Annotated in this window: 55 protein-coding genes and 4 pseudogenes (2 of these 59 running past the window's edge); 28 read left to right on the top strand and 31 right to left on the bottom strand. The window is 70.1% G+C overall.

The window, feature by feature from the left end:
• Positions 1–514 (top strand): annotated as a pseudogene (locus SALMUC_RS13800) (ASKHA domain-containing protein) (it extends 1,524 nt beyond the left edge of the window).
• A 10-nt stretch (positions 515–524) separates the two neighbouring features.
• Here SALMUC_RS13800 and SALMUC_RS29870 read toward each other — a convergent pair.
• The 5 genes and pseudogenes from SALMUC_RS29870 to SALMUC_RS13780 all read right to left on the bottom strand — a co-directional run bounded on the left by SALMUC_RS29870 (position 525) and on the right by SALMUC_RS13780 (position 6,536).
• Complete coding sequence (locus SALMUC_RS29870; protein WP_021120386.1) at positions 525–1,337, bottom strand: MFS transporter; 813 nt, start codon at positions 1,335–1,337, stop codon at positions 525–527.
• A 187-nt stretch (positions 1,338–1,524) separates the two neighbouring features.
• A pseudogene (locus tag SALMUC_RS31835) lies at positions 1,525–1,884 on the bottom strand (MFS transporter); the annotation flags it as partial.
• A 246-nt stretch (positions 1,885–2,130) separates the two neighbouring features.
• A complete protein-coding gene (locus tag SALMUC_RS13790) occupies positions 2,131–4,233 on the bottom strand; it encodes an OmpA family protein (protein ID WP_020040145.1) in 2,103 nt (700 codons plus the stop codon).
• A gap of 104 nt (positions 4,234–4,337) precedes the next feature.
• Complete coding sequence (locus SALMUC_RS13785) at positions 4,338–5,600, bottom strand: vWA domain-containing protein (protein WP_020040146.1); 1,263 nt, start codon at positions 5,598–5,600, stop codon at positions 4,338–4,340.
• 30 nt (positions 5,601–5,630) lie between these two features.
• Entirely contained in the window at positions 5,631–6,536 is a 906-nt protein-coding gene (locus tag SALMUC_RS13780) for an AAA family ATPase (RefSeq protein ID WP_020040147.1), read from the bottom strand.
• Positions 6,537–6,742: 206 nt separating this feature from the next.
• Between SALMUC_RS13780 and SALMUC_RS13775 the strand changes: the two genes are divergently transcribed.
• From SALMUC_RS13775 to SALMUC_RS13750, 6 genes are all read left to right on the top strand, one after another.
• Positions 6,743–7,768: a glycosyltransferase family 2 protein gene (locus SALMUC_RS13775; RefSeq protein WP_020040148.1), complete on the top strand. Its 1,026-nt coding sequence runs from the start codon at positions 6,743–6,745 to the stop codon at positions 7,766–7,768.
• Complete coding sequence (locus SALMUC_RS13770) at positions 7,765–8,391, top strand: hypothetical protein (RefSeq protein ID WP_020040149.1); 627 nt, start codon at positions 7,765–7,767, stop codon at positions 8,389–8,391. Before SALMUC_RS13775 ends, SALMUC_RS13770 begins: the two co-directional genes overlap by 4 nt.
• Entirely contained in the window at positions 8,388–10,709 is a 2,322-nt protein-coding gene (locus SALMUC_RS13765) for a glycosyltransferase family 2 protein (RefSeq protein ID WP_020040150.1), read from the top strand. Before SALMUC_RS13770 ends, SALMUC_RS13765 begins: the two co-directional genes overlap by 4 nt.
• A 3-nt stretch (positions 10,710–10,712) precedes the next feature.
• Entirely contained in the window at positions 10,713–11,411 is a 699-nt protein-coding gene (locus SALMUC_RS13760; protein WP_020040151.1) for an FkbM family methyltransferase, read from the top strand.
• A gap of 34 nt (positions 11,412–11,445) precedes the next feature.
• A complete protein-coding gene (locus SALMUC_RS13755) occupies positions 11,446–12,495 on the top strand; it encodes a glycosyltransferase family 2 protein (RefSeq protein ID WP_020040152.1) in 1,050 nt (349 codons plus the stop codon).
• Positions 12,496–12,628: 133 nt separating this feature from the next.
• Entirely contained in the window at positions 12,629–13,564 is a 936-nt protein-coding gene (locus SALMUC_RS13750; RefSeq protein WP_021120385.1) for a hypothetical protein, read from the top strand.
• 15 nt (positions 13,565–13,579) lie between these two features.
• Here SALMUC_RS13750 and SALMUC_RS13745 read toward each other — a convergent pair whose 3' ends face one another.
• Complete coding sequence (locus tag SALMUC_RS13745; protein ID WP_051155916.1) at positions 13,580–14,635, bottom strand: anhydro-N-acetylmuramic acid kinase; 1,056 nt, start codon at positions 14,633–14,635, stop codon at positions 13,580–13,582.
• A 97-nt stretch (positions 14,636–14,732) separates the two neighbouring features.
• Between SALMUC_RS13745 and tyrS the strand changes: the two genes are divergently transcribed.
• Positions 14,733–15,986, top strand: coding sequence for a tyrosine--tRNA ligase (gene tyrS, locus SALMUC_RS13740; protein ID WP_020040155.1), 1,254 nt, complete (start codon positions 14,733–14,735; stop codon positions 15,984–15,986).
• Between the two features lie 36 nt (positions 15,987–16,022).
• Here tyrS and SALMUC_RS30495 read toward each other — a convergent pair whose 3' ends face one another.
• The gene (locus SALMUC_RS30495; protein ID WP_020040156.1) at positions 16,023–16,175 is read right to left on the bottom strand and encodes a hypothetical protein; all 153 of its coding nucleotides are present in this window, start codon (positions 16,173–16,175) and stop codon (positions 16,023–16,025) included.
• A gap of 47 nt (positions 16,176–16,222) precedes the next feature.
• Between SALMUC_RS30495 and SALMUC_RS13735 the strand changes: the two genes are divergently transcribed.
• Positions 16,223–17,110: a GNAT family N-acetyltransferase gene (locus tag SALMUC_RS13735; protein ID WP_020040157.1), complete on the top strand. Its 888-nt coding sequence runs from the start codon at positions 16,223–16,225 to the stop codon at positions 17,108–17,110.
• 148 nt (positions 17,111–17,258) lie between these two features.
• On the opposite strand, the gene SALMUC_RS13730 is transcribed toward SALMUC_RS13735, so the two are convergent.
• Together SALMUC_RS13730 and SALMUC_RS13725 are read right to left on the bottom strand one after the other, a co-directional pair.
• Entirely contained in the window at positions 17,259–17,804 is a 546-nt protein-coding gene (locus tag SALMUC_RS13730; RefSeq protein ID WP_020040158.1) for a peptidylprolyl isomerase, read from the bottom strand.
• Positions 17,797–18,303 (bottom strand): peptidylprolyl isomerase, encoded by a 507-nt coding sequence (locus tag SALMUC_RS13725; RefSeq protein ID WP_020040159.1) that lies wholly within the window; start codon positions 18,301–18,303, stop codon positions 17,797–17,799. The genes SALMUC_RS13730 and SALMUC_RS13725 overlap by 8 nt, the downstream gene beginning before the upstream one ends.
• A gap of 135 nt (positions 18,304–18,438) precedes the next feature.
• Here SALMUC_RS13725 and SALMUC_RS13720 point away from each other — a divergent pair, with 135 nt between their 5' ends.
• The 7 genes from SALMUC_RS13720 (at position 18,439) to SALMUC_RS13690 (ending at position 25,733) form a co-directional block, all read left to right on the top strand.
• Positions 18,439–19,617 (top strand): phosphoglycerate kinase, encoded by a 1,179-nt coding sequence (locus SALMUC_RS13720; protein WP_020040160.1) that lies wholly within the window; start codon positions 18,439–18,441, stop codon positions 19,615–19,617.
• A 136-nt stretch (positions 19,618–19,753) separates the two neighbouring features.
• On the top strand, positions 19,754–20,053 hold the full coding sequence (locus SALMUC_RS13715; RefSeq protein ID WP_020040161.1) for an FtsB family cell division protein: 300 nt from the start codon (positions 19,754–19,756) through the stop codon (positions 20,051–20,053).
• 226 nt (positions 20,054–20,279) lie between these two features.
• Positions 20,280–21,302, top strand: coding sequence for a pyruvate dehydrogenase (acetyl-transferring) E1 component subunit alpha (gene pdhA, locus SALMUC_RS13710; protein ID WP_020040162.1), 1,023 nt, complete (start codon positions 20,280–20,282; stop codon positions 21,300–21,302).
• A gap of 15 nt (positions 21,303–21,317) precedes the next feature.
• A complete protein-coding gene (locus SALMUC_RS13705) occupies positions 21,318–22,700 on the top strand; it encodes a pyruvate dehydrogenase complex E1 component subunit beta (protein ID WP_020040163.1) in 1,383 nt (460 codons plus the stop codon).
• Positions 22,697–22,960: a hypothetical protein gene (locus SALMUC_RS13700; protein ID WP_020040164.1), complete on the top strand. Its 264-nt coding sequence runs from the start codon at positions 22,697–22,699 to the stop codon at positions 22,958–22,960. The genes SALMUC_RS13705 and SALMUC_RS13700 overlap by 4 nt, the downstream gene beginning before the upstream one ends.
• Positions 22,961–22,964: 4 nt before the next feature.
• A complete protein-coding gene (locus tag SALMUC_RS13695) occupies positions 22,965–24,311 on the top strand; it encodes a pyruvate dehydrogenase complex dihydrolipoamide acetyltransferase (protein ID WP_020040165.1) in 1,347 nt (448 codons plus the stop codon).
• A gap of 225 nt (positions 24,312–24,536) precedes the next feature.
• Positions 24,537–25,733: an MFS transporter gene (locus SALMUC_RS13690; RefSeq protein ID WP_020040166.1), complete on the top strand. Its 1,197-nt coding sequence runs from the start codon at positions 24,537–24,539 to the stop codon at positions 25,731–25,733.
• A gap of 81 nt (positions 25,734–25,814) precedes the next feature.
• On the opposite strand, the gene cysE is transcribed toward SALMUC_RS13690, so the two are convergent.
• The gene (cysE, locus tag SALMUC_RS13685; RefSeq protein ID WP_020040167.1) at positions 25,815–26,633 is read right to left on the bottom strand and encodes a serine O-acetyltransferase; all 819 of its coding nucleotides are present in this window, start codon (positions 26,631–26,633) and stop codon (positions 25,815–25,817) included.
• Positions 26,634–26,717: 84 nt separating this feature from the next.
• Here cysE and SALMUC_RS30490 point away from each other — a divergent pair, with 84 nt between their 5' ends.
• Positions 26,718–27,056, top strand: coding sequence for a TraR/DksA family transcriptional regulator (locus tag SALMUC_RS30490; protein WP_020040168.1), 339 nt, complete (start codon positions 26,718–26,720; stop codon positions 27,054–27,056).
• Here SALMUC_RS30490 and SALMUC_RS13675 read toward each other — a convergent pair.
• From SALMUC_RS13675 to SALMUC_RS13600, 16 genes and pseudogenes are all read right to left on the bottom strand, one after another.
• On the bottom strand, positions 27,053–27,340 hold the full coding sequence (locus SALMUC_RS13675) for a DUF7742 family protein (RefSeq protein ID WP_020040169.1): 288 nt from the start codon (positions 27,338–27,340) through the stop codon (positions 27,053–27,055). The genes SALMUC_RS30490 and SALMUC_RS13675 overlap by 4 nt on opposite strands.
• On the bottom strand, positions 27,337–31,236 hold the full coding sequence (locus SALMUC_RS13670) for a baseplate multidomain protein megatron (RefSeq protein ID WP_020040170.1): 3,900 nt from the start codon (positions 31,234–31,236) through the stop codon (positions 27,337–27,339). The genes SALMUC_RS13675 and SALMUC_RS13670 overlap by 4 nt, the downstream gene beginning before the upstream one ends.
• A pseudogene (locus SALMUC_RS13665) lies at positions 31,236–31,683 on the bottom strand (C40 family peptidase). The gene SALMUC_RS13670 and the pseudogene SALMUC_RS13665 overlap by 1 nt, the downstream one beginning before the upstream one ends.
• Positions 31,680–32,561 carry a DUF2163 domain-containing protein gene (locus SALMUC_RS13660; RefSeq protein ID WP_020040172.1) on the bottom strand — a complete coding sequence of 294 codons (882 nt, stop codon included), beginning with the start codon at positions 32,559–32,561 and terminating at the stop codon, positions 31,680–31,682. The pseudogene SALMUC_RS13665 and the gene SALMUC_RS13660 overlap by 4 nt, the downstream one beginning before the upstream one ends.
• Entirely contained in the window at positions 32,561–33,193 is a 633-nt protein-coding gene (locus SALMUC_RS13655; RefSeq protein ID WP_020040173.1) for a DUF2460 domain-containing protein, read from the bottom strand. Before SALMUC_RS13655 ends, SALMUC_RS13660 begins: the two co-directional genes overlap by 1 nt.
• Positions 33,194–33,205: 12 nt before the next feature.
• Positions 33,206–33,868: a phage tail tape measure protein gene (locus SALMUC_RS13650; RefSeq protein WP_020040174.1), complete on the bottom strand. Its 663-nt coding sequence runs from the start codon at positions 33,866–33,868 to the stop codon at positions 33,206–33,208.
• Positions 33,865–34,065 (bottom strand): rcc01693 family protein, encoded by a 201-nt coding sequence (locus tag SALMUC_RS13645; RefSeq protein WP_020040175.1) that lies wholly within the window; start codon positions 34,063–34,065, stop codon positions 33,865–33,867. The genes SALMUC_RS13650 and SALMUC_RS13645 overlap by 4 nt, the downstream gene beginning before the upstream one ends.
• A gap of 1 nt (position 34,066) precedes the next feature.
• On the bottom strand, positions 34,067–34,387 hold the full coding sequence (locus SALMUC_RS13640; protein ID WP_037371888.1) for a gene transfer agent family protein: 321 nt from the start codon (positions 34,385–34,387) through the stop codon (positions 34,067–34,069).
• Positions 34,384–34,803 (bottom strand): phage major tail protein, TP901-1 family, encoded by a 420-nt coding sequence (locus SALMUC_RS13635; protein ID WP_020040177.1) that lies wholly within the window; start codon positions 34,801–34,803, stop codon positions 34,384–34,386. Before SALMUC_RS13635 ends, SALMUC_RS13640 begins: the two co-directional genes overlap by 4 nt.
• A 52-nt stretch (positions 34,804–34,855) precedes the next feature.
• Positions 34,856–35,263: a DUF3168 domain-containing protein gene (locus tag SALMUC_RS13630; RefSeq protein WP_021120380.1), complete on the bottom strand. Its 408-nt coding sequence runs from the start codon at positions 35,261–35,263 to the stop codon at positions 34,856–34,858.
• The gene (locus SALMUC_RS13625) at positions 35,260–35,598 is read right to left on the bottom strand and encodes a head-tail adaptor protein (protein WP_037371885.1); all 339 of its coding nucleotides are present in this window, start codon (positions 35,596–35,598) and stop codon (positions 35,260–35,262) included. Before SALMUC_RS13625 ends, SALMUC_RS13630 begins: the two co-directional genes overlap by 4 nt.
• Entirely contained in the window at positions 35,595–36,188 is a 594-nt protein-coding gene (locus SALMUC_RS13620; protein ID WP_020040180.1) for a head-tail connector protein, read from the bottom strand. The genes SALMUC_RS13625 and SALMUC_RS13620 overlap by 4 nt, the downstream gene beginning before the upstream one ends.
• Positions 36,189–36,351: 163 nt before the next feature.
• On the bottom strand, positions 36,352–37,539 hold the full coding sequence (locus SALMUC_RS13615; RefSeq protein ID WP_020040181.1) for a phage major capsid protein: 1,188 nt from the start codon (positions 37,537–37,539) through the stop codon (positions 36,352–36,354).
• Positions 37,536–38,111, bottom strand: coding sequence for an HK97 family phage prohead protease (locus SALMUC_RS13610; RefSeq protein ID WP_020040182.1), 576 nt, complete (start codon positions 38,109–38,111; stop codon positions 37,536–37,538). Before SALMUC_RS13610 ends, SALMUC_RS13615 begins: the two co-directional genes overlap by 4 nt.
• A 24-nt stretch (positions 38,112–38,135) precedes the next feature.
• Positions 38,136–38,363, bottom strand: coding sequence for a GTA head formation protein, RCAP_rcc01685 family (locus SALMUC_RS13605; RefSeq protein WP_020040183.1), 228 nt, complete (start codon positions 38,361–38,363; stop codon positions 38,136–38,138).
• Complete coding sequence (locus SALMUC_RS13600; RefSeq protein ID WP_021120379.1) at positions 38,356–39,552, bottom strand: phage portal protein; 1,197 nt, start codon at positions 39,550–39,552, stop codon at positions 38,356–38,358. Before SALMUC_RS13600 ends, SALMUC_RS13605 begins: the two co-directional genes overlap by 8 nt.
• 272 nt (positions 39,553–39,824) lie before the next feature.
• Between SALMUC_RS13600 and SALMUC_RS13595 the strand changes: the two genes are divergently transcribed.
• Positions 39,825–40,307, top strand: coding sequence for a GNAT family N-acetyltransferase (locus SALMUC_RS13595; RefSeq protein WP_037371985.1), 483 nt, complete (start codon positions 39,825–39,827; stop codon positions 40,305–40,307).
• A gap of 4 nt (positions 40,308–40,311) precedes the next feature.
• On the opposite strand, the gene SALMUC_RS13590 is transcribed toward SALMUC_RS13595, so the two are convergent.
• Both SALMUC_RS13590 and SALMUC_RS13585 read right to left on the bottom strand, forming a co-directional pair.
• The gene (locus SALMUC_RS13590) at positions 40,312–41,658 is read right to left on the bottom strand and encodes a DNA-packaging protein (RefSeq protein WP_020040186.1); all 1,347 of its coding nucleotides are present in this window, start codon (positions 41,656–41,658) and stop codon (positions 40,312–40,314) included.
• Positions 41,594–42,040, bottom strand: a complete 447-nt coding sequence (locus SALMUC_RS13585; RefSeq protein ID WP_020040187.1) for a hypothetical protein — start codon at positions 42,038–42,040, stop codon at positions 41,594–41,596. Before SALMUC_RS13585 ends, SALMUC_RS13590 begins: the two co-directional genes overlap by 65 nt.
• 177 nt (positions 42,041–42,217) lie before the next feature.
• Between SALMUC_RS13585 and SALMUC_RS13580 the strand changes: the two genes are divergently transcribed.
• From SALMUC_RS13580 to SALMUC_RS13570, 3 genes are all read left to right on the top strand, one after another.
• Positions 42,218–43,408, top strand: coding sequence for a pyridoxal phosphate-dependent aminotransferase (locus SALMUC_RS13580; RefSeq protein WP_020040188.1), 1,191 nt, complete (start codon positions 42,218–42,220; stop codon positions 43,406–43,408).
• 99 nt (positions 43,409–43,507) lie between these two features.
• Positions 43,508–43,678, top strand: a complete 171-nt coding sequence (locus SALMUC_RS28945) for a YqaE/Pmp3 family membrane protein (protein WP_020040189.1) — start codon at positions 43,508–43,510, stop codon at positions 43,676–43,678.
• A gap of 5 nt (positions 43,679–43,683) precedes the next feature.
• Positions 43,684–44,079, top strand: coding sequence for a DUF4112 domain-containing protein (locus SALMUC_RS13570; protein WP_020040190.1), 396 nt, complete (start codon positions 43,684–43,686; stop codon positions 44,077–44,079).
• Positions 44,080–44,161: 82 nt separating this feature from the next.
• Here SALMUC_RS13570 and ndk read toward each other — a convergent pair whose 3' ends face one another.
• Positions 44,162–44,584 carry a nucleoside-diphosphate kinase gene (ndk, locus tag SALMUC_RS13565; protein WP_020040191.1) on the bottom strand — a complete coding sequence of 141 codons (423 nt, stop codon included), beginning with the start codon at positions 44,582–44,584 and terminating at the stop codon, positions 44,162–44,164.
• A gap of 208 nt (positions 44,585–44,792) precedes the next feature.
• Here ndk and SALMUC_RS13560 point away from each other — a divergent pair.
• The 3 genes and pseudogenes from SALMUC_RS13560 to SALMUC_RS13550 all read left to right on the top strand — a co-directional run bounded on the left by SALMUC_RS13560 (position 44,793) and on the right by SALMUC_RS13550 (position 48,093).
• Positions 44,793–46,656: pseudogene (locus SALMUC_RS13560) on the top strand (ABC-F family ATP-binding cassette domain-containing protein).
• A 130-nt stretch (positions 46,657–46,786) separates the two neighbouring features.
• On the top strand, positions 46,787–47,407 hold the full coding sequence (locus SALMUC_RS13555; RefSeq protein ID WP_020040193.1) for a MarC family protein: 621 nt from the start codon (positions 46,787–46,789) through the stop codon (positions 47,405–47,407).
• A 104-nt stretch (positions 47,408–47,511) separates the two neighbouring features.
• Positions 47,512–48,093, top strand: a complete 582-nt coding sequence (locus SALMUC_RS13550) for a retropepsin-like aspartic protease family protein (protein WP_020040194.1) — start codon at positions 47,512–47,514, stop codon at positions 48,091–48,093.
• A 75-nt stretch (positions 48,094–48,168) separates the two neighbouring features.
• Here SALMUC_RS13550 and SALMUC_RS13545 read toward each other — a convergent pair whose 3' ends face one another.
• Complete coding sequence (locus SALMUC_RS13545) at positions 48,169–48,627, bottom strand: DNA polymerase III subunit chi (RefSeq protein WP_020040195.1); 459 nt, start codon at positions 48,625–48,627, stop codon at positions 48,169–48,171.
• A gap of 5 nt (positions 48,628–48,632) precedes the next feature.
• A complete protein-coding gene (locus tag SALMUC_RS13540; RefSeq protein WP_020040196.1) occupies positions 48,633–50,105 on the bottom strand; it encodes a leucyl aminopeptidase in 1,473 nt (490 codons plus the stop codon).
• A 146-nt stretch (positions 50,106–50,251) separates the two neighbouring features.
• Here SALMUC_RS13540 and lptF point away from each other — a divergent pair, with 146 nt between their 5' ends.
• The 4 genes in view from lptF to SALMUC_RS13520 are tightly spaced (each overlapping or abutting the next) and all read left to right on the top strand, a layout consistent with a single transcriptional unit that may run on beyond the window.
• On the top strand, positions 50,252–51,364 hold the full coding sequence (gene lptF, locus SALMUC_RS13535) for an LPS export ABC transporter permease LptF (protein ID WP_020040197.1): 1,113 nt from the start codon (positions 50,252–50,254) through the stop codon (positions 51,362–51,364).
• Positions 51,361–52,455, top strand: a complete 1,095-nt coding sequence (gene lptG, locus SALMUC_RS13530) for an LPS export ABC transporter permease LptG (protein ID WP_020040198.1) — start codon at positions 51,361–51,363, stop codon at positions 52,453–52,455. The genes lptF and lptG overlap by 4 nt, the downstream gene beginning before the upstream one ends.
• Positions 52,452–54,617: an LPS-assembly protein LptD gene (locus SALMUC_RS13525; protein ID WP_020040199.1), complete on the top strand. Its 2,166-nt coding sequence runs from the start codon at positions 52,452–52,454 to the stop codon at positions 54,615–54,617. The genes lptG and SALMUC_RS13525 overlap by 4 nt, the downstream gene beginning before the upstream one ends.
• Positions 54,608–54,874, top strand: partial view of a peptidylprolyl isomerase gene (locus tag SALMUC_RS13520; protein ID WP_020040200.1) — the 5' portion only. It continues 963 nt past the right edge of the window; 267 of the gene's 1,230 nt are visible here — the first part of the coding sequence; it begins with the start codon at positions 54,608–54,610; its stop codon lies beyond the right edge, outside the window. The genes SALMUC_RS13525 and SALMUC_RS13520 overlap by 10 nt, the downstream gene beginning before the upstream one ends.

Raw genomic sequence — 54,874 nt, 5'->3', positions numbered from 1 at the left:
ACGCACCCATGCCTACGTCATCCACGACGGCACCGCAGAGGGCGGCCCGCTGATCACGGTGACCCAGGGAGACATCCGCGCGATCCAGCTGGCGAAGTCGGCACTCTATGCCGGGGCCCGCCTGCTGATGGACGAGCGCGGGGTCGACAAGGTGGACCGCGTGGTGCTGGCCGGGGCCTTCGGCGCGCATATCTCGCCGCAGCACGCCATGGTGCTGGGCATGATCCCCGACGTGCCGCTCGACAAGGTGACCTCGGCCGGCAACGCGGCGGGCACCGGCGCGCGCATCGCGCTGTGCAACCTCGCGGCGCGGCGGCAGATCGAGGCCGACGTGCGCGCGATCCACAAGGTCGAGACCGCCATCGAGCCGCGCTTCCAGGAACATTTCGTCGCCGCGAACGCGATCCCGCACGCGGTCGATCCCTTCCCCGAACTGCTGAAGATCGTGACCCTGCCCGAGGTCAGCTTCAACACCAGCGGCGAGGACAGACCGCGACGGCGCCGCCGCCGCTGAGCGGCGCGCCTCAGTCCTCGGACTCCAGCCGGATCGGCGCAAAGACAGGCGCCAGCGCGATCACCGCGGCGGCAAGGCCGGCATAGGCGATGGCCCCGAACATGGCGTTGCGGTAGGCCGCGTGATCGCCTGTCTCGGCCCCGCCGAGGATGGCGAAGAAGAGCCCGCCCATGATCGCGACGCCAAAGGCGATGCCGATCTGCCGCATCGCCTGCACCGCGCCGGAGGCCGAGCCGCTGTCGTGCCGGTCCGCCGCCGCCAGCGCCACCTGGAAGAGCGGCGAGACCGCGTTGCCAAGCCCGAAGCCGCCCGCCAGGAACCACGGCGCCATGCGCAGCCAGTCGATCTGATCGCCCATGCCGTGGATCGCCCAGGCCTGCCCCAGGAAGCCGACGCCGAACAGCAGCCCGCCCGCCGCGACGCGGAAACGAAGCCAGCGCGAGCCGAACCAGCTTGTGGTGGCCGAGGCGGCCAGAACGCCGACCGGGAAAGGAGCGGTGGTCAGGCCGGACTCGAGCGCCGACAGCCCGTAGCCCGCCTGTAGGTACATGGCGATGACGAAGAAGTAGCTGGGCACCGCCGAGAACAGCACCGCGTTCAGCACCCCGCCGCTGAGGAAGGGCCCCGAGCGCACCAGCCGCATCGGCAGAAGCTGCGGGGCGCCCCGCGCCTCCTGCCGGATCTGCCAGCGGAAAAAGACCCAGGCCAGCGGCAGCGAGGCCAGCACCATCGGCCACATCCAGGGCCGCCAGCCGATCGTCGGCGCCTCGACCAGCGGGAACAGCAGCGCCAGCATCGCCACCGCCGCCAGCGCGATCCCCACCACGTCGATCCCGAGCGTGCGGTCGCCCGTCGGCCCGCGGCACGAAGGCGGCGGCCCCGGCCAGCGCGAGCAGACCGATGGGAATGTTGATCAGGAAGATCGGCCGCCAGCCCAGCCCCATGATGTCGGCGTTGATGAGAAGCCCGCCGAGGATCGGCCCCGAGACCGAGGCCAGCCCGGCGGTCAGCGCGAAGAGCCCGAAGGCCGAGCCGCGCTGCTCGGGCGTGAAGAGCAGCGGCACCAGCGCCAGCGTCTGGGGCGTCATCAGCGCGGCGCCCACCGATTGCAGCACCCGCGCGGCCACCAGCGTCCCGATGCCGGGCGCCAATCCGCAGAGCAGCGAGGCCAGCGTGAAGACGCCCACGCCCACCATGAACAGCATCCGGCGACCGAAGAGGTCGCCCATCCGCCCGGCCGGCAGCAGCAGCAGCGCGAAGGGAAAGGTGTAGCCCGCGACGATCCACTCGATCAGGTTCGGAGGGGCCTCGAGCTGCTGCTGCATCGAGGGCAGCGCCACGTTCACGATCGTGATGTCCACGAGGTTCATGAAGTTGGCCATGAGCAGGACGGCCACCGCCATCCATTTTCGGGCCGCGGCCGAGGGCTCGGCGCGGGTCTGTTGCGGGGTGGCGGGGTCCATGTGCATGGAGAGGCCAGATAATCCCTCCGGCACCGGAGTCCACGTGCATCGGCGCACAATGACGCCGCAGGTGCAGCGCCGCCCGCGCACAAGAAAAGCGCGCCGGGCGGGCCCGGCGCGCTTCGCTTGGTCTCATGGTTCTTGCGACCGCGTTCAGCCGCCCTGCAGCAGCGGCGTGATGCGGCGCACCGCGGCGCGGCGGTTGGCGCGTTCCGCGGTGTCGGTCTGCACCGCGAGATCGCCCTCGCCGTAGCCTTGCAGCACCAGGTTCTCCGGCGGCACGCCGAAGTATTCGGTCAGCGCCAGCGCCACCGATTCCGCGCGCCGGTCGGACAGCGCGAGGTTGTAGCTCCACTTGCCGACCGCGTCGGTGTGACCCTCGACGAGGAAGACCTCGCCCGGGTTCTCGCGGATCATCCGCGCCATGGCATTGCCGAGCGCGGCCAGTTCCTGCGCCTCTTCGGGCCGGATCGCGGCCGAGTTGGTCTCGAAGTTGACCGTGTCGACCGAGACCTCGGGCACCAGTTTGCGCACCGCGTCGATGTTGCGGATCTGGTTGAGCGAGAAGCGCCGTTCGACCGCGCTGGTCTCCTGCGAGGCAAGCGCGGCGGCAAGGTCGTCCTCGCTCACCTCGCGGAAGTTCACCCGGCGGTTGTCGGTGGTCTGCGGCAACTCGTTGACCTCGACCTGCTCGACCTGCTGCGTGTCGTCGAAGAGCACCACGCGCTCGCCGTCGGGCAGCGTCCGGATGCGGCGCAGCACGCGGCCGTCGGCAGCCTTGACCGTCTCGACCACGTTACCGTCCTCGTATTCCACCACGGACCGGGTCGACCCGTCGTCGTAGCGGTAGGTGGTCACGTCCGAGCCGGGACGGCGCAGCAGCACGTCGTCGTTGCGCAGCACGCGGTACTGGCCGTCCTGCTCGACCACGACGCGGTCGCCGGTGTTCTCGACCACATTCGCGTTGTCGCCGAGGATCTCGTTCAGCGCCACGGCGCCGAGCCCGAGCAGCGCGGCGGTGCCGAACTGGCGCAGGTTTTCGTTGTCGTCGTCGTCATCGTCGTCCGCCTCGGCGCGCTGCCCCTGCGATTGGGTCTGCTGCTGGGGCTGCTGACCGATCCGGGTGTCGAAGTCCTCGTCCGAGCTGCGCAGCTGCTCCTCGGTCAGGTCGTCTTCCTCGACCACCTCGGCCTCGGCAGTGTCGGGATCGGCGCTGGCCGCGGCGCTGTTCTGCGCGCGCTGCTCGGCACGAGCCGCGGCCTCGGCCTGCTGTTGCGGCGATTGCGGTTGCGGCGCCTGCTCGGCCTGTTGCTGCGCGGGGTCCGTCTGCGGCGTGGGTTCGGCCTGTTGCTGCGTGGGTTCGGCGTCCTGCTCGGTGTCGGCCTGCTGCGCGGGAGCGGCCTCTTCCGTCTCGGCCGGGGCCGGCTGCTGCGAGACCTGCGGCGGATTCGGCTCGGCCTGGCGCGGCGGTTGCGGCGTGGGCGTCGGAGAGCGGTCGAGGTCATCCGCCAGTTGGTTGGGATCGACCTCCCGCGGCGCATCCTGCTGTTGCGCGGCCTGGCCGTCCTGTTGCGCGGCCTGACCGGTCGCGGGAGCCTCGGCCTGCGCGTTGTCCCGGGCCTGCTGCTGGCCCGGCGGGGTTCCGGGGGCAGGCCGGGTCACCCCGGGTGTCTCCTCACGCTGCTCACGGGCCTGCTCCGAACGCTCCGGTGCCTGCCCGGGGGCATTGCCATTCCCCGGGGTCCGAGCCTGACCGGGGGCATTTCCGTTGCCCGGCGCCTGGACCTGGCCCGAGGCGTTGCCATTGCCTTGCTGCCGGGCCTGACCTGGATTGCCGGCATTGCCCGGTTGCCGGGTCTGGCCCGGCGTGTCGGCGTTGTCTTGCTGCTGGGCCTGACCAGTCGCGTCGGCATTGCCCTGCTGCTGGTCCTGACCCGGCGTATCGGCATTGCCTTGCTGCCCGTTCCGGGCGGGCGCATTGCCGTTGCCCGGCTGCCCGGCCTGTTCCGGGGCATTGCCGTTCGGCTCCGGCGGCATCTCGGCGGCCATCACGGCGTCGCAGTTCACGGTCGGCGGGATCGGGGCGGGTCCGCCTGCCTCGCACAGCGTCTTGAACCGGCCCAGTTGCTCGCGGATCTCGGCGGCATTCATGCCCTCGGCATCGAAGCCGTAGTCCTGTGCCTGCGCGGTGCGCGGCATTGCCAGACCGGTCGCCAGCGCGAGCGCGGTCGTGGTGCACAGAATCGTTCGTTTCATGTGTCGTTCCTTTCCTCCGACCGCCTGCGCGGTCTCCGCCCACCAACGCCCGGTACCGCGCCCGGGTTCATATGGCCGGCAAAGGACCGCCGATGCGCGCGGGCTCAGCCCTCGAGGGCGCGCATCAGCCGGTCCTTCTCGCCCGCGTCGTCCGGGCGCGAGATCGCCTCGGCCAGGTCCTCGAGCGAGGCAATGGAGTGGCCGGCGCGGAAGCTGTCGACATGGGGCAGCATGGCGCGGATACCGGCGGCCTTGGGCGCGAAACCGTCCCAGCGCAGCAGCGGGTTCAGCCAGATCAGCCGCCGCGCCGAAAGATGCAGCCGCTCCAGCTCGCGCGCGAGCGCCTGCGCGTCGTCGCGGTCGAGCCCGTCGGTGATGAGCAGCACCACCGCCCCCTGCCCCAGCACGCGCCGCGACCAGTCGCGGTTGAAGTCGTGCAGGCAGGCGCCGATGCGGGTCCCGCCCTCCCAGTCCTGCGCCTCGGCGCCCGCCGCGCGCAGCGCCGCATCGACGTCGCGCTGCGCCAGGTGGCGGGTGATGTTCGTGAGCCGCGTGCCGAAGGTGAAGGCATGCACCTTGGCCCAGCCCGCACCCTTCTCGTTGGCCACCGCGTGCAGGAAATGCAGCACCATGCGCGAATACTGCGACATGGAGCCGGAGATGTCGCAGAGCACCACGAGGTTGGGCCAGCGCGGCCGCGGCGCGCGGTGGTGCAGCGTCCGGATCTCGCCGCCCCGGCGCATGGCCGCGCGCAGCGTGCGGTTGCGGTCGATCTGCCGCCCCGTCGCCGCGGCCATGCCCCGGCGCGAGGGGATGGGCTTCACCGGCAGGGTCAGCCGCGCCAGCATGCGCTTGGCCTGGGCGATCTCCTCGGTCGACATCTGCTCGAAATCCAGCGACTTCAGCCGCTCCTCGGTCGAGATCGTGAAGGAGCTGTCGATCTCGATCTTGGTCGCCTCTTCCTCCTGTTCGCCCTCGGGCTGCGGCATCTCGGGCATGCTGTCGCCGAGCAGCGCCTGCGCGGCGCGCTTCTCGGCGGCCTGGGCGAGCTTCTCCTCCTGCACCCCGCGCACGGCAGGCAGCATCATCGACATCATGTGCTCGAGGTAGCGCGGGTCGCGCCAGTAGAGGCGGAAGATCTGCGCAAAGACCACCCGATGCTCGGGACGCGAGACGAAGCAGGCGTGCAGCGTCCAGTAGAAGTCCATCCGGTCGGTGAAGCCCGCCGCCTCGACCGCGCGGATGGCGTCGATCACCCGGCCCGGCCCCACCGGCAGCCCCGCCCGCCGCAGCGCGCGGGCGAAATGCACGATGTTCTGCGCGAGCCTGGGATGCTCGGGGATCTCGATGGGGACGTACTCAGGCATGATGCGCTCCGCCTGCCGCGCGCGGCGACATCACGCCACCGCCGTCTGCCTGGCCTCCTGCAAAAGGCGCGCGGCCTCGGAGCCCTGGATCTTCGCGATGTCGTCCTGGTACTTCAGGATCGCGCCCAGCGTGTCCGAGATCACCTCGGGGCTCAGGTCCACCACGTCGAGCGCCAACAGACACTTGGCCCAGTCGATGGTCTCGGCCACGCCCGGCTTCTTGAAAAGGTCCTCGGTCCGCAGCGCCTGCACGAAGGCCACGATCTGTCGGCTCAGCGTCTCGGCGGCCTCGGGGGCGCGGGACTGCAGGATCTCGATCTCGCGGTCGAAGGTCGGGTAGTCGACCCAGTGATAGAGACACCGCCGCTTGAGCGCGTCGTGCACCTCGCGCGTGCGGTTCGACGTCAGGATGACGATGGGCGGCTCGGGCGCCTTGATGGTGCCGATCTCCGGCACGGTGACCTGGAAATCCGACAGCGCCTCGAGCAGGAAAGCCTCGAAGGGCTCGTCGGTGCGGTCGAGCTCGTCGATGAGCAGCACCGGGGGGCCGGCATCGTCGGGGCGCATGGCCTTCAGCAGCGGGCGCTCGATCAGGAAATCGGGGCCGAAGAGCTCCTTCTGCAGCGCGTCGCGGTCGGCCCCGCCCGAGGCCTCGGCGGTGCGGATCGCGATCATCTGCGCGGCGAAGTTCCAGTCGCAGACCGCGCTCGCCGCATCCAGCCCCTCGTAGCACTGCAGGCGGATCAGGGTCCGCCCCAGCGCCGCCGAGAGGGCGCGCGCGATCTCGGTCTTGCCGACGCCGGCCTCGCCCTCGAGGAACAGCGGCCGGCCAAGCCGGAGCGACAGGAAGACGACGGTGGCCAGGGACCGGCCGCAGACATAGCCCGTCTGGCCGAGCAGTTGCTGCACGTCGTCAATGCTTTCGGGGCTCTGCATGATGGTCTCCTCCTGCCAATGGCTTGCCCGCGCGGGGGCCGACGGTCAATCCCCCAAAGGTCGCAGGCGCCCGCGTTGACGGGTGTTCAGGGAGATGCAATGATTTTCCCATAATGCCGGACGCGGGCCGCTGCCCGCGGCAACCGGCACGGGCGGGCAGGCCTCCGGAGACGACAGATGTACAAGCAGGACGCGGAGGCGACGGGATGCGCGTGACCGCCGTGACATGCGTGAAGAACGAGGGGCCCTTCCTGCTGGAATGGATCGCCTTCAACCGCCTGATCGGCGTCACCGACTTCCTGATCTACTCGAACGACTGCACCGACGGCACCGACGCCCTGCTGAACGCGCTGGGGGGCTACGGCGTGCGCCATCTGCCGAACCCGGCGCAGGGGCGCAACTACCAGATGGAGGCACTGAAGCACGCCGCGAAGCAGGACATCGTGCGGCAGGCCGACTGGGTCTGGATCGCCGACGTGGACGAGTTCCTCAACATCCACGCGACCGACCACACCATCCCCGCGCTGGTCGCGGCCTGCGGCGAGCCTCAAGCGATCTCGGTCACCTTCCAGTTCTTCGCCAATGACGGCATGGAGACCTTCGAGGACCGCCCGGTGCTCGAACAATTCACCCGCTCGCACAACCCGGACCTGTGGTGCGCCGAAACCGCGATCGAGGTGAAGACGCTGGTGCGGCGGGACTTTCCGCTGCACTACTACGGCGCGCACCGGCCCTTCTTCCGCGACCGGTTGCCGGCTGACCGGCACCCGGAATGGACCGATGGTTCGGGCCGGCCGGTGCCCGAGGCCTTCCTCACCGCCGCCAACACGCGCCGCATCCGCCGCTTTCCGGCCGCAGGTGCGCGAGCCCATGCGACGCTCAACCACTACGCGCTGCGCTCGCTCGACAGCTACCTGGTCAAGACGGACCGCGGCGACGTGAACCGCGAGGGGCGCGTCTTTGACGAGACCTACTGGCGCGAGCGCAACGACCCCGCCTGGGAGGACGGCTCGATCCGTCGCCACCTGCCGGCGCTGCGCGCGGCGCTGGACGAAATGAAGACCGGTGAAATCGGGCGTCTGCACGCGGAATGCGTTGACCGTCACCGTCGCCGCGCGGCGGAACTGTCGGCGCAGCCCGACATGGCAGACCTGCGCGAACGACTGCGCGCCCTGCCCCCTTATCCGCCCGGCGAATACGAGCTCATGCAGGAGCTGAGTCTCGCGTCATGAGCCCGCGTGTCGTGAACCTCGGTCTGCCGAAGTCGGGCACGACCACGCTGGCCACAGCGCTGGGGCGTGCGGGGCTCATTGTCGCGGACCACAAGCTCCGGCGCGGCCGCTGCCCCGATCCGGCGATCGCCGGCAGCTACGTCGCGCGGCAGCTCTACGACGGCTACTTCGGCTCGGGCGATCCGCTGGAGCGGCTGGGCGGCATCGACGCGCTGACCGAGGTCAGCGTCATGACGCGCGGGCTGTGCCTCTGGCCTCAGACGGACTTCGGGCTGATCGAGGCGCTCCGGACGCGCCATCCCGACCTGCGTTTCGTCGCCTCATGGCGCGCGCCCGCGGACATCGCCCACTCCATGCTGCGCTGGTCCGACCTCGGCACCGACCGGCTGCCGCGCGGCAACGTGCCCGGCATGCCCCGCGGCTACGGCGAGACGCGGCTCGAGCGCAGGCAATGGATCGCGGCGCACTACGCCTTTCTCGATCGCATCTTCGCGGGCGACCCGCGCTTCCTGCGCTACGACACCGCCGATCCCGATGCGTCCCGGCGCCTGTCGGCGCACCTCGGGATCGACCTGCCGTGGTGGGGCAAGGCCAACGAGAACCGCGGGCTGCCCGCGTCATGAGGATCGACGTTCACATCGGTCCCGACGCCACGGTCGCGGACCGCCTGCAACGCGTGCTCGCCGCCAAGCGCGACCGACTGCGCGACGAGGGTGTGCTCTACGCCCGCTCTCCCGGCGCGCGGAACCACACGCGTCTTTTCATGGCGGTGACCGACCCCGATGCCGTGGATAGCCTGCGCTACAACCGCGGCGTGGTCACGCCCGAGAGCCAGTCCGCGCTGCGCGAGGAGGTGGCGCGCAAACTGGCCGAGGAGGTCGCGCGGGACCGGCCCGAGGTGCTGATCCTCACGGCCCACCAATTGGGCAGCACGCTTTGCCGGCGCAGCGAGTGGCAGCGCCTGCGCGCGCTGCTGGCGCCGCTCTCCGAGGACATCCGCATCCTCGCGCATCTCGACGACCCGGCCCGCATGCTGGCCCGAGGCTACGCCGCGCAGGTGATGGAGGGACGTGCCCGGTCGCTCACGCTCGAGACGGGGCTGCTCGGAGCCGAAAGCTGGTGGGACGCCGCGCTCGCAACGCGTCCACCGTCCGAGCCGCGCGCCGGTCAGCTTCCGGAGGTACAAGGCGGCCTTTTCTGGCTGGATTTCAAACGCCTGCAGGATGAGATCGAGGCCGCCTTCGGCCCCGGGGCGGTTGCATTTCATAGCCTCGACCCCGCGCAGCTCTACTCGGAGGCCGGGACAGAGGTGGTGCGCCAGGTCTTCGGTATCGCCGCACAGATCGGCAAGGCCGAGGCGGTCGCGCCGCCCGCACCTCCGGCCGAGGCCTGGCTCACGCGTTGCCGGCTGCTGAACGACGCGCTCCTGCGGTTCCTCGCGCAGCGGGACGCCGGACTGCCACGACAGACGTGGCGTAAATTCCTTCAGGAAATCAAGGTTCAGGGAGACGTTCTTTATCCTGGCGACCTGCACGCCGTCTCGGCCCGTTTCGCGCCGGATCTCGCCGATCTCGCGCGGCGGCATCCGGGCCTAGATCCCACGCACCTGGCGCCCGATCCGCCCCGGCCCGACTGGCAGGAGGCCGATCCGACGCGCGGTTTCCGGGCGACGCAGTACCTCATGGCCTTCCGCTGGCGCATCGAGCAGGCGCAGAAGACCGAGGCCCTGCCGAACAAGCCCGCGCCGAAACGCAAGCGCATCCTGCTGTCGCCCGCGGCGCAGGCCCACCTGCCACAGGACGCGCTGAAGGCCCTCGCGCGGCTGCAGGGCTCGGCCTTCGCGCCGCACGACAGGCTGGGCGGTATCGACGAGGGAACGCTTGCCGCCGCCTACCCGCCGCGGCCCTCGCGTGACACCCATGGCCGCAGGGTCATCCTCGGCTGCATGAAGAACGAGGCGCCCTACATCCTCGAGTGGGTCGCCTACCACCGGGCCATCGGTTTCGATGATTTCCTGATCTACACCAACGGTTGCGAGGACGGCACGACAGGCCTCCTCGACCGGCTGCAGGCGATGGGCGTGCTGCAGCACCGCGAGAACGAAGACTGGACCGGAAACTCGCCCCAACAACACGCGCTGGACCGCGCGCTGGACGAGCCGCTGATCCGCGACGCCGCCTGGATCGCGCATATCGACGTGGACGAGTTCGTGAACGTGCGCTGCGGCGCCGGCACGCTGGACGACCTCTTCGCGCGGGTGCCCGAGGCCACCAATATCGCGATGACCTGGCGGATCTTCGGCCACAACGGCGTGGAGCGGCTCGACGACCGGTTCATAATCGAGCAGTTCGAGACCTGCGCCCCGAAGTTCTGCCCCAAGCCGCACACCGCATGGGGCTTCAAGACCCTGTTCCGCAACATCGGCGCCTATGCCAAGATCTCGTGCCATCGCCCGAACAAGCTGGCGCAAGGCCTTGAAGACAGGGTGAAATGGGTCAATGGCTCGGGCGCGGACATGACGGCCGAGGCGCTGCGGAATGGCTGGCGGAACTCGCGCAAGACCATCGGCTACGACCTCGTGCAGCTCAACCATTATGCCCTGCGCAGCGCCGAGAGCTTCCTGGTCAAGCGCCAGCGCGGGCGGGCGCTGCACGTCGATCGGACCATCGGGCTGAACTACTGGGTCCGCATGGACTGGTCCGGCGCGCGCGACCTCACGATCAAGCGCAACATCCCCCGCGTCCGTGCCGAGTACGACCGCCTGATGGCCGACCCCGAGCTGCGGCAGGCGCACGAGGCGGGTCTCGCCTGGCACCGCGCCAAGGCGGCAGAGCTGCGGGCCGACCCCACCTTCGCGGATCTGTACCGGCAGGCGCTGGAGCTGCGCCTCACCGACACCGAGCGGGTGGCCTATGCCCTCGCGCTGGACACGGAGAGCTGAGCCATGGACGGCCACGAGACGCCCAGGGACCCCTACATCCACTCGCGGGGGCTGAAGATCCCCAAGCATCCGCAGATCACCACCGGCCGCGTTCGGGGGGCGCTGCGCGGCGGCACCTACGAGCGCAAGGAATGCGATGCCGTCTCACGCGTGGTGCGCGCAGGCGACTGCGTGCTCGAGCTGGGGGGTGGCATCGGCTACATGTCGACGCTGCTGTCGGTAAAGAAAAAGGTGGCGCGTGTGGTGAGTTACGAGGCGAACCCGATGTTGCTTCCCTACATCGCATCGGTGCATGAGGCCAACGGCGTAAAGAACGTGGAGGTGCGAAACGCGCTGCTCGCCCCGGAGAGCGGCGCGCCGGTCGACTTCCACATTCGCCAGAACTTCCTGGCCTCCTCCCTGGACCGGGAGGCCGATCCCGAGGGCGTCACCGGGACGGTGCAGGTCCCGCGCCACGGGCTGGCCGATGTGCTGCCGGAGGTGACGCCCGACGTGCTGGTCTGCGATATCGAGGGCGCCGAGGCGGAGCTGCTGCCGGCGGGCGACTGGTCGGGGCTGCGCTGCGCGGTGATCGAGCTGCACCCGCAGTGGATCGGACAGGCCGGCGTGCAGGCCGTTTTCGACGCGATGCAGCGCGCGGGCCTGACCTATTTTCCCAAGGCCTCCGAGGCCAAGGTCGTGACCTTCCGGCGGGGATGGTGAGCATGTGCAGACCCCCACAGTCCCGGAGCGCGCGATGAAGATCACCGCCGTGCTCTGCGTCCGCAACGAGGGCGCCTTCCTGCTCGACTGGCTGGCCCATCACCGCGCCTGCGGGATCACCCACGTCGTCGCGCTGTCGAATGACTGCGAGGACGGCACCGACGCCATTCTCGACCGGCTGGCGGCACTGGGGCACCTCACCCACATCCGCAACGACGGGCCGCACGACAAGGGCATCCAGTTCACCGGGCTGCGTCTGGCCGACCAGGCGCCCGCGGTGCGCGAGGCGGACTGGCTGCTGCCGCTTGACATCGACGAGTTCGTCAACGTTCACGCCGGCGACCGGACCCTGCCTGCGCTCATCGCGGCCCTGCCCGAGGCCACGGCCATCACCCTCACATGGCGGCTTTTCGGCAACGCGGGCGTGGTGCGCTATGAGGATCGGCCCGTGCCGGAACAGTTCACCCGCGCGGCGCCCGCCGTCATGCACTGGCCCTGGCGCGCCTCGATGTTCAAGACGCTCTACCGCAACGACGGCACCTACGGGAAGCTTGGCGTGCACCGCCCGCGCGATCCCGACGCGTCACGGGTCGAGCAGGCCCGCTGGTTCGATTGCGAAGGCCGCGAGCTGCACCCGCGTTTCCGGACCCGGCAGATCTTTTCCCCCTTCGGCCGGCCGAACCACGCGCTCGCGCAGCTGAACCACTACCCGCTGGGTGCCATGGAAAGCTACCTACTCAAGGTCGACCGAGGGCGCGCCGTGCATGCTGCCGACGCGCTCGGGCTCGACTACTGGGTCGAGCGCAACTTCAACACCGAGGAGGACCGCTCGGCGCTGGATCTGCCCGGCGTGGCGGAGGCCCGCGAGGCGCTTGGGGCCGACCCCGAACTGGCCGCACTGCACGCCGCGGCCGTCGACTGGCGCCACGCCAGATTCCGGATGCTGATGGAAGAAGAGCCATTTCGCGCGCTGATGGGTCGCCTGCTGATGACGCCCCCGTCCAGGCCGCTCCCGCCCCGCGCGGCGCAGATGCTCGTCGCGCATGCGCTGCGGGCGCAGTCGGCCGACGACGGCAAAGGGTAAACGCGCCAGAGCCTGCGTTAACCATACCTCGCAATCTTGCCCGACAAACTGCACATTTCCGCCTCAAATCAACGGCACCTTCCGGCTCGATCACGGCGCACGGCGCCCGAGTCCCAGGTTACAAGGTAGGCAGATGCAGGACGGAACGGACCTCTCACGGGTCGATCTTTCGGGATTGAAACGCAGTCAGTGGATCCGTGCGATCTCGGAGGTCGGCGAGGCCGAGGGGTTTGCCGAGCCGTTGGGCAAGCGTCACCATGCCATCTTCGTCGAGGAAGGCGACACGCTGCTCGTGACCTTCGAGAGCCTGCCGGGCATCGAGGCGCTTTCCGGCACGGCGACCCCTTTGGGCTGGGAGATGGTCAAGCGCAACGGCTGGTCGCATCTCGGCGTGATCTCGGCCCGTGACACCTGGTTCCGCGACGCCCGCGTCTACGGCTTCTTCGACGCCCTGCTCGATGACGGCTTCTTCGACGAGTTCGACAACGTCATCTTCTACGGCGCCGGGCCCTGCGGCTATGCCGCCGCCGCCTTCTCGGTCGCCGCACCGGGGGCCCGGGTGGTGATGCTGCAGCCGCAGGCCACGCTCGATCCCCGGGTGACCGAATGGGACGACCGTTTTGCCGAGATGCGGCGGCTGAACTTCACCTCGCGCTACGGCTACGCGCCGGACATGCTCGACGCGGCCCAGCACGCCTGGGTGCTCTACGATCCGCAGGAACGGCTCGACGCCATGCACTCCGCGCTGTTCGAGCGGCGCAACGTCACGCGGTTCCGCCTGCCCCACATGGGCGCCGCGCTGCAGGGCGACCTCATCGGGCTGGACCTGATCGCGCCGATCCTGACCGCCGCCGCCGAGGACCGGCTCGACAGCGCGAGCTTCGCGAAGCTGATGCGCGCGCGCCGCGACCACACGCCCTACCTGCGAAAGCTGCTGGCACGGCTCGAATCGAGCGGACGTTCGGAGCTGGCCGAGGCGCTCTGTCGGAATGTCACCGCGCGGCTCGATGCCCCGCGGTTCCGCCGCCGGCTGGAGATGCTGCGCAGTGCCCGCGAAAGCGCGAGCTGACCCCGGCGCGCGCGGTCACACCCGGCTGATGCGTCCGCCGCCCACGGGCGCGGCCACGCCCGTCGTGCCGGGCGCCGATGTCGGCCAGCCCCGCAGCACGCGCACCGCGAGATAGGCAAAGGCCTGCGCCTCGAGCATGTCGCCGTCGAGGCCCGCCTCCTCGACCGCCATGACGGAACAGTCGAGCCCCGCCGCCAGCATCGCCATCATCACCGGGTTCCGCCGCCCGCCGCCGGAGACCAGCAGTCGCTCGGGCGGCACGGGGCAATGCGCCATGCCCTGCATCACCGACACCGCCGCCAGCGCGGTGAGCGTGGCCGCCGCGTCCGCGTCGGACAGGTCGCTCACGATCTCGCGCAGCATCGGGAAATCGTCCCGGTCCAGCGACTTCGGCGGAACCCGGGAAAAATAGTCTGCCTCGAGGAACTGCTCGAGCACCCCGTCTGCCACCTGCCCCTGCGCGGCAAGAGCCCCGCCCCGGTCGCAGTCCACCCCGCGCCGCGCCGCCATCAGGTCGTTGAGCGGCGCGTTGGCCGGCCCGGTGTCGAAGGCCAGCAGCGCGCCCTCGTCTTCGGGCGCATCGCAGCGGGGATCGACCCAGGTCAGGTTGCCGACGCCCCCGAGGTTGAGAAAGGCAATGGGCTGCGTCGCGCCAATCCACTTCGCGCAGGCGAAGTGGAAAAAGGGTGCGAGCGGCGCGCCCTCGCCGCCAAGCGTCACGTCGTTCGAACGGAAATCCCAGACCACGTCGCGCGCCAGCGTCTCGGCCAGCGCGTCGCCATCCCCAAGCTGGTGGGTGCCGCGCCCGCGCGGGTCATGGGCCAGCGTCTGACCGTGGAACCCCACGAGCTCGGCCTGCGGAAACTCCGCCAGCAATTCGGCATGGACGCGCTGCACGACCTCCGGCGCCTTGCCCAGCTCGTCGCCCGGCCAGCACCCCAGCGCTCCGCGCAGCGCCGCACGCTCATCGTCGGAATAGGCGCGGTAGCCGGCCTCGCCGAAGGCGAAGATCCGGCGCCCGTCGGTCTGCAGCAGGGCCGCGTCCACACCGTCGAGCGAGGTGCCCGACATCGCCCCGAGCGCCCAGAGCGGCTCTGCCTCGATCTTGCCCTTCACCTTCGGTCCACCCGCCTTTATACCTCGCGCCGGACTATAAGAGGCAACACCGATGACCTACCACCCCCGATCGGACTTTCTGCGCGTCATGATCGAGCGCGGCTTCCTCGCGGACTGCACCGATTACCAGGGCCTCGACGAGGCGCTGTCCAAGGGCGTGGTCACCGCGTATATCGGCTATGACGCCACGGCGCAGTCGCTGCACGTGGGTCACCTGCTCAACATCATGATGCTGCGCTGGCTGCAGAAGACCGGCCACAAGCCGATCACGCTCATGGGCGGCGGCACCACCAAGGTGGGCGATCCCTCGTTCCGCGCCGACGAACGCCCGCTTCTCACGTCCGAGCAGATCGACGCCAACATCGACGGCATGAAGCAGGTCTTCGCCAAGTATCTGGGCTACGGCGAGGGCGAGACCGATGCGCTGATGCTCAACAACGCCGAATGGCTCGACGACCTCAACTACCTCGCGTTCCTGCGCGACATCGGCCGGCACTTCTCGGTCAACCGGATGCTGTCCTTCGAGTCGGTGAAATCGCGCCTCGACCGCGAGCAGTCGCTCTCGTTCCTCGAGTTCAACTACATGATCCTGCAGGCCTACGACTTCCTCGAACTGCACCGCCGTTACGGCTGCAGCCTGCAGATGGGCGGCTCGGACCAGTGGGGCAACATCGTCAACGGCATCGACCTTACCCGGCGCGTGCTCGACGACGAGATCTTCGGCCTGACCTCGCCCCTGCTGACCACCTCGGACGGGCGCAAGATGGGCAAGAGCGCCGGCGGCGCGATCTGGCTCAACGCCGACATGCTCTCGCCCTACGAGTTCTGGCAGTTCTGGCGCAACACCACCGACGCAGACGTCGGCCGCTTCCTCAAGCTCTACACCGAAATGCCCATCGAGGAATGCGAAAGGCTGGGCGCGCTGTCGGGCTCTGAAATCAACGACGCCAAGATCGTCTTGGCCAACGCGGTCACCACGCTCTGCCACGGGGCCGAAGCGGCCGCGACGGCCGAGGCCACCGCGCGCGAGGTCTTCGAGAAGGGCGGCGTCGGAGAGGATCTGCCCACGCTGGAACTGAGCGAAAGCGAGCTTGGCGAGGGCATTTCCATCGTGCAGCTCATCGTGCGCTCGGGCCTTGCGAAATCGGGCAAGGAAGCCAAGCGCCTGATCGCCGAGAACGGTGCGCGCATCGACGACGCGCCGCTGACAGACGCGGGCCTGATGATCGACGCGGCGGCCCTCACCGCACCGGTCAAGCTCAGCGCGGGCAAGAAGCGCCACGCGCTGGTCAAGCTCGCCGGCTGAAGCCTTTGCCGGCCCGCCCTCACGGCGGGCCGCGCTTCAGGACAGTGCCTGGAAAAGCGCCAGAAGGACGAAGGGAATCGACAGCACCGAGGCCGCCAGAAGCGCGGCGCCTGCGGTCGGCCGCGGCCGGGGTGCGGTGACGGCGATGGAGCGGGGCGCCTCCCGGCGCGAGGGACGAAACTGTGCCATGTGGCAGTTTAACCACCGATTCACTTTCCGGTTCCTTAATCCAGATCATGGAATCGCTGGCCCTCCCCCTGCTCCAGTCGCCCCAGTTCGCCCGCGCCTGCACCGCCGCGGGCATCGGCCTTCAGCGGGGCGGCCATGACGACGCGGCGGGCCCCGTGCTCCGCTGGCAGGTCCAGTCCCGGCGCCTGCCCGGCCTCGGCCGCGTGACCCTGTGCTCGCGCGGGCCCGTCGCCCGCGCGCCCGGCGCCCTCAAAGCCTGGCTCGACGACCCGCAGGCGTTTCCGCGGGGACCGCTCCTGCTCAATGCCGATGGCCTCGGTGCCGCAGAGCTGCGCGCCGCCGGCTTCTGGCCGCTGGTCACGCCCGCAACGGTCGCGCTCCTGCCTCTGGGCGATCCCGACCGAATGCGCGCCGCCATGCACCAGAAATGGCGCAACCGCCTCAACGCCGCCGAGCGGCAGGGCGTCACCCTGCGCCGCCAGCCGCTCCACCCGGACCACTGGCTGCTCGCGGCAGAGCAGGCGCAGTCCCGCGCCCGCCGCTATCGCACACTTCCTCCCGCGCTGAGCGCGGTCTACGCGCACGCCAACCCCGGGCAGGCCCTCGTCTGGGAAGCGTACCACGGCGGGAAATGCGTCGCCGCCATCGCGGTGCTGCGCCACGGCAAGATGGCGACCTGGCAGATGGGCGTAAGTCGCCCAGAAGGCCGCCGATGCAACGCCATGAACGCCGCGCTCTGGGGCGCCATGCGTTGGCTCGCACGCGCCGGCCACGGCTGTCTCGATCTCGGCATCCTGAATTCCGAGGACGCCCCCGGACTCACCCGCTTCAAGCTGGGCAGCGGCGCCCGCGCCCACCGGCTTGGCGGCACCTGGCTTCGCTCGGCCACGCTCGCCCCGCTGGCCCGGCGCCTGCCATTGCTGCTCGCGAAGTGACCCCGCAAGCATCTTCTGGCCGCAAATATCCCGGGTGGTGAATTGCCCCGGCCCCGCCGGGGCAAGAGGAGGGCAGCGCCCTCCTCGCCTGCGTCCCGCCCAAAGGCGGGACGCTGAAGGCTGCGCGCGCGAAGCGCGCACCGATGGGTCAGTCGGTGACCGTGACCTCGGTCATCACGTCGGGCTTGCCCGTCACCGCACCGTTCCGGCCCGAGCCGCGCTTGATCGCGTCGACCACGTCCATGCCCGAGGTCACCTCGCCAACCACGGTATACTGCCCGTTCAGGTGCGGCGCAGGGGCGAACATGATGAAGAACTGCGAATTCGCCGAATCCGGGTTCTGCGACCGCGCCATGCCCACGGTGCCGCGCCCGAAGCTTCGGTCCGAGAACTCCGCCGGCAGGTTCGGCAGATCGGATCCGCCGGTGCCGGCCATCCGCATGTCCGACCCCATCGTGCCGTGCTCGACATCGCCGGTCTGGGCCATGAAGCCCTCGATCACGCGGTGGAACACGACGTCGTCGTAGGCGCCCTGCTCGGCCAGCGTGGTGATCCGCTCGACGTGCTGCGGCGCGACATCCTCGAAGAGTTCGACATGAACGGTGCCGTTGGCCTCGCCCTCGACGGTGATGTCCAGCCCCGTCGCCATCGCGGGCGAGGCCAGAAGGCTCAGTGCCAGGACCAGCTCACGCATCTGCGGCCACCTTGACGCTCACCATCCGGTCCGGTGCCGCGGGCGGCTCGCCGCGGGTGATCGCGTCGACATGGGCCATGCCCTCGATCACGCGGCCGTAGACGGTGTACTGGCCGTTGAGGAAGTGGTTGTCCTTGAAATTGATGAAGAACTGCGAATTGGCAGAGTTCGGATTCTGCGAGCGCGCCGCGCCCAGCGTGCCGCGGTCATGCGGCAGCTTCGAGAACTCCGCAGGCAGGTGCGGCAGGTCCGAGCCGCCCGTGCCCGCGCGGCGCAGGTTGAAGTCCTTCTCCATGTTGCCGTTCGCCACGTCGCCGGTCTGGGCCATGAAGCCCTCGATCACCCGGTGGAAGGCCACGTTGTCGTAGGCGCCGGCGCGCGCCAGTTCCTTCATCCGCGCCGCGTGCTGCGGCGCCACGTCGGGAAGAAGCTCGATCACCACGGTGCCGTCCTTCAGCTCCATGAGGATCGTGTTCTCGGGGTCCTTGATCTCGGCCATCTGCGTCACTCCGTAAGCCTCGCGTTGCCTCCGACTTATCCCTGCCCCACGCCTTTGCCAAGGGCACCGCTTCGTCGCATTGACCTGTGCGCGAGGCTGGGGCAGACCTTCGGCAACGATTGACAGGAGGAATGGATGGCCTGGAAGACGCTCGACGAGATGGACCTCGACGGCAAGCGCGTGCTCACGCGCGTCGACATCAACGTGCCCGTGGAGAATGGCCAAGTGACCGACGCCACGCGCATCGAGCGGGTCGGCCCGACCGTGCAGGACATCCTGTCGCGCGGCGGCAAGCCCGTGCTGCTGGCGCACTTCGGCCGGCCCAAGGGCAAGGTCGTGCCCGAGATGTCGCTGAAGATGCTGGTGCCGGCGCTCGAGACCGCCTTCGGCACGAAGGTGCATTTCGCCACGCTGGACGAGGCCGAGGTGGTCATCGACCATGCCGCCCCCGGCGAGGTCGTGCTGCTCGAGAACACCCGCTTCGAGCCCGGCGAGGAAAAGAACGACGACACGCTCGCGGCCCGCTACGCGAAGCTTGGCGACATATACTGCAACGACGCCTTCTCGGCCGCGCACCGCGCCCATGCCTCGACCGAGGCGCTGGCGCGGCTGCTGCCGGCCTGCGCCGGCCGGCTGATGCAGGCCGAACTCGAGGCGCTGGAAGCGGCGCTCGGCAATCCCAAGCGACCGGTTCTGGCCGTGGTCGGCGGCGCCAAGGTCTCGACCAAGCTCGAGCTGCTGTCGAACCTCGTGGAAAAGGTCGACATGCTGGTGATCGGCGGCGGCATGGCCAACACCTTCCTCGCGGCGCAGGGCGTGAGCGTGGGCAAGTCGCTCTGCGAACACGAGATGGCCGACACCGCGAAGGAGATCGCCGACAAGGCCGCCGCGACGGGCTGCGAGGTGCTCCTGCCGCGTGACGTGGTTGTCGCGCGGGAGTTCCGCGAGAACGCCCCCTCGGAAACCGTCAAGGTCGAGGAGTGCCCCTCCGACGCCATGATCCTCGACGCCGGCCCCGACAGCGTGGCCCACGTGATCGAGGCGATCGACCGCGCCGAGACGCTGATCTGGAACGGCCCGCTCGGCGCCTTCGAGATCGCGCCCTTCGACGCCGCCACCAATGCCGCCGCGGCCCATGCCGCCAAGCGCACGGCGAATGGCAAGCTGGTGTCGGTCGCGGGCGGTGGCGACACGGTGTCCGCGCTGAACAAGGCCGGCGCCTCGGAGGATTTCACCTACATCTCGACCGCCGGCGGCGCCTTCCTGGAATGGATGGAAGGCAAGGTTCTGCCCGGTGTCGCGGCCCTGGGCTGACGCGGGCGCCATGCTTGGTCAAATTGTGATCGCGCCGGGGGAATCGGGGGATTCCCCCGGCGAATCGCTTGTGCCATAGTCATGGGACGCGCCCGCCAGAGGCGCGGCATCCGAGGCAGCGCACGAGCACAGGACCATGACCGTCAGACGAAAACCGGCCTTCGGCGTCGTGATCTACGCGGCAATCACCCTCGGGCTGTCGCTCTACTTCATTTTCGCGGCGGTCCAGGGCGACTACGGTCTCTTCCGCCGCGCCGAGATCGAGGTCGAGGGCGACACGCTGGCCGCCGAGCTCGAAACGCTCGAGGCCGAGGTGGCGCGGATGGAAAATCTCACCAACCGGCTCTCGGACGACTACCTCGACCTTGACCTGCTCGACCAGCAGGCGCGCGACGTGCTGGGCATGATCCGCTCCGACGAGATCGTCGTCCGCTGAGCGGCGGGCCGCCCGGCCCCGTGCCGGAGCCCGCTCCCTCCCCGGCACCGGACAAGACCTGGACGGCAGGTCGCACGACCAGACCCGCTCCCTTTTCCTCCCGCCATTTCGCACCTGCAGCGAAGGTTTTTCCGCCGACGTGCCTTGCGGGCTTTGACACGCTGTTCTCACCGCAGTAGGCTGAAGAAGAAAGTTTAACACTAAACTACCCTATGGGAGGAGCGACATGGCCGCCAGGAAATCCGCTGCCAAGCCGAACGTCTCGCCCGAGGAGCTCAAGCAATACTATCGCGACATGCTGCTGATCCGCCGCTTCGAAGAGAAGGCGGGTCAACTCTACGGCATGGGGCTCATCGGCGGATTCTGTCACCTGTACATCGGCCAGGAGGCCGTCGTCGTCGGTCTCGAGGCCGCGGCGGACGAGGGCGACAAGCGCGTCACCTCCTACCGCGACCACGGTCACATGCTGGCCTGCGGGATGGACCCCGACGGCGTCATGGCCGAGCTCACGGGCCGCGAAGGCGGCTATTCCAAGGGCAAGGGCGGCTCGATGCACATGTTCAGCCGCGAGAAGCATTTCTACGGCGGGCACGGCATCGTCGGGGCGCAGGTGCCGATCGGCGCCGGCCTCGCCTTTGCCGACAAGTACCTCGAGAACGACCGTGTGACCTTCACCTACTTCGGTGACGGCGCGGCCAACCAGGGCCAGGTTTACGAGAGCTTCAACATGGCGTCGATCTGGTCGCTGCCGGTGGTCTTCGTGATCGAGAACAACCAGTACGCCATGGGCACTTCGCAGAAGCGCTCGACCAGCGGCCAGGACATCTACGAGCGCGGTGCGCCCTTCGGCATCCCGGGCGAGCTGGTCGACGGCATGGACGTGCTCAAGGTCAAGGAAGCCGGCGAGAAGGCCATCGCGCACTGCCGCGCCGGCAAGGGCCCCTACATCCTCGAGATCAAGACCTACCGCTACCGCGGGCACTCGATGTCGGATCCGGCCAAGTACCGCACCCGCGAAGAGGTGCAGAAGATGCGCGAAGAGCGCGACCCGATCGAGAACATCCGCACCATGCTGCTGGACGGCAAGCATGCCAGCGAGGACGATCTCAAGTCGATCGACAAGGAAATCAAGGACATCGTCAACAAGTCGGCCGACTTCGCGCGCGAAAGCCCCGAGCCGGATCTCGACCAACTTTGGACGGACATATACGCCAGCGAACTGCCGCAGGGCGACGCGGTAGACAGCTGAGGGGAGAGCAGACAGATGGCAACCGAAATTCTCATGCCGGCGCTGAGCCCCACCATGGAAGAGGGCACGCTGGCGAAATGGCTGGTCAAGGAAGGCGACGAGGTCTCCTCGGGTGACATCCTTGCCGAGATCGAGACCGACAAGGCCACGATGGAATTCGAGGCGGTCGACGAGGGCATCGTCGGCAAGATCCTGATCGACGAGGGCACCGAGGGCGTGAAGGTGAACACCCCCATCGCGGTGCTGGTCGAGGAAGGCGAAAGCGCCGATGACGTCGAGGTTTCCGAGGCGCCGGCCGAGCCCGCTGGCGGCGACGACGACGATGCCGGCGAAAGCGCGCCCGCCAAGGCGGCCGAGCCCGCCAGCAGCGTGCCCGCCTCCGCCGCGCTCGAGCCCGACTGGCCCGAGGGCACCGAGCTCAAGACCCAGACCGTGCGCGAGGCCCTGCGCGACGCCATGGCCGAGGAAATGCGCCGCGACCCCAACGTCTTCGTCATGGGCGAGGAAGTGGCCGAGTACGAAGGCGCCTACAAGATCACCCAGGGCCTGCTGGACGAGTTCGGCGCCAAGCGCGTGATCGACACGCCGATCACCGAGCACGGCTTTGCCGGTCTCGGCGTCGGGGCGGCCTTCGGCGGGCTGAAGCCCATCGTCGAGTTCATGACCTTCAACTTCGCCATGCAGGCGATGGACCAGATCATCAACTCGGCGGCCAAGACGCTCTACATGTCCGGTGGCCAGATGGGCTGCCCGATGGTCTTCCGCGGCCCCAACGGCGCCGCCGCCCGCGTGGCCGCGCAGCACAGCCAGGACTACGCCGCCTGGTACGCGCATATCCCCGGCCTCAGGGTCGTGCAGCCTTTCTCGGCCTCGGACTACAAGGGTCTGCTCAAGAGCGCCGTGCGCGACCCCAACCCGGTGATCTTCCTCGAGAACGAGATCCTCTACGGCAAGAGTTTCGACGTGCCGGATCTCGAGGACTTCACCGTGCCCTTCGGCAAGGCGCGGATCTGGAAGGAAGGCAAGGACGTCACCATCGTCAGCTTCGGCATCGGCATGACCTACGCGCTGGAGGCGGCCGAGAAGCTGGCAGAGGAGGGCATCGAGGCCGAGGTCGTCGACCTGCGCACCCTGCGTCCGCTGGACTACGGCACGGTGATCGAGAGCGTGAAGAAGACCAACCGCGTGGTCACCGTCGAGGAGGGCTTCCCGGTCGCCTCGATAGGCAACCACCTGTCGGCCTACATCATGGAAAACGCCTTCGACTATCTCGACGCGCCGGTGATCAACTGCACCGGCAAGGACGTGCCCATGCCCTACGCGGCCAATCTCGAGAAGCACGCGCTTGTCACCACCGACGAGGTGATCGCGGCCGTCAAGACGGTGACCTACCGGTGAGCCCGGTCGAGGTCATCGGGCGCGACGTCGCGCGCGAGGCCTACCGCGTCCGGGTGGACGCGGCGGGCCTCGCGCGGACGGCCTACGTGCCCGAGTGCCTCATGGAGAGCCTGCGCCCGGGCCAGCGCCCGAGCCACCAGGAAGCCTATGAATGGATCGCCGCCCATCGCGGCAAGATCGAGAAAGCCGTGATCGCCCGGGCCGCGGCGCGCGAGCCGCGCCCGCCCTACGATCTGGTGACCCTCGCCGAGGAGAGCTGAGACAATGCCCACCGAAATCCTGATGCCCGCCCTGTCGCCGACCATGGAGGAAGGCACGCTGGCCAAATGGCTGGTCAAGGAAGGCGACGACGTGAACAGCGGCGACATCCTCGCCGAGATCGAGACCGACAAGGCCACGATGGAATTCGAGGCCGTCGACGAAGGCAAGATCGGCAAGATCCTGATCGACGAGGGCACCGAGGGGGTCAAGGTGAACACCCCCATCGCCGTCCTGCTCGAGGAAGGCGAAAGCGCCGACGACATCGACACGAGCGCCTCGGCCCCTGCCCCCAAGGAAGAGAAAGAGGAGAGCGCCGCCCCCGCCAAGGACGAGAGCAAGGCCGCCGCCGCGACACCCGCGGCTGCCTCGGCAGAGCCCGCCACACCGGCCCCGGCCGCGCCGCAGGGCTCGGACGGCAAGCGCATCTTCGCCTCGCCGCTGGCGCGCCGGATCGCCGCCGAGAAGGGTCTCGACCTGGCGCAGATCAAGGGCACCGGTCCGCACGGCCGGATCGTGAAGGCCGACGTCGAATCCGCCAAGCCCGCGGCCGCGGAGAAGCCCGCCGCCAAGGAGGCCGCACCGGCCGAAAAGAAGGCCGATGCCGCAGTCATGCCCGCAGGCCCCTCGGCCGAGGCGGTCATGAAGATGTACGAGGGCCGCGACTTCGAGGAGGTCAAGCTCGACGGCATGCGCCGGACGGTGGCCGCGCGCCTCACCGAGGCCAAGCAGACCATCCCGCACTTCTACCTGCGCCGCGACATCAAGCTCGATGCGCTGCTCAAGTTCCGCTCGCAGCTGAACAAGCAGCTTGAGGGGCGCGGCGTGAAGCTCTCGGTCAACGATTTCATCATCAAGGCCAGCGCGCTGGCCCTGCAGGCCGTGCCCGACGCCAACGCGGTCTGGGCCGGCGACCGGATGCTGAAGCTCAAGCCCTCGGACGTGGCGGTGGCCGTCGCGGTTGATGGCGGGCTCTTCACGCCCGTGCTGAAGGATGCCGAAATGAAGTCGCTCTCGGCGCTCTCGGCCGAGATGAAGGACCTCGCCACCCGCGCCCGCGACCGCAAGCTCGCGCCGCATGAATACGTTGGCGGCAGCTTCGCGATCTCGAACCTCGGCATGTTCGGCATCGAGAACTTCGACGCCGTGATCAACCCGCCGCACGGCGCGATCCTGGCCGTTGGCTCGGGCGTCAAGAAGCCCGTGGTGGGCGATGACGGCGAGCTGACCGTGGCGACGGTCATGTCGGTGACGCTGAGCGTCGACCACCGGGTCATCGACGGCGCGCTCGGCGCACAGGTACTCGAGTCCATCGTGCAGAACCTCGAGAACCCGATGGTGATGCTGGCCTGATCCGGCCCACCAGCCCGATCCACCCCCTACCCCGACCCTCCCCCTGACAAGGGGGAGGGAGATCCGCCCGGCCCACGCGCCGGTTGCGACAGCCATGCATCGCGCTCATGCCGCCTTTGCGGCATCTCGCCTTGTGATGGCGCTCACATGGCATACCCTATGGTCATGCTGCGCTGCGGCGACAATTCGCGCGGCCGGTATCACCCAGATTGCCCGGAGCACACCATGTTTCACGACCGACAGGCCGGTCTCACGACCCTGTCCCTCGCCCTCGGCGCTTTCGCCATCGGCGTCGCCGAGTTCGCCGCGATGGGCTTGCTGCCCTGGTACGCGGCCGGTTTCGGCGTCGGAGAGCCCGAGGCGGGCCACGCGGTCAGCGCCTATGCCATCGGCGTCGTGATCGGCGCGCCCGTACTGGCCGTCCTGGGCGCCAAGCTGCCGCGCAAGGTGATGCTGGTCGCGCTGATCGTCGTCTTCGGTCTGGCCAACCTGCTCACGGCGCTGGCGCCGACCCTGCCGCTCATGGTCGTGGCGCGTTTTGTGGCCGGGCTGCCGCACGGCGCCTACCTCGGCATCGCCATGCTGATCGCGGCCGATCTCGCACCCCCGGGACGACGCGCAAGCGGCATCGCCAACGTGCTGATGGGCCTGACGCTGGCCACCATCATCGGCGTGCCTGCGGCGGGCGGCATCGGGCAGCTTTTCGGATGGCGCTGGTGTTTCGTGATCGTCGCGGTGCTGGCGGCAGTCACGGCGCTGATGATCGCCCGTCTCGCGCCCCGCGGCACCGGGGCCGCGGGCGCCACGAGCGCCGCGCGCGAGCTGCGGGCGCTGTCGAACCGCGCGATCTGGCTGACGCTGGGCGTTGGCGCCGTCGGCTTCGGCGCGGTCTTCGCGGTCTACTCCTACCTCTCGGCCGCCATGATCTCGGCGGCACAGGCGCCCGGCTGGGCGATCCCGCTGGCGCTCTCGGCCTTCGGCATGGGCGCGACCGTCGGCAACGTGTTCGGCGGGCGGCTGGCCAACTGGTCGACCTTCGGCGGCACGCTGGCGCTGCTCTGCGGGATGATCGTCACCTCGCTGCTTTACGCCGCGGTCATGGGGCAGTGGATGGCGATGATCGGCGCTGTCCTTCTGCTCGGCTGCACCGCGAGCATGGTCATCCCCCTGCAGATGCGGCTGATGGACGTCGCCGGCGAGGCTCAGACGATGGCGGCGGCGCTCAACCACGCGGCCTTCAACGCCGCGAACGCGCTGGGGCCCTGGCTGGCCGGACGCGCGCTTGCGGCGGACATGGGCTGGGCCTCGACCGGCGTGACCGGCGCGCTGCTGGCGGTGGGCGGCATCTTCATGCTGGGACTGGCCTGGCTCGATGCGCGCCGAAGCGAACGGCTGCGCGGCATGGCACTGGCCGGCGCCTGACGGAGCGCGCGAACGGCTCCGCGAGGAGCCTGCAGTTTATCCGGCAAGACCCGGCCGGCGCGATGCGCCAGCCTTGTCCGTTCAGTCGTCGCAGCGACAACCGGTGAGGCGCTGGTTCATGTCGCGCGACGGCTGCTCGCAGCCGGCCTCTCCCACGATCTTGGCCGGCACGCCGGCGACCGTCTTGCATGGCGGGACCTCGGCCAGCACCACAGACCCCGCGGCGATGCGCGACCGGTCGCCCACGCGGATGTTGCCAAGCACCTTGGCACCCGCGCCGATCAGGACGCCGTCGCCGATCTTGGGGTGACGGTCCTCTTCCTCCTTGCCGGTGCCGCCCAACGTCACCGAGTGCAGGAGCGAGACGTCGTTGCCCACCACCGCCGTCTCGCCGATGACGATGGAATGGGCGTGGTCGATCATGATCCCCTGCCCGACACGCGCGGCCGGGTGGATATCGACGCCGAAAATCTCGGAGCAACGCATCTGGATGTAATAGGCCAGATCGCGCCGCCCCTGACCCCAGAGCCAGTGCGCCACGCGGTGGCTCTGCACCGCCTGGAAGCCCTTGAAGTAGAGCAGCGGTTGCAGGAACCGATGGCAGGCCGCGTCGCGCTCGAAGGTGGCGCGGATATCCGCCCGCGCTGCGCGGGCGAGCCAGGGGTCGCTGGCATAGGCCTCGTCACAGACCTCGCGCAGCATCTGCTCGGACATCTCGCTGTTGGCCAGCTTGACCGACACGCGATAGGCCAGCGCGCGCTCTATGGTGGCGTGGTGCAGCACCGAGTAGTGCACGAATCCGCCCAGCAGCGGCTCGTCGGCCACGGCATCCTCGGCCTCGCGGGTGATACGGGCCCAGACCGGGTCCAGCTCGGCAATCCGTGCGCGCGTCTCAGCCATGCGTTCCTCCGTTTGACGCGTTGAACTTAGCAGATAGGCTACCGGGACCGAAACGCAAAACCGTGATGTGGAGAAATCGCGAAATTGAGCGGGGCAAACGCAGATTATTTCCGCGAGAGGATCGCGGCGCGACTTGAGGAACTGGGCGCGGAGGATGCGCTCGGGCGCGATGGGCAGTCCACGGTGGAACTCGACCAGCAGGCGGTGGGCCGCCTGTCGCGGCAGGATGCGCTGCTCAGCCAGTCCATGGCGCGGGCCACACAGGCGCGCCGCGACGCAGAACGGCGGGCGCTGCTGGCCGCGCTGGCCCGGATCGAGGCGGACGAGTTCGGCTGGTGCGACGACTGCGGCGAGGCGATTCCGCCCCGCCGGCTGGAGCTCGACCCGACGGCGACACGCTGCGTCTCCTGCGCCTCGGGCTAGTTGGTCCGGGTGCGAGCTCGCAGCGCCTCGAGCACGAGGACCATGCAGTCGGCGTAGTCCGGGTCGTCGAGCGGACGGTCGTTGCCCACGCGCTGCGCCAGCGCGGCAGCCATGAGCGTGCCGTTGCCCCAGTCGGGGTGCGCCCGCCCGGTTCGCGCGAGGTAGCGGTCGGCCGCGTCCGCCCGCGCGACAAGATCGCGTGCCAGACGCCAGCGTCGACCGGGCGGTGCCACGATCAGGGCGCGAGCCGCGCAGGTCAGATCGCCGTGAAACACGCGCTTCATGCCGAGAGCTCAAGCCGCGCGAAGGGCCCCGGTCCGTAGCGCGCCGAGAGCTGGGCGACACGGATCTCGTAGAGGCCGCTCAGACCATCGATGTCCGGGTCGTAACTCCAGGCCGGATTGTTCACCATGACTTCGCGCACGAGCGTCTCGCCCTGCATGACGCGCAGGAGATAGCTCTCGGCCTCTTCGCCCAGCGGCACCTCTGGCAGCGACCAGTCGTCGCCGTCGATACGCGTGCGGCGGATCCAGCTCAGCGAGACAGCCGGACCGTCGCCCACGGCCTTCAGGTGCGCCGGACGGTAGGGGCGCAGTCCGTTGCCGTCGAAGGCATGCACCCGGTGGACATAGGACGGATCGTCGTAGGCCCGTTTCGCCGGCCCGATCCGGTAGTGCCGTGCCTGCCGCCGCAGTGCCGCGGCCAGCGCGATCTGTTGTGGCGTCCCGTCGAGCGCCACGACCCAGGACCCGGCGAGCCAGGCCGCCGGCATCACGCCGTCGGTGCCGAACTGGCCGCGCAAGCGGTGGTTCAGCCGCCAGCTTCTCGGGCCGACCAGCTCGGCATCGCGAAACTGGAAGATTTCCCAGTTGCCGGGCGTTCCATCCCCGATCGCCATCAGGTTCGCACCACTCAAGAGCGCCGCGTCCGAAACCGACTCCAGTGCACCGCTTTCCAGCGTCACCTGCAGCGCCGCGCCCCGATCGAACAGCGCCGGGGGCGCGGCATAAAGCGGCGTCTCGGTCCGCCCGACGATCGCCTGCGCCGCGATGATCTCGTTCAGGACATAGTCGGCATCGGTTGCGGAATCGTAAACCGCCACGCTGCCCGGCCAGGGTTCGGCCGTCAGTGCGAGATGCGGCGCATGGGGCACCTCCTCGCCGCTCATGAGCGGCAGATCCATGAAGAGCGGCAGCACCGGCACCGGCGGCGTGAAGGGCCGCAGCGTGGCGGAGGTGTCGGGGAAATCGGCCGGCAGGTAGACGTCGGGCTCGATCCGCACCGCCTCGACCAGTTGGTGCGTACCGATCTCCACCCGGTCCACCCGCGCCAGCACCCGGCCGGCGGCGGCGGGTAGCGAGACCACGTCGCCCGCCGCGATTTCCAGCCGCGATGGCGGCAGCGCGAACCGCAGCGTATCGCGCGCGACGCGGGCCTCGGCCAGCCAGCGCTCGACCGTGAGCCGCCCCTCGCGGCGGGTCAGGGTCATCGGCAGGTCGGTTTCGGCCACGGCATGCGTCTCTTCGTCGGGCAGCACCGTCTCCTCGGCCGCGACCACGTGGTCGCCGTCGGCCTCGACAAAGCGCAGGCGCACCCGGCCCGCCATCTCGGCCTCGCTCGCGCGGGTCTCGACGAGGTCGCCCTCGACCTCCTCGCTCACCGCCAGCATCTCCGGCTCCAGCGGCACCGCTCCGCGACCGCGCCGCATGACAAAGGCCAGCACCCCGTCGCGCTCCACCGCGTCGAAACCATGCGCCAGCATCAGCGGCTGCAGCGCGCGGCGCGCCTCGCCCACGCGGTCCACGACAAAGCCGCGCACCCAACCATGAAGCCCGCTCACATCGTAGGCCGCGAGGCCCGCACGCTCGCAGATTTCGGCCACGACCGAGGCCAGCGTCCGCGACGAGACCCGCCCGGTGATCCAGTGCCCCCGCCGATAGTTGCCACCGTCCGCCCAAAGCTCGCCAAGACCCGGAAACCACGGATAGGGCCGTGCGTCCCAGGCCCAGACGCAGGCGCGCTCCATGTCGATCATCGGCGCGCCATAGGCCTCCGACACCGGGTTGTTGGCAGGATCGTTCCAGAACGCATGCATCGCGCGCAGGTACTGGCGCTGGATCAGCTCGTCGCGCAAGCCGTTGGAATAGTGCGGCAGATCGCTTTCAGAGGATTTGGGGTCGAGGAACTTGTTCGGCTGGTTGGTGCCCTTGTCCACCGCCGCGCAGCCCAGTTCGGTGAAGCGCACCGGTTTCGACTCCGGCAGCCAGGCGGTAGGGTCGGCCTGACGGACGCCCCCTATGCGTTCGTGATGTGGCCGCGACCACCAGTTGCGGATGTCCTTGTAGCGAAAGACCCATGGCTCGCCGTGGGCGCCGTCCTCGATCGGCACGCGCCGCTGCGCCGCGCGCGCCTCGGCCGTCGGATAGTACCAGTCGTACCCTTCGCCACCCGCGACATTGGCCGCGAGGTAGTCGGCATCGTAAATCGACTCCCAATGCGCGTCGGCGTGGTCGTCCCCGTCGCGCCAGTCCGACAGCGGCATGTAGTTGTCGATGCCGATGAAATCGATCTCGTCGTCGGCCCAGAGCGGGTCGAGGTGGAAGTAGACGTCGCCTGTCCCGTCCTGCGGATGATAGCCGGAATATTCCGACCAGTCGGCGGCATAGCCGATCTTGACCTCCGGCCCCAGCAGCGTCCGGCAGTCGGCCGCCAGCGCCCGCAGCTGCGCGACCGCCGGAAAACCCGTGTCGTCCCGGATCTGGGTCAGCGCTCGCATCTCTGAGCCGATGCAGAAGGATTCGACACCTCCCGCCGCCGCGCAGAGCGCCGCCTGGTGCAGCACGAAGCGGCGGTAGGACCATTCCTCGGGGCCAGTGTAGCCCACCGTACCGTCGCCCACCGTGAAATCCGCGGGCTGTGCCGTGCCGAAGAATTCCGCCACCTCCTGCGCGGCCTGCGCCGTGCCATCGGGCGAGCCCACGCGCCCGGGCACCGCACTCAAAGTGATGCGCCCGCGCCAGGGCAGCGCCGGCTGGTCCGCGGCCCCGGACCAGGGATCCTCCAGCCCGTTTCCGGCCAGCTGATCCATCAGGATGAAGGGATAGTACATCACCGACAGGCCCTTGTCGGTCATGCGCCGGATCGCCTGCACGACGCTCGCATCGCAGGGCGTGCCGCCGTAGACGGGCCGGTCCTCCTCACGCGGGACAAGACCCGCCGCGTCCCGGCCCAGGCCGCTCACCTGCCAGGGCATGCGCTCGGAGTCGAACTCCTCCTGCTCGATCTTCGGCCGGATCTCGCAGGACCCGCAGCGCAGGTCGCCGCCGAACCAGCTCACCACCAGCGAGACGGTGCCCACCCCGGGCACCTCGTCGAGAAGGTGATCGAGCGACACGTTGAAATCCGGCTCCTCGCGGGGCGTGTTGACGTTGACCACGCCGCTCGCGCCGCCGCCGTAGGACAGGTGCACCGGCTCGGTCGCCAGCGCGTAGTCCCCGGTGCCCGGGATCATCGCCACGCCGCGCAGGCAGTGCGGCACGTCATCCCTGTCCGATTGCTCGGGCCGCGTGACCTCGAACGAAAACTGCGGCACCCGGTTGCCAAACCGCGCGAGCTGCAGGTCCTCGATCACGACATAGGCCGTGCCGCGATAGGCCGGCACCCGGCCGATCCCCTCGACCGCCTCCATCTTCGGGTCCGGCGCCTGATCCTCGGTGCCGTGGTAGACCCGCAGGGTCAGGTCTCGCAGCGGCACCTCGGCGCCATCCGCCCAGACACGGTTCACGCCAGAAATCTCGCCCTCGCAGAGCGCCAGCGCGAGGCTCACCGAGTAGCTGTAGGTCTTGACCGTAGGCTGCGCCGGGCTGCCCTTGCCGCCTCCCCCCTTCTCCTTTTTCACGTGCTCGGTGAACTCGGTCGCCCAGATCACGTGGCCGCCGACGCGCATCCGCCCGAAGACCTGCGGGATCGCCGCGCCCTCGCCCGCGCCCGTCAGGCGGAAGCGCTCGACGCGGCCGTGCTCGATGGCCTCGGCGCCCTGCCCCATGAGCCGCTGGTCCAGCGCCCGGCCCAGGCTCGCGCCGACGAATCGGCCCACCGCCGTCATCGACAGGCCCAGCACCGAGCCCCCGATGCTGCCGCCGATCGCGGCGCCCGCCGCGGAAAGAAGGATCGTCGCCATCACGTCACCTCGTCTTGAACTGGAAGCGCGAAGCGCGCCGCGATGCGCCGGCGCCAAGGCAGGCTCAACGCGCTCTCGATCACGCCGTGGCCGGTGTAGGCATGGATGAAGGAGGCCGCCGCCCCCGTCGCCGCCTGCAGGCCGATGTGTTTCGCCACCGCCCCCTCGCGCATGCGAAAGAGCAGCACGTCGCCCGGCGCCTCGTCACCCGGCGCCTTGCGTGTCATGTGCCGCAGGGCCGCACGCATGAGCGCCTCGTCGCCCTGCGGCTCGGACCAATCCATGCTGTAGGCCGGCACCCGCTCGGGCTCGGGTCCCAGCAGCTCGCGCCAGACGCCGCGCAGCAGGCCGAGGCAATCGCAGCCCGCCCCGCGACGCGAGGCCTGGTGCACGTAGGGCGTGCCGATCCAGCCCCCGCGCCGCCGTCACGATCCGCGCGCCGCTCATCTGCGGCTGCCGCCGGAGGTAACCTTGGCCTGCGTGGGATGCACCATGATCCAGTCCTCCTCGGGGATGTCCGGAAAGCCGCGGTAGTTCAGCACGTTGTTGAACTTCAGCCGGCAGGTCTCGAAACGCTTGTCGCATCCTGCGGTGATCCGCACGACATCACCTGCGGCCACGCTCGCGCGCAGCGGCGTCCAGAGCTCGATGAACCGCGTGCCGTCCTCGGTCCGGTCGCGCTTGATCTGGCCCGTCAGTCCGGCCGCCGCGCCGCTCAGCACCTCGAGCCGCCCGCGCTGGAACCACTCGGCGTCGAAGCCAGGCAGCGGCCCGAAGCGGAAGGCGAGACCCTCCGTGACCTCCTGCACCGGGCCCTCGTGAAAATATCCCGGCTCGGTCTGGTCCGCGCCGCAGGACGCGTCGCCCAGCACCGCCGTGCAGGGCTTCTGGAACACGCGCCCCAGCGGCCGGTTCAGCGCCTCGGTCAGGCCCCGCAGCTCGGCGTGAAAGGCCCCGCCCGCGCGCCGGATCTCCCCGATGGTGCCGCGGAACATCAGCTTGCGCTGGCTCACGTCGGCCCAGTTCACCAGCCACGAGACGACCTCGGCCCCGTCGAAGCGCCCAGCCTCGATGTCGGCCTCGGACATCGCCGCATCCGAAAGCGCGCCCATGGCTTCCGTGTTGTCGACCGAAAGCCCCGTCGCCTGCTGCAGCGACATGGCGCTGAGACCTGTATCGGCGCGAAACGCGAGCCCGTCGAAGACGAGATCCACGTCGTGGTCGGTGAAGCCGAAACGCTGACCGTCGCGGCGCGTGACGGCCCAGCACCGCGCCACGGTCGTCAGCCCGCTTGCGAGGTGGTCGTGCAGCTCGGACGCCCCCATCAGACCCGCACCTCGATCACCGGCACGTCGGGCACCTGCCCCGCCTGGAAGCTCGCCACGCTCACCTCGATACGCGGCGTGTCGAAGCGCACCGGAACGTCGAACTCGAAGCCCGCGGTGATCTCGACCCCGGCCAGCGGCGGCGTCTCGAAGGTCAGCACCCCGGTGGCCAGGTCGACCTCGAAATGCACACCTTCCTGCATCTCGACGTTCTGCACCGCCGCCGTCACCGTGCCCGCCACGGGCTTGGCGATCGGCCTGGCATAGCTTGCCCCGCCCGAGCGGTAGAGCTTGGTCAACTGGAAGGCCTGCGTCTCGCCGTCACCCTGCGCGATGACCTGGTCGGTCGGCGCCGGGCTGTCCGATGGCACGCAGGAGGTATAGTCGGCCCAATCCTTCCAGCGAAACCCGTAGAGCTGCCCGCGCCGGGCCTCGAAGAAGGCCAGCAGCGCCCCGATATCGTCGAGCGAGCGCAGCCCCAGCCCCGCGTCGTAGCGCCGGCGCGAATGCGCCCAGGGCGTGTTGCGTTCCTCGAAGCCGCTGGTCAGCTCGACCACGTCGGTCCGCCGCTCGGGCCCGCCCAGCGCGCCGAAACTCAGGTCTGCCGGAAATCTCACCTCGTGAAAGGACATGGCTCTCTCCCCTTACCTGTTGCGCGCGCCCTGCCCCAGCGCGCGGCCCATGCGTGCCGCGATCTGCGACTGGCTGCGCCGGAAGCCTTCGACATCGGGCGTGGTGATGTTCATCACGACCGTCACCGGCCCTCCGCCACCCTGCGCGCGCACCCCCAGCTTGCCGTCGGGACCGCGGCTCAGCGGCATGATCGCCTCGGGGCCCGCCTCGCCCATCAGCCCGGTGCCGCCGCGCATCGGGAAGCTCACCGGCCCGCTGACCACGCCGCCCGTGGCAAAGGGCGTCACCCGCCCCTGCGAGAACGAACCGCCCTTCTCGAAAAGCGACATGCCGCCGAAGAGGCCCGACAGCCCGCCCGCCAGCAGTCCGCCGAAGTGGCTCGTGACCGGCTTCACGGCGGCCTTGTAGGCGGCGTCGATCATCGACCGCGCGACCTCCTCCAGCGCCTCGGACAGCTTCATGCCGTCCAGCACCACGCCGTCGATGGCGCGCCCCAGCCCCCGGCTGAGCGTCGACTCCAGCCGCGCGACCCCGCGCCCCGTGGCGGAAAAGGTCTGGTGAATGCGCTTCATCTCGGCGTCGAAGCCCGCCGCCATGCCGGCGGCCGAGCCAAGGCTCGCCTCCAGCGCGTCGATCTGCGCGTCGAGATCGTCCAGCGTCTCGATATCCGTCATCTCTCGTCTCCTTTCGGCGCGTCGGGAAAGGCCGCGACCAGTTCCTCGAGCCGCGACCGCCCCATGGGCGCCGCGCCGCTCTCCTGGCCCAGCATCAGCCGCAGCTCGGCGGGCGTGAGCGCCCAGAACTCCCAGGGCCGCAGTCCCAGGCCCCGCAGTCCCGCCCGCATCAGCACCGGCCAGTCGAAGCCCGCCATCTCAGCTCTCTCCGGGCAGCATGAAGGCGCGGGCCAGCAGCTCGGCCGCCTTGCGCGCGGCCACCAGTGGCCCGCCCTCGATCTCGGCATGCAGCAGGTCGCGCGCCGTGCCCTCCCAGCCGCCGCCGCGCAGCCCCGCGACAATCAGCGCCAGCACGTCGCGCGTGCTGCAGTCGCCCGCCTCGAAGCGCTGCACCAGCTCCACCAGCGAGCCCTCCTCGAGCCCCGCCTCCAGCTCGGCCAGCGCCCCCAGCGTCAGCCGCATCGGGTGGCGCTCGCCGTCGACGACCAGCGCCACGTCGCCTCGCCACGGGTTCATCAGACCGGCACCGGAACGAAGCTCAGCGCACCCGCCGAGGCCAGCGCGACCTCGTAGGTGGCCTCGCCATCGTGGCTGCCGGCATACTCGATCGAGGTCACCTGGAAGCGCCCCTCCACCGTCCCGAAATCGGGGATGATGACCTGGAACTCCGGCGTTTCCCCGTCGAAGAATATCTGCCGCGCCCGCTCGTCGGTGCTCGCGTCCTTGAAAACGCCGGAGCCCGAGATCGCCGCCGACTTCACGCCCGCGCCCCCCAGAAGCTCGCGCCAGCCGCCCTGGCTTTCCAGCGTCGTCACGTCGACGCTCTCGGCGTTGAAGCTCACCCGCGTTGCGCGCAGCCCCGCCATGGTCTCGAACTGACCGTCGCCGGTCAGGTCCACCTTGATCAGAAGATCCTTGCCGTTCTGGGCACCCATATCCGTCACTCCTTGGTGTATCCGTGTTGTCGCGTCGTCGCTCGCGGCGCGCTCAGTCGTCCTCGACCCGCGCGCGGAAGGTCATGTCGATCCGCCTCAGCCCGCCGCTCTCGCGCCGCGCCAGGGCCTTGCGGAAGCGCAGGCTCACCAGCCGCCCCCGGTCGAGCGCGAGGTCCGCCCCGTGCAGCGCGTCGCTCGCGGCGGCCGCCGCCTCCTTGGCGCTCTGAAAGCCCGCCACGCCGGTCACCACCGCCACCGTCAGGTCGTGCCAGGCTCCGTCGCCGCTGTTGTCCGAGGCATCGCGGGCACGCTCGGCACCCAGCGTGAGATACAGCTCCGGCAGCGGCCCGGCAGGCGGCGCGTCATAGATCTCGGTCCCCACCAGCGCGGCCAGCGCGGCATCGCCCGAAAGCGCCTGGTAGACGGCGCGCTGCAGCGCCGCTGACATCGCGTAGCTCATGAGGCCACCTCCTCCTGCGTCTCGCAGACCAGATACATCCCGCCCGGCTCGCGCTCGGTGACAGCGAGGATGCGGAACAGCCGCGCGCCCATGCGAAAGCGCTGCCCCGGCACCGGCCGCGCAGAGGCGCCCTGCGGCGCCCCCCGCACCGTGATCCGGAACCGGCCCACGGCCACGGCCCCCGCCTCGCCCTTGCTCTCGCGGCCCCGGCGCGGGCGGATCTCGGCCCAGAGCGTGCCGATCTTCTGCCAGGTCTCGGCAAAGCCCCCCGCGCCATCCGGGGCCGGCTGCGCCGCCACGAGCTCCAGCTCGCGATTGAGGTGCACCCGGCTCATGCGCCGAACCCCAGCCGCACCGGCCGATAGCGCGCGATCAGCGAGGTCACGCCGAAGGGCATGCAGCCCTGGCTCAGCGCGGTCTCGTCGCGGTACTCGTAGTAATGCGCCGCCAGCAGCAGCACCGCCTGCGCGAGGTCCGCCGGAAGCGCCTCGAAGTCGGCACCGAAGCCCGCGGTAAAGCGCACCTCGGCCGTGCCGTCCCGCGGGATCGCGGGCAAGGCGCTGCCCGTGGGCACCAGCCGCGGCGCCTGCGCGTCCGCCTTCAGCCGGTAACGCGCCTCCGCCACCGTCTCGGCGGCGCCGAAGCGGTCGATCAGGTCCAGCCCGGTCACCGCGCTCACCGGGGCGATGGGCAGCGTCACGCCGCAGGCATCGCGCCAGGCCGTCACCGTCCACAGGAACCCGCGCGAGATCAGCGCCTTGCCGGTGCGCGCCTCGATCGCGGCGAGCGCCGCGCGCAGGAAGGACTCCAGCAGCACGTCCTGCAGGTCGTCCTCGGCAAAGCCGCTGCCCAGCCGCAGGTGGCCCTTGAGCCGGTCCAGCGGCAGCGCCGCCACGGGGACCTGGGTGTCTTCGATCAACATCATGTCTCTTCTCCGCAATCCTCTCCCGGCCTCCGGTGCCCGGCGCCCTGGCGGGCGCGTGCCGCCCGCGTTGCTCGGACGGAGGGAAGCTGCTGGACAACGCGAGCACTCCCGGCACGCGCCCCATGAGGACGGACCCGCAAGGCCCGCCCCCAATCCCGGCGCGTCAGGCCACGGCGCAGCGCAGCAGCTTGATCGCGGCGAAGTCGCTCACGTCGCCGCCCACGCGCTTGGTCGCGTAGAACAGCACGTGCGGCTTGGCGCTGAAGGGATCGCGCAGCACCCGCAGGTCGGGCCGCTCGGCGATGGTGTAGCCGGCCGCGAAATCACCGAAGGCGATGGCGTCGGCGTCCGAGCCGATGTCGGGCATGTCCTCGGCGATCAGCACCGGGTAGCCCAGCAGGCGCGCGGGCTCGCCCGCCGCCAGACCGTCGGACCACAGGTGCCGCCCGTCGGCGTCCTTGAGCTTGCGCAGCGCGCCGGCGGTCTTGGAGTTCATCACGAAGGAGGCCCGCGCGCGGTATTCCGCGCCCAGCGCGTAGACGAGGTCGATGATCGCGTCGCCGTCGCCGATGGCGCCATCCGAGCCCGTGGGCACGTAGCCCAGGTTGCCCCAGGTCCAGACGTCGTTGTCGACCGCCGGATGGCTCAGGATGCCGAAGGGCTTGTCCACCCCGTCGCCGTCGATGAAGGCCGAGGCCTCGGCCCGGGCGAACTTGTCGGCGATCCGCCCCGCGAGCCAGGCCTCGATGTCGAAGGCCGCGTCGTCCAGCAGCCGCTGGCTGGCCTTCGGCATGGCCGAGAGCTCGTGCAGCTTGATCGAGATCCGGTCGATGCTGGGCGTGCCGGTCTCGGCGGTGCCCGTGCCCTCGTCGGCCCAGCCCGCGCCGGTCTCGCCCTGGTCGATCAGCACGTCGTAGGAGGTCGCCTCCACGGTCACCACCGAGGCCACCGCGCGGATCGAGGCGGTGCTGTCCAGCACCGACTTCACCCCCTGCGAGGTCACCGGGTCCACCAGGTAGCCGCCGTCGCCGTTCACCGCCGTCGACAGTGCCTTCTCCTCGACCACGAGACCGCGCAGCCCGTCGTCGTCGCCGGTCCGCAGGTAGGCGTTGAAGGCCTTGCGGTGCGGCGCGGCCATGTCGGCGGCCGAGGTCGCGAGCGCCGGGCGCCCCTTCGGAGTGGTCATCTTTGCGTCAAGCATGGTCAGTCGCTCTTCCTGTTTGTGAAGCTTGTCCTGAAGGTCGGCCTGCAAGGCCCTGAAATCCCCGACGAGGCCCGACATCGCGGCGCTCACCCGGGCGACCGGAGACACATGGTCCCCGATCCGGGAGAAGGTCTCGGAGTTGCTCATTCGCTCGATCCAGTCTGTTGCGGCGCGCGTCCCTCGCCCGCCAGGTCCAGGCGCGCGCCCTCCAGCGCCTGCGCCAACTCGCGCATCATGGCCTCCTCGGGGCTGTCCCCCTTGGCCGCCACCCGCGCACTGGGCAGCATCGGAAAGGTCACCAGCGAGACCTCCCAGAGCTCCAGTTCCTTGAGGAGCCTGCGCCCCTTGTCATCCTTGGTCGCGCGCAGCGTCCGGTAGCCGATCGACAGCCCGTCGATGGCCCCGGCCGCGATCAGCGCCTTCGCCTCGCGGCCGCGTGCCACGCTGTCCAGCAGCCGGCCCCGCACGTAGAGGCCGCGCTCGTCCTCGCGCACCTCGTCCCAGATCCCGATGGGCTGGGCCGGGTCGTGCTGCCACAGCATCTTGACCCCGCGCCCCTCCTCGCCCAGCCGCTTCAGCGAGGCGCCGTAGGCCCCCGGCGCCACCAAGTCGCCGCCCTGGTCGCAGGCACCGAAGAACGAGGCATAGCCCTCGATCCCGGCCTCCTCGGTCACCGTCACCTCGGCCCCGATGCGGCAGAACTTGTGCTCCAGTTCCATTCCCGTTCCTTTCCCGATGAACCCTCAGTGAGCCGCGCTGACGAGGCTCTGCACCCCTTCCGCCAGCAGCATCCCCGCGACCCCGTAGACCGTCAGCCACAGCCGCCGCTCCAGCCGCTCGGCCAGCGCCTCGAGCCGGTCGAGCCGCGCGTGCAGCGCCTCGATCTGCAGCTTGCTCACCCGCTCGTGCGCCTCGAGCTTGAGGGCCGGCGCGCAGGCAAAGGGCTCGTATGCGGCGCGGCGGTCACTCACCCGCGTCCTCCTCCGGCAGCGCCGGAAGGCCCAGCATCCGCCGTTTCTCCCCCGCGGTAAGGAACTCCGCCTCGGCCACGCGGCGCCACTGCGCGTCGCGCTCCGGCGCCAGCGCCGGCACCTGGTCGAGGTCGGGCTTCAGATCGACCGCCGCGCCCGCCAGCTCCGACAGCCAGCGCCCGACCGCCGCCGTCACCCGCGTCGCCAGCGGCAGCACGGTCAGCCGGTAGAAGGCCCGGTGCGCCTCGGCGTAATTCGCATAGGTCGCCTCGCCCGGGATCCCCAGCAGCATCGGCGGCACGCCGAAGGCCACGGCGATCTCGCGGGCGGCGGCCTCCTTGGTCTGGTGAAACTCCATGTCCGAGGGCGAGAAGCCCATCGGCTTCCAGTCCAGCCCGCCCTCCAGCAGCATCGGCCGTCCGGCATTGCGCGCGCCCTGATGATGGGTCTCCATCTCGGCCTGCAGGCGCTCGTACTGGTCCTGGTTCATGCCCATCTGGCCCTCGCCGCCCGACCAGACGATCGCCCCCGAGGGCCGCGCCGCGTTGTCGAGCAACCCCTTGGACCAGCGGCTCGCGCTGTTGTGCACGTCCACCGCCTGTGCGGCCGCCTGCACCGGCGACAGGCCGTAGTGGTCGTCCTGCGGGTGGAAGCTGCGGATGTGGCAGATCGGCGGCATCGGCCCCGTCATGTCGAAGCGGTGCTTCCGCGCGTTCACCATGTAGTCGTAGGCCACCGGCCAGCCGTCCTCGCCCGGCACAACATGCATCCGGTCCGAGCGCAGCACGTGCAGCTCCAGCAGCCGCCCGTCATCACCGCTCACCGCCTCGACGAAACCGTCGCCCGACAGCAGCAGGTGCCCGTAGAGCGCCTCGAACAGCTCGGCCTTGCCCTGCGCCGGGTTGGGCGCGGTCACCAGTCTCAGCAGCGGGTGCGTCTCGTAGCGCTGCTCGGTGTCCTGCAGCACCAGCGGCAGCGCCGCCGCGGCCTCCGCGATCAGCTTCACCGCGCGAAAGCCCACCGGGTTGCCGACAAACCCCGTCCGGGTCAGCGAGCCGGTGTCGCGCGGGCTCCAGGCCACGCGGCCGGCGCCGTGATAGGCCACGAGCGGCCCGGTGGCCGAGGCCTTGGCCTCTTCGGGCCGCACCTGCGCCCCGTCCCGGTCCCGCCACAGAAAGTCCAATACCATCGCCTGACGCTCCTTTGTCCGCCGGGCCCCAAGGGCCCTGTCCCGTCGCGTTGAAATCACCCTAGAAAGCGCGGATTAATTCCCGGTCGCCCGACCGTTCGCCCGTCGCGCAACGGGAAGCTGCCATGCAGCCCGCGCCCTACCTCCGGACGGGAAAGCCTTGTTACGCTTTCCGGATGGATTGGAGAGGATGAGACGATGGATCACGGACGCCCCCACCGCCGCCACCGCCGGCCCGCCTGCGCGCAGGATCCCGCCGCCGGGTGGCCGACATGATGTCTTCGACCGACCAGATCACGCTGCGTCCGCTCCTGCCGGAGGATGCCGAGGTCGTCGCAGAGATCTTCTACGAGGCCGTCATGCGCGGCGCCGTCGCCTTCTACACGCGCGAGGAGCGCACCGCCTGGGCCGGGCCCGCGCCCGATCCCGAGCGATGGCGCGACCGGATCGGCACCTCGGTCGGCCTCATGGCCGAGCGCGCCGGGCGCTCCACCGGCTTCATGACCCTGGTGGCACCGGGCACGATCGACCTTGCCTTCGTGCATCCCGACTGGTCCGGCCACGGCATCGGCGGCGCGCTTCTGGATGCGCTCACGCCCATCGCCCGGGCCAGCGGTGCCAAGGCGCTCGAGGCCGATGTCAGCAAGGCCGCGCGCCGGTTCTTCGCCCGCCACGGCTTTGCCCCCGAGGGCGAGCGCCACATTCACCGCCGCGGCGTCACGCTCACCGCCTACCGGATGCGCAAGCCGCTCTGAAGGCTCACAGGCTCCGCACCCGCGGCCGGCGCCAGCCTTCGGCGGGCGCCACGACCAGCTCGCTCAGGGCCCAGACCAGCGCGTCCACGCGGTCGGGCGAGCCGGGACCGTCAAAGCCCCCGGCGGTCATCAATCCCATCTGATCCTCCAGCGGTGCCAACTCGCCAAGGTGCCCCACGCGCCCCTGCTCGTAGAGCGCCGCCACCGGCTCGGCGCGGGCGACCTTGCCGCGCGTCGCGTGCACCTTGCGCAGCGGCACCTGCGGCGCCACCTGCCGCAGCATCGCCTCGACCATGGCGCCGCCCTGGTTCACCTCCGCGACGATCCGGTCCGCCTGCCAGCGCCCGTAGGCCGCCACCGCCGCCTCGGCCCAGCCCGTGGGCGACACGCCCTGCACCGTCGCGTCCTCCAGCACCCAGGCCCGCCAGCCCTGAGGCGGCCCCTCGCACAGGACACCCGCCACGACGATCCCGCAGGCATCCGCCGCCTTGCCCTCGCCCGCGGGCGGATCGACCGCCACCACGATCCGGTCGAAATCCCCCGGCGCCGCCAGCCCGCGCGCCCGCTCCAGCATTTCCTGCGTCCAGAGCGCGCCCTCGGCATCGCCCAGCAGCACCCCGTCCAGCTCCTGCCGCGCGAGCCGCGTGTTGCCGTAGCGCGCCCGCACCTCCTGAAGGAAGGATTCCGCCAGGTTCGCCCGGTTCGTCTCGGTCGTCGCGTGGGTCACCACCGTCGAGTCGAGCGCCAGCAGCTCCTTCAGCACATCCACGTTGCGCGGCGTCGTCGTCACGCAGACGCGCGGATGATCCCCCAGCCGCAGCGCGAACTGCAGCATGTCCCAGGTGTCGCGCGCCTTCTTCCACTTGGCCAGCTCGTCCACCCACGCGGCATCGAACTGCGGCCCGCGCAGCCCCTCGGGATCATGCGCCGAAAAGACCATCGCCTCGGCCCCGTTCGGCCAGACGAGGCAGCGCCGCGACGCCTGCCACGCGGGCCGCCGGTCGGGCGGCGAACAGGCGAGGATGCCGCTGTCGCCGAAGACCATGACCTCGCGCACCTGGTCCAGCGTCTCGCCCACCAGCGCCACCCGCTTGCAGGCGCCCTCGTCGAGCGGCAGCGCCCCTTCGACCTGCGCGCGCACCCATTCGGCCCCGGCGCGGGTCTTGCCCGCGCCGCGCCCGCCCATGATGACCCAGGACCGCCAGTCCCCCGGCGGGGGCAGCTGGTGCGCCATGGCCCAGAACTCGAACAGAAAGGGGAGTGCCAGGCACTCCCCCTCCGACAGCTCATTCAGGAAGCTCTCCCGCACCGCAGCACCGGCGGAGGCGAGCCATGCGGCACCCGATCTCATCGCGCGCGCGTTCGAGATCGAGACCCCAGTCTCCGTCGAGTCCCTTCTGCTTTCGTCTGACATTGGCAATCTGCGCCTCCGTTTCGTGCGACGCCCTCGCCCAGTAGCGCAGGTCGCTCAGGACCTGCCCCGACTCCTTCCGTGAGACCTCTTCCCCGTCGTCCAGACGCACCTTCATGCGCTGCAGGTCGCTGGCCAGCTCCCGCAGCATCCCGGCGATCCGGTCGCGCTCGTCTTCGAGTCGCGACAGTTCTTCTTCGACTTTGACCAGTATCATCTGCTCGATACCTTTCTTGCCTGTTGGGTCTCCGCCCGAGGCAATGCGCACGAAAAAACGGCCCCGGGTGCCTGCCCGGGGCCGTCTGCCCATTTCGTCCAGCATGTCACAAGTCCTACGCGGCACCGTGCGCCAAGTCAAGATTACCGGACCGGGCGGCAAGACCTAAAGCACTGTTAATGCTAATTAATATCAGGTTAATGCGGGTGGACCCCGGCTCCGCCTTGCCCTCCGGCACGGGCTCTGCCACCTTGCCGCCGACAGTTTCCGGGACCCATCGCCATGCCACAGCTCTCGACCCGCATCACCACGCTCAACGCGGGCGGCGACGACGGCTGGGGCGTCTTCTACCGCGCCCGCGCCATGGCCGAGGCGGGCGCCCCGGTGACCGAGCTCACCATCGGCGAACACGACACCGGCACCGATCCCGCGATCCTCGACGCGATGCACGCCGCGGCCCGCGACGGGCAGACCGGCTATGCCATGGTCCCGGGCAACGACAGCCTGCGCGACGTGATCGCGAGCCGCATCACCGACCGCACCGGCGTCGGGACCACGCGCGACAACATCCTCGTGACCGCAGGCGGGCAGGCCGGGCTCTTCGCCGCGCACATGGCCGCCTGCAACCCCGGCGACACGGCGCTCTTCGTGGAGCCCTTCTACGCCACCTACCCCGGCACCCACTCCGCGCGGCCGGCGCCCGGCCCCGTGCCCTCGCCCACGAGGGCCGAGGACGACTTCCTGCCCGATGCCGGCGACCTCGCCCGCGCGGCGCAGGACAGCGGCGCCGCCTCGCTGCTTGTCAATTCGCCCAACAACCCCACCGGCGCCGTCTACCCGCGCGAGACGCTCGAGGCCCTGTCGAAGGTCGCGCAGGCCCACGACCTCTGGGTGATCTCGGACGAGGTCTACGACACCCAGATCTGGCAGGGCGCGCATCTCTCGCCCCGCGCCCTGCCCGGCATGGCCGAGCGCACGCTCGTCATCGGCTCCATGTCCAAGAGCCACGCCATGACCGGCAGCCGCATCGGCTGGGTCTGCGCCCCGCACGAGGTCGTCGAGCGCATGGTCGACCTCGCGACCACCACCACCTACGGCCTGCCCATGTACCTGCAGGAGGGCGCCCGCTTCGGCCTCAGCCAGGGCCCCGCCTTCGAGGCTCGCATCTCGGCCCCCTTCCGCCGCCGCCGCGCCCTCGCGCACGAGATCCTCGGCGCGCAGGACCGCGTCGGGCTGATCCCCTCGGGCGGCGGCATGTTCCTCTTCCTCGACATCCGCGCCACCGGCCTTTCGGGCGAGGCCTTCGCCGATGCGCTGCTCGACACCCACGGCATCGCGGTCATGCCGGGCGAGAGTTTCGGCGCCTCGGCCGCGGGCTTCGTGCGCGTGGCCATGACCGTGCCCGACGCGCGCTTCGCCGAGGCCCTGCGCACCCTCTGCGCCTTCGCGGCAGAGCACAGCGCCGCCGCTTGAGCGGCCCCGTTCCGCGCGCCGATCCCGCTGCTGCGGGAACCCGCGCTGACGCTCGCGTGTTTGTCTGCCAACGCAACCCGTCACGCGAAGGAACCCGACATGGACCTGATCCGCATCATCGTCGCCATCCTGCTGCCGCCGCTGGGCGTCTTCCTGCAGGTCGGCCTCGGCAAGCACTTCTGGCTGAACATTCTGCTCACCATCCTGGGCTACATCCCCGGCATCGTGCATGCCGTCTGGATCATCGCCCGCGAACCCGACTACGCCTGATCGCCATGACACGCGAGGAACACTTCCGCCGCCTCGAGCGCGTCGAGAAGGTCGCGCGCAACATGGACCGGGCCTTCCGCCTGCCCCTGACGCGCATCCGTATCGGCTGGGACGGTCTGCTGGGCCTCGTGCCCGGCATCGGCGACACGCTTGCCGTGGCGCCGGCCGTCTGGATCCTGTCCGAGGCGCACGCCATGGGCGCACCCCGCACCCTGCTTGCGCAGATGGCCGGGAACCTCGGCATCGACTACGTGATCGGCCTGATCCCGCTCATCGGTGACGTCTTCGACATCGGCTTCAAGTCGAACAGCCGCAACGCCGAGCTGCTGCGCGCCTGGCTCGAGGACCATCACGCCGCCCCCGGCGAGGGCGCACCGAGCCGCAGACTCGACGCCGCCTGACGCCGGGAAAGACTGGCAGACAAACGAAAACGGGGCGCAGCCATTCGGCGCGCCCCGTTCGTCGTTCCGTGGTCCGGACCGGTCAGCCGACCAGTTCGAGCTCCGAGAAGTAGAAGGCGATTTCGGCGGCCGCGGTCTCGGGCGCGTCCGAACCGTGGACCGAGTTCTCGCCGACCGACTCGGCGAACTCGGCGCGGATGGTGCCTTCCTCGGCGTCGGCCGGGTTCGTCGCACCCATCACTTCGCGGTTCTTCGCGATGGCGCCCTCGCCCTCGAGCACCTGCACCACGACCGGCTCGGAAGCCATGAACTCGCACAGCTCGTCGTAGAACGGACGCTCGGCGTGGACCTTGTAGAACTCGCCGGCCTGCGCCTTGGTCAGCTGGATGCGCTTCTGCGCGACGATGCGCAGGCCCGCTTCCTCGAACTTGGCGTTGATCTTGCCGGTGAGGTTCCGGCGCGTCGCGTCGGGCTTGATGATCGAAAGGGTGCGTTCGATGGCCATGATGGTCACTCCGTCAGAAAGGCCGGGCGACGGCCCGGCCGGAATATGGGGCGGGCGTTACCATGCACCGCGGTCTTTGGAAAGAGCGCAAGGGGCCGCCCGCGCTGCGCGCGGCCGGGCGAGAGGCTCTGCCTCTCGCGCTCTCCGGGATATTTGCGGCCAGAAGAAGGGGATTTCCGATCCCGCGCCCCTCTGCTAGAGCGCGCCCATGCTGAAGATCGAGGACATCTCCTATTCTGTCGAGGGCCCGCCCCCTGTTCGAGGGCGCCTCCGCCGTGATTCCCGCCGGCCACAAGGTCGGCCTCGTGGGGCCGAACGGCGCCGGCAAGACGACGCTGTTCCGGCTGATCCGGGGCGAGCTCTCGCTCGACGGGGGGGAGATCGGCCTGCCGTCCCGCGCCCGCGTGGGCGGCGTGGCGCAGGAGGCGCCGGCGACGCAGGAGAGCCTCATCGCCACGGTGCTCGCCGCCGACACCGAGCGCGCCGCGCTCATGGCCGAGGCCGAGACCGCGCAGGACGCCCACCGCATCGCCGAGGTGCAGACGCGGCTTGCCGACATCGACGCCTGGTCCGCCGAGGGCCGGGCGGCGGCGATCCTCAAGGGCCTGGGCTTCGACGAGTCGGCGCAGCAGCGCCCCTGCGCCGACTTCTCGGGCGGCTGGCGCATGCGCGTTGCGCTCGCGGGGGTGCTCTTTGCCCAGCCCGACCTGCTGCTGCTCGACGAGCCCACGAACTATCTCGACCTCGAGGGCGCGCTCTGGCTGGAAAGCTACCTCGCGCGCTATCCGCACACGGTGATCGTGATCTCGCACGATCGCGGGCTGCTCAACCGCGCGGTGGGCGCGATCCTGCACCTCGAGGCCCGCCAGCTCACGCTTTACCAGGGCCCCTACGACCAGTTCGCCCGCCAGCGTGCCGAGCGCCGCGCGGTGCAGGCCGCCGCCGCCAAGAAGCAGGACGAGCGCCGCGCCCACCTGCAAAGCTTCGTCGACCGCTTCCGCGCCCAGGCCTCCAAGGCCAAGCAGGCGCAGGCCCGCGTCAAGATGATCGAGCGGATGGAGACCATCACGGCGCCCGAGGACGCCGCGAAGCGCGTCTTCACCTTCCCGCAGCCCGACCAGCTCTCGCCGCCCATCGTCGCGCTCGAGGACGGCGCGACCGGCTACGGCGAGACAACGGTGCTGCAGCGGCTGAGCCTGCGCATCGACCAGGACGACCGCATCGCGCTGCTGGGCCGCAACGGCCAGGGCAAGTCGACGCTGTCGAAGCTGCTGGCCGACCGCCTGCCTCTCTTTTCCGGCAAGATGACCCGCTCCTCCAAGCTGCGCATCGGCTACTTCGCCCAGCACCAGGTGGACGAGCTGCACCTCGACGAGTCGCCCCTGCGCCACCTGCAGCGCGAACGCCCCGACACCGCCCCCGCGAAGCTCCGCGCGCAGCTCGCGGGCTTCGGGCTCGGCGCCGCGCAGGCCGAGACCGAGGTCGGACGGCTTTCAGGCGGGCAGAAGGCCCGGCTCTCGCTGCTGCTGGCGACTCTCGACGCGCCGCACCTGCTGATCCTCGACGAGCCGACCAACCACCTCGACATCGAGAGCCGCGAGGCGCTGGTCGAGGCGCTCTCCGCCTATTCCGGCGCGGTGATCCTCGTGAGCCACGACATGCACCTGCTGAGCATGGTCGCCGACCGCCTCTGGCTGGTGAAGGACGGCAGCGTGCGCCCCTACGAGGAGGACCTCGAGGCCTACCGCGCCATGCTGCTCACCGCCGAGAAACCGGCGAAACCCGCCAAATCCGCGCCCGCCGAGGCCCCCAAGGCGAAGAAGCCCTCGCGCGACGAGATCCTCGCCCTGCGCTCCGAGGTCCGCAAGTGCGAGGCCCGCGTCGAGAAGATCGAGGAGATGCGCGCGAAACTGGCCACCAAGCTGGCCGACCCCGCCCTCTACGAGGACACCCGTGCAGGGGAACTCGAGACCTGGAACCGCAAGTACGCCGAAGTCATGGAGGGCCTGCACCGGGCCGAGTCGCTCTGGGAAGCCGCCCAGGAACGCCTCGACGCCGCGACCAACGCCTGACCCGCGCCGGCGCCCCAGGCTTCTTCTTGTTTCAAATACGCCAAGCCGGCCCCGCGTCCCGGCATCAGCGTTAACGAGATGCCCTCCCGCGAGACTGGACAAGCGCCAAGCCGCGCTCTACCCCGGTCTCATGGACACGGCTTTCCTCGTCAGCGCCTTCGCCACGCTCTTCGTGGTCATCGACCCGGTGGGGCTCACCCCCATCTTCATCGCGCTGACGCCGGGGGCGGATTCGCGCCACCGCCGCGGCGTTGCCCTGCGCGCCTGCCTGATCGCGCTGCTGGTGCTGACGCTCTTCACCTTCTTCGGCACCGCGGTGCTGGGCTTCATCGGCATCTCCATGCCCGCCTTCCGCATCGCCGGGGGCATTCTGCTCTTCCTCACCGCGCTCGACATGCTCTTCGAGCGGCGCACCAAGCGGCGCAGCGACAAGGCCGACGACGACGACGCGCTGCCGGACCCCTCGGTCTTTCCCATCGCCATCCCGCTCATCGCCGGACCCGGGGCCATCGCCTCGATGATCCTGCTCGCCGGCCGCGCCGACGGCGCGCTCGAGATGACGGCGGTCATGGGCGTGCTGCTCTGCGTGCTGGCGCTGGTGCTGCTGCTCTTCCTCAGCGCCGGGCTTGTCGAGCGCGCGCTCGGCGGGATCGGCATCACCGTGGTCACCCGGCTGCTGGGGATGCTGCTCGCCGCGCTCTCGGTGCAGTTCGTCATCGACGGGCTGCGCGACGTGGGCGCCCTGGCCTAGACGTGAACAAGGCCCGGTCCGGGGCCGATCTTTTCCCTACCCCCCGGGGCCGCGGCACCCTAGATTGAAGGAAGACGACCGGAAACGCGCGACAGGGGGGCGCAGTGTCGGAGATCGAGATCGGAAACCTGCTCTATCTCGGGCTGCTGGCGGCGGTGCTGCTGGTCTGGCTCGTCGTGCACAACCGCGAGTCGCTGGGGCGCAAGCTGCAGCATGCCGCGGTCTGGGGCCTGATCTTTCTCGGCACCATCGCCACCGTCGGGCTCTGGAGCGACATCCGGCGCGCGGCGATCCCGGGCCAGGCGGTGGTCGCCAGCGAAGGCCGGATCGAACTGCCGCGGGCGCCCGACGGGCACTACTACGTGCGGCTCGAAATCAACGGCACGCCGGTGCGCTTCGTGGTCGACACCGGCGCCACCGGCGTGGTGCTGACCCGCCAGGACGCCCGCCGTGCGGGCCTCGGCGCGGAGGACATCATCTTCCGCTCCAGCGCCAGCACCGCCAACGGCGCCGTGCGCACCGCGCCGGTGCGGCTCGACAGCGTGGCGCTCGGCCCCTTCGAGGACCGCAACGTGCGCGCCTATGTCAACGAGGGCGAGATGACCACCTCGCTGCTGGGCATGACCTACCTCAGCCGCTTCGGGCGGCTGGAGATCGCCAATGGCCGGATGATCCTCGAACGGTAATCCACCGCACGAAGATCGCGCCAAATCGTTTTGAAAAGATTTGCAAATTCCCTTCCAAGGAACTTGGACGCCGCTTCAGCCCTCGGCCTTCTTCTCCCAGCGCCCGGACTCCTCGGACCAGTATTCCGCCGGGCAGCCCGCGCCGGTGAGCGCGCGCCACTGGCCGCGCGCCGCCTGCACCGCCGCCTCGTCATTGCCGTCGAAGAGGATGCAGGTCCGCTCCAGCCGCGCGGCCTCCTCGGGCGCCACCCGGGCGCCGTCCACGGCCATCAGGCAGGCAGGCGCGTTGGGCATCTCCGCGTCCAAAGTCAGCAGCACGGGCTGGTCCGCGTCCCGCGGCCCGCCCGCGCGGCCGTGCGGCAGGAAGCCGTCCTCGGCCCCCAGCCACAGTTTCTCGTCCAGCCAGTCCATCCGCGCGGCATCGGTGCCGCGCACCACCACCCGCCATCCCGCCGCGAGCGAGCGCTCCAGCAGCATGGGCAGCGTCGCCTCGAGCGGGCGACGCGTCAGGTGGTAGAACATGGCCTTGCCCAAGGCGTTCAGTCCCCGGCGGTCTCGAAGCGGTCGCGGATCATCCGGTCGAGCGCCATGACGCCCCAGCCGGTCGCGCCGCCGGGCGCCAGCGCGGTGCCCGCCTTGATGTGCGCCACGCCCGCGATGTCGAGGTGGATCCAGGGCGTCTCTTTCTTGACGAAGCGCCCGAGGAACTGCGCCGCGGTGATCGAGCCCGCGGGCCGGCCGCCCACGTTCTTCATGTCCGCCACCGGCGATTTCAGCATGTCGTCGTAGGCCTTGCCCAGCGGCATCCGCCAGGCGCCCTCGTCCTCGTCCTTCGCGGCGCGGAGGAAGCCGTCGACCACCGCGTCGTCGTTGGAATAGACCGCCGCGTTCTCGTGCCCCAGCGCCACGATGCAGGCGCCGGTGAGCGTGGCGAGATCCACCATCGCCGCGGGCTTCTCGGTCTCCTGCGCGTACCACATCACGTCGCAGAGCACGAGCCGGCCCTCGGCGTCGGTGTTGATCACCTCCACCGTGTCGCCCTTCATCGAGCGCACCACGTCGCCCGGGCGCACCGCGTTGCTCGAGGGCATGTTCTCGACCAGCCCCACGAGGCCCACCACGTGCGCCGGCGCCTTGCGCCGCGCCACGGTCTTCATGACCCCGGCGACGACGCCCGCGCCGCCCATGTCCATGGTCATGTCCTCCATGCCCGCCGCGGGCTTGAGCGAGATGCCGCCGGTGTCGAAGACCACGCCCTTGCCCACCAGCGCGAGCGGCGCGCCCTCGGCGCCCTTCCAGCGCATGACCACCAGCTTCGAGGGCGTGGCCGAGCCCTGCCCCACGCAGAGCAGCGCGCCCATGCCAAGCTCGGCCATGCGGTCCTCGTCCAGCACCTCGACCTCGACGCCCAGCTCGCGCAGCCCCTCGAGGCGGGTGGCGAACTCGGTGGTGGTCAGCACGTTGGCGGGCTCGTTCACCAGGTCGCGGGTGAAGAAGACGCCCTCGGCCTCCGCCAGCAGCGGCGCCGCGGCGGCCGAGACCTCCTCGGGCTTGCCGCAGAGCACGCGCGCCGGCGCGGGCGTCTTGCCCTTGTCGCTCTTGTGCACGGTGAAATCGTAGCTGCGCAGCGCGATCCCCTGCGCCACGCGCGGCATCTGCGCCGTGGCATCCGCGATCACGGTCATGCCCGCGCTGCCCGCGCGGCGGGCCAGCGCCGCGCCCGCCTTGCGCGCCGCCGCCGGCTCGGGCCGGCGCTCGATCTTGACGATGTCCACCGCCTCCGCGGCCATCCCCGACGGCCAGGCCAGGCTCACGATGCCGCCCTCGGACAGCTTGTCCCAGGCCTCGCCCTCGGTGGCGCGGGCCACGGCGCCCCGCGTCAGCCGGTTCACCCGGCGCGCGCCGCGGCCAAGCTGGCTCTCGGCGTTGACGAACAGGGCCACGCGGCCCGTGGCCTCCTTGAGCGCGTCCAGCTCAAGCTCTCCGAAGGTGATCTCGCGCAGATCGGTCATGCGGCTCTCCCAGTTGATTTCCCCGATTGGTAGTCCCCCGAGGCGACATTGACCAGAGCAGCCTTTTCCCCCACAGAGCGATACTCTAGGGTCTGTCGAAACGAAGTTCTGGGGGGAACGGCGGCGTGCAGAGATTCGACAGGTACATGCTGTCGCAACTCATGGTGCTCTTCGGGTTTTTCGCGCTCGTGCTGGTGCTCGTCTACTGGGTCAACCGCGCGGTGTCGCTGTTCGACGAGCTTGTCGCCGACGGTCACTCGGGCGGCATCTTCCTCGAGTTCACCGCGCTCAGCCTGCCCGCCGTGGTGGCCATCGTGCTGCCCATGGCGGCCTTCGGCGCGGCGGTCTACGTCACCAACCGCATGTCCAACGACTCCGAGATCAACGTGGTGCAGGCCGCGGGTCTCTCGCCCTGGCGCATGGCGCGGCCGGTGCTGGTCTTCGGCACGATCATCGGCGTGATGATGGCGATCCTCACCCATGTCCTCGTGCCGGCCTCCATCGCCCAGCTGCGCCTGCGCGAATCCGAGATCTCGGAATCCCTCAGCGCCCGGCTCCTGCACGAGGGCACCTTCCTGCACCCGGTGCGCGGCGTGACCGTCTACATCCGCGACATCACCCCCGAGGGCGAGCTGCAGGACCTCTTCCTGTCCGACCGCCGCAACGAGGGCCGCGCGGTGACCTACACCGCCCGCACCGCCTACATCCTGCGCGGCGACGACCAGACCCGCCTCGCCATGGTCGAGGGCATGGCCCAGACCCTGAACCTCGAGACCCAGCGCCTCTCGACCACCAACTTCGACGAGCTGACCTACGACATCACCGAACTCATCGCCGCCCAGGGCCCGCCCACGCGCCGCGCCCGGCAGGTGCCCACCTGGGAGCTGCTGACCGACACGCAGGCGGTGGCCGAAGAGGTCGACGACTCCGTCGGCGAAGTGCTCGAGGAGGCGCACATGCGCTTCCAGCAGCCGCTGCTGTGCATCGTCGCCGCGCTGATCGGCTACGCCACGCTCATGACGGCCAGCTACTCGCGTTTCGGCGTCACCCGGCAGGTCGTGGGCGCGATCTTCCTGCTGGTGCTGGTCAAGCTCGTGGAAAGCGTCATCGCCGACCCGGTGCGCGCCAATGCCGCGCTCTGGCCGGCGATCTACCTGCCCAGCGTGCTCGGGCTCGCCATGACCGGCTTGCTGCTGCACCGCGCCAGCCGGCCCTTCCGGCCCGCGCGCCGCTCCGCATCGACCGAGGCCGCGGCATGATCCTGCACCGCTACTTCGCCCGCCGCTTCCTGTGGTTCTTCCTCGCGATCCTCGCGATCTTCGCGCTCTTCATCGGGCTCGTGGACCTCGTCGAGCAGCTGCGCAACTTCGACTCGGACGTGCGCTTCGGGCAGGTCATGCAGATCGTTCTGCTGAACCTGCCCTCCGGCCTCTACGAGATCCTGCCGCTGGTGATGATCCTCGCCACCGTCTCGCTCTTCGTCGCGCTCGCGCGCAGCTCCGAGCTGGTGGTGGCCCGCGCCGCCGGCCGCTCCGGGCTGGCCGCCCTCGCCGGGCCGGTCTTCGTCGCGGCGCTCATCGGCGGGCTCGCGGTCGCGATGTTCAACCCCATCGTCGCCGCGACCTCCAAGCGCTCCGCCGACCTCGGCGAGCTCTACGACACCGGCGGCGGTTCGGTGCTCTCGATCGGGGCCGAGGGGCTCTGGCTGCGCCAGGGCGGGCTCGCGGGCCAGACCGTGATCCGCGCCGCCCGCACCAACCCGGACGCCTCGGTGCTCTACGACGTCACCTTCTACGCCTATGCCCCCTCCGGCGGGCTCGTGCGCCGGGTCGAGGCGCAGCAGGCCCGGCTCGACGACGGCGCATGGGTGCTGGCAGAGGCCAAGGCATGGCCGCTGACCGCCGGCCTCAACCCCGAGGCCAGCTCCCAGCCGCACGACGAGCTGCGCATCCCCTCCTCGCTCACGCAGGACGGCATCCGCGACCGCTTCGGCCAGCCCTCGGCGATCTCGATCTGGGACATGCCGCAGTTCATCGCCGGTCTCGAGGAGGCGGGCTTCTCGGCGCGACGTCACGAGGTCTGGCTGCAGATGGAACTGGCGCGTCCGCTCTTTCTCGTGGCAATGGTCCTGGTGGCCGCGGGCGTCACCATGCGCCCGGCCCGGCTGGCGCGCACCGGGCTCTCGGTGCTGACCGCCGTGCTGCTGGGCTTCGGCCTCTACTACGTGCGCAACTTCGCGCAGATCATGGGCGAGAACGGGCAGCTGGACCCGATCCTCGCCGCCTGGACACCGCCCGTCGCCTCGCTCCTGCTGGCGCTCGGCGTGGTGCTGCAAAGGGAGGAAGGATGAGACCCGCAGCCCTCGCGCGCCTGCTGCTGACCGCGCTGGCGCTTGCCGCGCTCGCCACCCTGCCCGCCCGCGCGCAGGACGACGCGACCGAGCCCGCGCTGCTCGTGGCCGACCGCGTCTTCGTCGAGGACCGCGAACGCCTCGTGGCCACCGGCAACGTCGAGGCGCTGCACGACGGCGCCCGCCTCACCGCCACGCGCATCGTCTACGACCAGCAGGCCGGCCGGCTCGACATCGAGGGGCCGCTGCGGCTCACCGACGCACAGGGCAACATCCTCACCGCCGAGGCGGCCGAGCTCGACGAGGGCTTCCGCAACGGGCTGCTGCGCGGCGCCCGCATGGTGCTCGACGAACAGCTGCAGCTCGCCGCCGTCGAGGCCCGCCGGGCCGAGGGCCGCTACACCCAGCTCTCGCGCGTCGCCGTGACCTCCTGCCAGGTCTGCGGCCCGGGCGAGGTGCCGCTCTGGCAGATCCGCGCCAGCCGCGTCGTCCACGACCAGGAGGCGCAGCAGCTCTACTTCGACAACGCCCAGCTGCGGGTGCTCGACATCCCCGTCTTCTGGCTGCCCCGCCTGCGCCTGCCCGACCCCACGCTCGACCGCGCGCCGGGCTTCCTGATCCCCTCGGTGCGCAGCTCGACCCTGCTGGGCTTCGGCATCAAGACGCCCTACTTCGTGCCGCTGGGCGACCACCAGGACGTGACGCTCACGCCCTATATCTCGCCGGTCACCAAGACGCTCGAGGCGCGCTACCGCCGCGCCTTCGCCTACGGCGACCTGGTGGTCGACAGCGCCCTCACGCGCGACACGCTGCTTCCCGGCGAGGCGCGGGGCTACCTCTTCGCCGAAGGGCGCTTCGGGCTGCGCGACGGCTACACGCTGGACTTCGACCTCGAGTACGTCTCGGACGAGGCCTATCTCAACGACTACGACTACGCCGACAAGGAACGCCTCGACAGCAACGTCACCGTCACCCGCGTCCGGCGCGACAGCCTGATCCAGTCCGCGATCACCCGCTACCAATCGCTCCGCGCGAGCGAGCAGGACGAGACGCTGCCCTCCCTCGTCGCCCACAGCCGCTACGAGCGCCGCTTCTTCCCGCAGCGCCTCGGCGGCGAGCTGCGCGTGGGCGCGCAGGTGCATGCACACTACCGGACCTCGGACCTCGACATCGACGGGCCGGACGAGGACTCCATCGTCGATGGCCGCGACGTCGCCCGGCTGGGCCTCGAGGCAAGCTGGCGCGACCGCTGGACCCTGCCGCTGGGCCTGCGCGCGGGCGCCTCGCTGCACCTCTGGGCCGACCGCTACGCCATCCGTCAGGACGCCGCCTCCGAAAGCGACGTGAGCCAGCTCACCCCCGGCGCCGCGCTCGAGCTGCGCTGGCCCTTCGCCCGGCGCGGCGCGGGCGGCGGGCGCTCGCTGCTCGAGCCGGTGCTGCAATACGGCTGGGTCGGCGGGGATCGCTCCCGCGTGGCAGCCGACGAAAGCACCCGCGTCGAGTTCGACGAGGCCAACCTGCTCTCGCTCTCGCGCTTCCCGGCCGGCGACCGGCGCGAGCGCGGCGAGAGCCTCGCCGCCGGCCTGCGCTGGCTGCACGAGGGCGCCGGCGGCTGGACCGCGGGCCTCACGCTGGGCCGCGTCTGGCACGACCGGGACGACCCGGCCTTCTCGCGCTCCTCCGGGCTCTACGGCGAAACCTCGGACTGGCTTCTCGCGGGCGGATTCACCCATCCGCTGGGGCTCTCGATCTCGGCGCGCGGGCTGCTCGACGGCGCAGGCGACTTCGACAAGGCCGAGGGCCGCGCCGCCTGGTCCAACGCGCGCATGGATCTCGGCGCCTCCTACGTGCTGCTGGTGCAGGACGCCGCCGAAGAGCGCGACGAGACACAGTCGGAATGGGGCTTCGACGGCTCCTACCGCGTGAACCGCCACTGGACGAGTTCGGCAGAATGGCGCTACGACCTTGCCGACCAGCGGCTTGACCGCGCGGGCCTGGGCCTGCAATACCGCACCGAGTGCATCCAGGTGGACTTTACGGTCTTGCGCAAGTTCGCGTCCTCCACGAACCTCGAACCGTCGACCGATTTCGGCCTGACCGTCGCGCTGACGGGCTTCGGCACATCCGAAAGCGACAAGGAGTATCGCCGCACATGCAACTGACCCCGGCCCGCATCCTCCGCGCCCTGGTCCTGGCCGCAGGCTGCGCCCTCGCGCCGCTCTCCGCCGGCGCGCAGGGCCTCTTCTCGCCCGCCATCGTCGTCGACGAGAAGGTCATCACCGGCTACGAGATCCAGCAGCGCGCGCGCATGCTGACCCTCCTCAACTCGCCGGGCAACCCGCAGGAGGTCGCCCGCGAACAGCTCATCGAGGACCGGCTCAAGATGGCCGCCGCCGAGAACGCGGGCATCAGCCCGAGC

Source organism: Salipiger mucosus DSM 16094 (genome assembly GCF_000442255.1).
Classification (GTDB): domain Bacteria; phylum Pseudomonadota; class Alphaproteobacteria; order Rhodobacterales; family Rhodobacteraceae; genus Salipiger; species Salipiger mucosus.
This window is presented reverse-complemented; position numbering and strand designations above follow the sequence as displayed.

Coding starts and splice junctions, on each gene's coding strand:
- SALMUC_RS13790 (WP_020040145.1), bottom strand. CDS start 4,233: ATGAAACGAACGATTCTGTGCACCACGACCGCGCTCGCGCTGGCGACC.
- SALMUC_RS13785 (WP_020040146.1), bottom strand. CDS start 5,600: ATGCCTGAGTACGTCCCCATCGAGATCCCCGAGCATCCCAGGCTCGCG.
- SALMUC_RS13780 (WP_020040147.1), bottom strand. CDS start 6,536: ATGCAGAGCCCCGAAAGCATTGACGACGTGCAGCAACTGCTCGGCCAG.
- SALMUC_RS13775 (WP_020040148.1), top strand. CDS start 6,743: ATGCGCGTGACCGCCGTGACATGCGTGAAGAACGAGGGGCCCTTCCTG.
- SALMUC_RS13770 (WP_020040149.1), top strand. CDS start 7,765: ATGAGCCCGCGTGTCGTGAACCTCGGTCTGCCGAAGTCGGGCACGACC.
- SALMUC_RS13765 (WP_020040150.1), top strand. CDS start 8,388: ATGAGGATCGACGTTCACATCGGTCCCGACGCCACGGTCGCGGACCGC.
- SALMUC_RS13760 (WP_020040151.1), top strand. CDS start 10,713: ATGGACGGCCACGAGACGCCCAGGGACCCCTACATCCACTCGCGGGGG.
- SALMUC_RS13755 (WP_020040152.1), top strand. CDS start 11,446: ATGAAGATCACCGCCGTGCTCTGCGTCCGCAACGAGGGCGCCTTCCTG.
- SALMUC_RS13750 (WP_021120385.1), top strand. CDS start 12,629: ATGCAGGACGGAACGGACCTCTCACGGGTCGATCTTTCGGGATTGAAA.
- SALMUC_RS13745 (WP_051155916.1), bottom strand. CDS start 14,635: ATGTCGGGCACCTCGCTCGACGGTGTGGACGCGGCCCTGCTGCAGACC.
- tyrS (WP_020040155.1), top strand. CDS start 14,733: ATGACCTACCACCCCCGATCGGACTTTCTGCGCGTCATGATCGAGCGC.
- SALMUC_RS30495 (WP_020040156.1), bottom strand. CDS start 16,175: ATGGCACAGTTTCGTCCCTCGCGCCGGGAGGCGCCCCGCTCCATCGCC.
- SALMUC_RS13735 (WP_020040157.1), top strand. CDS start 16,223: ATGGAATCGCTGGCCCTCCCCCTGCTCCAGTCGCCCCAGTTCGCCCGC.
- SALMUC_RS13730 (WP_020040158.1), bottom strand. CDS start 17,804: ATGCGTGAGCTGGTCCTGGCACTGAGCCTTCTGGCCTCGCCCGCGATG.
- SALMUC_RS13725 (WP_020040159.1), bottom strand. CDS start 18,303: ATGGCCGAGATCAAGGACCCCGAGAACACGATCCTCATGGAGCTGAAG.
- SALMUC_RS13720 (WP_020040160.1), top strand. CDS start 18,439: ATGGCCTGGAAGACGCTCGACGAGATGGACCTCGACGGCAAGCGCGTG.
- SALMUC_RS13715 (WP_020040161.1), top strand. CDS start 19,754: ATGACCGTCAGACGAAAACCGGCCTTCGGCGTCGTGATCTACGCGGCA.
- pdhA (WP_020040162.1), top strand. CDS start 20,280: ATGGCCGCCAGGAAATCCGCTGCCAAGCCGAACGTCTCGCCCGAGGAG.
- SALMUC_RS13705 (WP_020040163.1), top strand. CDS start 21,318: ATGGCAACCGAAATTCTCATGCCGGCGCTGAGCCCCACCATGGAAGAG.
- SALMUC_RS13695 (WP_020040165.1), top strand. CDS start 22,965: ATGCCCACCGAAATCCTGATGCCCGCCCTGTCGCCGACCATGGAGGAA.
- SALMUC_RS13690 (WP_020040166.1), top strand. CDS start 24,537: ATGTTTCACGACCGACAGGCCGGTCTCACGACCCTGTCCCTCGCCCTC.
- cysE (WP_020040167.1), bottom strand. CDS start 26,633: ATGGCTGAGACGCGCGCACGGATTGCCGAGCTGGACCCGGTCTGGGCC.
- SALMUC_RS13675 (WP_020040169.1), bottom strand. CDS start 27,340: ATGAAGCGCGTGTTTCACGGCGATCTGACCTGCGCGGCTCGCGCCCTG.
- SALMUC_RS13670 (WP_020040170.1), bottom strand. CDS start 31,236: ATGGCGACGATCCTTCTTTCCGCGGCGGGCGCCGCGATCGGCGGCAGC.
- SALMUC_RS13660 (WP_020040172.1), bottom strand. CDS start 32,561: ATGGGGGCGTCCGAGCTGCACGACCACCTCGCAAGCGGGCTGACGACC.
- SALMUC_RS13655 (WP_020040173.1), bottom strand. CDS start 33,193: ATGTCCTTTCACGAGGTGAGATTTCCGGCAGACCTGAGTTTCGGCGCG.
- SALMUC_RS13650 (WP_020040174.1), bottom strand. CDS start 33,868: ATGACGGATATCGAGACGCTGGACGATCTCGACGCGCAGATCGACGCG.
- SALMUC_RS13645 (WP_020040175.1), bottom strand. CDS start 34,065: ATGGCGGGCTTCGACTGGCCGGTGCTGATGCGGGCGGGACTGCGGGGC.
- SALMUC_RS13635 (WP_020040177.1), bottom strand. CDS start 34,803: ATGGGTGCCCAGAACGGCAAGGATCTTCTGATCAAGGTGGACCTGACC.
- SALMUC_RS13630 (WP_021120380.1), bottom strand. CDS start 35,263: ATGAGCTACGCGATGTCAGCGGCGCTGCAGCGCGCCGTCTACCAGGCG.
- SALMUC_RS13625 (WP_037371885.1), bottom strand. CDS start 35,598: ATGAGCCGGGTGCACCTCAATCGCGAGCTGGAGCTCGTGGCGGCGCAG.
- SALMUC_RS13620 (WP_020040180.1), bottom strand. CDS start 36,188: ATGATGTTGATCGAAGACACCCAGGTCCCCGTGGCGGCGCTGCCGCTG.
- SALMUC_RS13615 (WP_020040181.1), bottom strand. CDS start 37,539: ATGAGCAACTCCGAGACCTTCTCCCGGATCGGGGACCATGTGTCTCCG.
- SALMUC_RS13610 (WP_020040182.1), bottom strand. CDS start 38,111: ATGGAACTGGAGCACAAGTTCTGCCGCATCGGGGCCGAGGTGACGGTG.
- SALMUC_RS13600 (WP_021120379.1), bottom strand. CDS start 39,552: ATGGTATTGGACTTTCTGTGGCGGGACCGGGACGGGGCGCAGGTGCGG.
- SALMUC_RS13595 (WP_037371985.1), top strand. CDS start 39,825: ATGATGTCTTCGACCGACCAGATCACGCTGCGTCCGCTCCTGCCGGAG.
- SALMUC_RS13590 (WP_020040186.1), bottom strand. CDS start 41,658: ATGAGATCGGGTGCCGCATGGCTCGCCTCCGCCGGTGCTGCGGTGCGG.
- SALMUC_RS13585 (WP_020040187.1), bottom strand. CDS start 42,040: ATGCTGGACGAAATGGGCAGACGGCCCCGGGCAGGCACCCGGGGCCGT.
- SALMUC_RS13580 (WP_020040188.1), top strand. CDS start 42,218: ATGCCACAGCTCTCGACCCGCATCACCACGCTCAACGCGGGCGGCGAC.
- SALMUC_RS28945 (WP_020040189.1), top strand. CDS start 43,508: ATGGACCTGATCCGCATCATCGTCGCCATCCTGCTGCCGCCGCTGGGC.
- SALMUC_RS13570 (WP_020040190.1), top strand. CDS start 43,684: ATGACACGCGAGGAACACTTCCGCCGCCTCGAGCGCGTCGAGAAGGTC.
- ndk (WP_020040191.1), bottom strand. CDS start 44,584: ATGGCCATCGAACGCACCCTTTCGATCATCAAGCCCGACGCGACGCGC.
- SALMUC_RS13555 (WP_020040193.1), top strand. CDS start 46,787: ATGGACACGGCTTTCCTCGTCAGCGCCTTCGCCACGCTCTTCGTGGTC.
- SALMUC_RS13540 (WP_020040196.1), bottom strand. CDS start 50,105: ATGACCGATCTGCGCGAGATCACCTTCGGAGAGCTTGAGCTGGACGCG.
- lptF (WP_020040197.1), top strand. CDS start 50,252: ATGCTGTCGCAACTCATGGTGCTCTTCGGGTTTTTCGCGCTCGTGCTG.
- lptG (WP_020040198.1), top strand. CDS start 51,361: ATGATCCTGCACCGCTACTTCGCCCGCCGCTTCCTGTGGTTCTTCCTC.
- SALMUC_RS13525 (WP_020040199.1), top strand. CDS start 52,452: ATGAGACCCGCAGCCCTCGCGCGCCTGCTGCTGACCGCGCTGGCGCTT.